Here is a 57,671-nt window from a genome sequence, read left to right as displayed (position 1 = left end):
TGCTCGACACCTCCTTCAAGCGCACAGACCTGCAACAGTTCCTGGCTGCAACGGCTCGCAAGCTGCAGGATGTCATCGAGGCGGACGGATCGGCATACGTCCCCTTCGAAGCAGAATCCAGACAGCTGGTCGTCAGCCAGGCTGACATCACTGGGTTCACTCCGGAGCCAGGAGTCGAGCCGGGTATCCTGGCCGAAGCGTTCAGCAGTCCCAGCATGTCGGTCGTTCACTCTGAAGTCTCGAACACTATGGTCCCGCTCGCCCCAGGGGCCATGACCGAGTTGACACTCCGCATAACACTCGAAGGTGTCCTGTATGGTGTCCTGTACGTGTCGTTCAAACGCCCCGTGCTTCTGACGGACGAAGAGCGGCACATGGTGGAAGCTTTCGTCTCGGACTGCAGCCTGGTCGCCGAGAACATCCTCTATGTCCATCGTATCGATGAGCTCTCGGTGACCGACGAGTTGACGGGCCTGGGCAACTATCGCGCGTTCGTGACACACTCCATTGAACAGTCGGAGCGCACAGCACGGTTTGGTGAAGTGTTCTCCCTCCTGTTCTTCGATATCGACGACTTCAAGAAGTACAACGACACCTACTCCCATCTGGATGGAAACCTCGCCCTCCAGGGCATCGCGGACATCCTGCGCCATAGTATCCGGACTGTCGATTCAGCCTACAGATACGGCGGCGAGGAGTTCGTCATCCTGATGCCGGGCGCCTCTCCCACCGACGCGCGCAAGGCCGCCGAGCGTATCCTCGCGTCTGTCGAACGCAACAGCGCTCGTGACCACCGCCACTTCCGTTCCGTGGTCACGCTGAGCGGCGGCGTGGCAAACTTCGAGGACCGCGTGTCCGATCCACAGAACCTGCTCCTGCTCGCCGATCTTGCGATGTACCAGGCAAAGAAGAGCGGCAAGAACACCATCTACGTCCTGGACAGCCTAGCCAGTCAGAAGCGGACTGCGCCGGGATCGTAGGAATAGTCTGCCGTTTGCTCTCAATTCGTTGCATCTGGGGACGTTTTCCGTATACTTGTTCTGTTCGCGTTCCTACCATGCGGAGAGGTGGCTGAGCGGCTGAAAGCACCCGCCTGGAGAGCGGGTTGGTGGGTAACCCCTGCCACGTGGGTTCAAATCCCACCCTCTCCGCCAGTCTGGAACCGTCCATGCCTGTGGCCAGATGCTCACGTCAGATCAATCCAGGCCCCCACGCACGGATGCGATGCTGGCCTCTTTGAACTCAAAGACTTTACTTGGGCACATGAGCGGCCAGTTGAGGTGACCTGATGGCACAATTCGCGTGTAGTGGACTCAAGAAGCGGCAGATCCTTGCTGCGATGTTCCTGACCATCTTCATCGATCTCCTCGGGGCCGGCGTCATCATCCCGGCCACCGCGTCCATCATCCTCATCCTGCGGATCGCCGCTGGCGCGACGACCACATTGCTGGCATGGGCAATGTTTATGATCCTGCGTGTGTACAACAAGGCCTGCGCCGATGTCACGGCCTCCCCATGAAATGGATCCGATTGCAGGAACGACGCCTCCTTCCTGTTCGCAACGTCGGTATGACTGGCAAGGCCACCCTTGCCATGATTGCAGGCAGTTTCAACGTTACCGAGACACTTGTCCTGCCTGGAACTGCGTACCGTCATGCCCTTGCGGGAGCAAAAACGCTGGCTGACGCCCGGCGCGCGCTGGAGAAGTACGACTTCTCTGCCGACACCCTCTCCTTCGCCCGGCTGCTTGAATCGGTCGGTCCCGACATCATGGAACGATGCTCCCCGGTCGTGCCACGAGCGTGGTCTTGGTTCGACCCGGGGACCTTCGACACGGCGGAGATCCTCCACACACTCACGGAGTTGCAGGACGGCATCCGGGAGTCATGGCTGCGACTTCTGGACATTCAGACTATCCAGAGAGCCCGTGACGCCGGCGTGACGGAGGCCAAGTACCTGTCGACCGCCTCCATGGCGGTCCTCGCGCAACGCGCCGAGCTCCACCCCGGACTCTCGGGCCGCGCCTGGTCGCCGAATGCCAGCCTTGGGGAGTCGAATGCCATCGTACAATGTACGCTAGGTACAGGCGATGGTGAAGCTGCTGCCTGGGAGTGGACTGTCAGTACGACCGGTGAGGTCCTCCACCGGCCAACGCCGTCACCCGCTGACGAACGCCCTGTTACGCAGTCTGCACGTCTGGCCACGCTCCTCGGTGACCGGATGGCCATGCCTTGCATCCTCGACTGGATCTGGGACGGTCAGGAACTGACGTTCCTGTCTGCCCTTCCTGCCCCTGCGCACGTTGGCGCACGAGCGTTCTCACGACGTGCGCTGGCGCGTCTGACACCACGCCCGCTGGCCCCGATGGCAGCCGATATCGTCGTCGAACTTCTCCACAATTTGTCGAAGGACACCGGGGCACTGCTGCTCGGCTCCACCGTACCGACGGTCCCTGACGACGTCGCGAGAGTGTTCGACGGTTCCGTCTACATCGACTCAACCTTCACCCGCAACCTGCTCGACCGCGCAGGGCTGCCGCAAGACGCGCTGGACGACCTGCTGCTGAGGCGCACGACTGCCAAAGTCAGACTGTCCGCCAAGTCCCTCATCCGTCTTCCACGTGCATCGCGCGCGGCGGTAGCCATTCGGCTCGCCGTGCCTCGCCTGGAACGATGGATCAGCAACAACAGTACCCACCTCGCGGAGCTGGACAGCGTCCAAGTCGAGACCCTGACCGGCGACGAGACGCTGGCCAGCTTGCAACAGCTGCTGACCTTCATGCATCCTCTCGTTCTGGACCTCCTCCTGCTGCTGGTTTCGTCCTCGTTCCGGGCAGAGGACCTGAACCATGCGCTGGCACACCGCGGCATCCAGGACCGCCTTGGCGAAGTCCTCGAGGCAGCCAGCGACACGGCCGGTCTGGACCCGTGGACGCATCTCGACCGCATCGCAGCCAGGGTCTCCGACGATACCGCGCGCCTCGCTGCCGAAGCGATAGCGAAGGGGGATTCCGAACAGGCCCTGCGCATGCTGTGCACGGACGTCACTGTCGAGCGCGACCTGGAAGCCTTCATGCGGGCGTTCTCCTTCTTCAGGACATCTATCGTCGACGTCGGATCTCCAACCCTGCAGGAACGCAGTGACCTGCTTCCTGTTGCCCTGCTGCGGGCACGCGAAACCGGGGCAGCCACTCGCGTGCAAGCAGCCCGTGATCCGCTCGCCTGGCTGGATTCGCTGTCCGGCGGCAACAACGTCCTGCTCAGGAAGAGGTACCAAGCGATGATGCAGACGTCCGCCGTCACAGAGAAGGCCTGGTTCTACATCGCCAAGTCGCTGTCGCGAGCCCGGATGCTCCTGCTGCACACAGGAGATCTTCTTGTCGAGAGAGGGCGGCTGGACCATCGCGACGACGTCCTGCTCCTCGAACGCGAGGAACTGACGCAGGACAGGGATCTCAGGGCGATCGCCGCTGAACGCGCAGCCGTCGTCCAGAGCAACATGTCGTCGACCGCGCCAGAGGTTATCGTCGTCGAGTAGTTCTGCCGGGCAGTCAGTGCTCGTGAACATCCTTCCATGCGAAAAGGCCGGCAATGCTGCCGGCCTTTTCCTCGTTCACGAGAGACGTTTAGTCACGTTTGAAGGGCAGCTTGGGGACCAAGTAGTTCACGAAAGCTCCAAAGTTGCGCGTCTGCATATAGATCGTGCCCGGTCCGGTGAGATCCACGACCAGACCCTCGCCTGAGAACAGTGTCTGCTTCAGACCTCCGACAGGCCGGACGTGATAGCCCATCGTCGCGTCGAAGGCCACCATATGGCCAGTGTCCATGACCAGCTGCTCTCCCGGAGCCAGTGTTACAGCGTGGATGGCACCATAGCTGGACATGAAGAACATGCCCACGCCGGTCGCCTTGAGGACGAACAGCCCTTCTCTGGAGAAGAAGGTCCGGGCGCCACCCCACTTGGTGTCGAGCTCAATCGTCGGAGACGACGCAAGAAATGAGCCTGACTGGACGAACAGGCTCTCGCCCCTCATGTCGCGAGCTGCAATGTCCCCCACCATGGTCGGGGCAAAGGTCACGCTGCCCGGGCCATCTTGGGTCGTAAAGGTGTTCTGGAACATGCTCTCCCCACCGACAGAGCGCTTCAGTGCGCCAAAGAGACCTCCCTTGGCTCCTGTGTCCATCCTGACGTTCGATGTCATGCTAACCATGGCGTCCGATTCGGCGACGACAGACTCAGACGGGTCAAGTTGCAGCTCGAGCAAGGAGTAGGACGGCTGATACATGATCTTGTATTGCATGGATACCTCCTGTCAATTGGGCGCAGCTTCACATGTACTGTCCCTGCATGCAGGGTACCAAGCATGCATGGGTTGTCAACCGACGCAGGGAACCCAGGAGAAATAGTGTGGCACAATCGCGAAAGAATCGAGCGTTCAACAACCCCCCCCCAGGTGGTCCGACAGGCCCGTCGTGTACTGGATGCAGCGCGATATGCGCGTCTGGGACAACTGGACCTTGCTGGAGACCACGGACCAGGCCAGTTTCCCGTTGGCCGAAATGCTTCGGTGCGAACTCGTTGCCGAGACCGTGTCTGGCGCTACAATGCCTGTGGAGGTGATGCCATGCAACTGGAGTTGGTAGCTGTGAGGAAGGACGAGGACATGAATATCATCATCGGACAGACACACTTCATCAAGAGTCTCGAGGATATTTACGAGGCTGTGGTGAACGCTGTGCCCGGCGTGAAATTCGGGCTGGCATTCAACGAGGCATCGGGGGTCTGCCTTGTGCGGTGCGCCGGAACGGATGAGCACCTGACCACATTGGCCCGGGACAACGCCTTGGCCATCGGCGCCGGACACATCTTCATCCTGCTGCTTGGGAACGCCTACCCGATCAACGTGCTCAACGCTCTCAAGACGGTGCCGGAGGTCTGCACGATCTTCGCCGCGACGTCAAACCCGCTCAAGGTGGTTGTCGCGGACGACGGAACCGGCCGTGGTATCATGGGCGTCATCGACGGAGAGAAACCGAAGGGCATCGAAAGCGACGGCGACGTGACAGACAGAAAGACTATGCTGCGACAGTTCGGCTACAAGTTCTGAGGCAGTCTACTGCACCTGTGACAATCGGCCAATCTCCGCGTCGCAGACCAGCGTCGTGTAGCTCGACATGTCGGGATTACTGCGGTGTAGACGCGACGCGGCGTTAGAATCCGCGTGACGTTAGAATGAAGATGAGCACAACCGTTCCAATCAGCCAGATTCCTGTCATCGTGCCCCCGATGATAAGAGCCTTGTGTGCCCGGCGCTGGTCGAAGTCGGTCCCCCCGACAAGATCGAACATGTCCTGGGCTTCGCGCGCGAACAGGACCGCGAGAAGACCGAGGACAATGCCGGCCACAGGCACGAACACGGACGCTAGGGCGAAGTGCCAGGCGAGAGTCGCCAGCTCAGATTGGCGCTGCATGACACTGCTCAGACGTATATGCGCGGGATCAAAGAACGCGTCGAGCGTATGGTCCTGGGAGGTGTCTGCTATCGCGGCACTCGGCGCAGCAACTTCCTTCTTGCCCAACCCAGCGACTGGCGTCCCAACGGGAGGCTGATCCTGATGTCTGTTCCTATGTCTTCTGGCTCCCATATTCTTATCATATCAAATCATAGACCAGAGTAAAGTCGGAGTGGCAGGGCCAGAGGCTCTGTCATGACCAGCGTCGAGTTCTGGTGGAGGGCTTCGCCCTCCGCGAAGCGTCAGGGGTCAGAACGCGGATTGCTGACACCACACATCGTGTCAGCAATCCAGACGTACCGGTTTAACCAGGCGATCAGACGACCTCACCGGTCTCCTCGCCCGCGCCCCGGATGATGTGATACCTATGGACCAAGGCGACACCGGGCACCAGTGTCCCGCCGACGGAGCAGTACTTCTCGGCGGACAGCCGGATCGCTTTGGCAACGTTGTCTGTCAAAACAGAGTCACTCGTCAGGTAGTAGTCAACGTAGATGCGGGTGAACCGGTGGGGGTGCTCCTCCGCACGTTCGCCGGACAACTCGACACGGAATCCCATGTACGATTCTTTCATCTTGGCGAGAATCGACACGATGTCCATCCCCGTGCATCCACCAAGCGCCATCAGTAACAGTTCCATGGGGTTGGACCCCGCCCCGTGACCGCCACCCGATTCGGACGTGTCCAGCACAACCCAGTGATTGGAAGGCCCGCGTGCCACGAATGTGAGTCCCTCAGTCTGACGAACTTCGGCGTGCAGCATGTTGTCTCCGGCCATGGACCGCCCCCTGTTGACAAGTCAGCCGCCACGGGCCGCTGGTCTCAGTGTAACCCTGCGAGCGACAGGTGCAAGACGAGCTCTTCAGGAAGCCAGAAGGGACTCGTCGCGTACGATGACAGACCGCGGATAGGAGATGGTTACGCGTGTGCCAACATTGACCGTGCTCCTGATGTCGAGGCGACCACCTTCGATCTCGACGAGATCCTTGGCGATGGGAAGACCGAGGCCCAGGCCTCCGCTCCTCCTGTTGCGCGAACGGTCCCCCCTGAAGAAGCGATCGAACACGTGAGCCAAGTCTTCTTGGGGAATCCCGGACCCGGTATCCTCGACGACGATGTTGACCCCGCGCGACTCATGAACTGCGCTGGAGAGAGTCACGAAGTGTCCCGAGGGCGTAGCAGTGATGGCGTTGCTCAGCAGATTGGCCACTGCCCTGTCCAGAAGCTGACGGTCGAGATGAACCCTCACGTGCGCCTCGAACTGGTGCGGCAACAGAACTCCGCGGGCCGCAGCAATGGGGGCAAACCTTCGCCAGATATACCCCAGCAATTTATCAACGTCGAAGTCCGACTTCTCGGGCATGACGGCATTATTGTCGATCTGGGCAAGCTGCCGCAATTCGTTGATCATGACCTCGAGATTGGCCGTCTCCTGGGAAATCGCTTCTGCCGCCGAATGCAGCTCCTGGGGGTTGGAGATCAGCTCGGCATCAAGAGCTTCCATGTAGCCCTTGATGACCGTCACAGGGGTGCGAAGCTCATGAGAAAGGTTGGAGAAGAGTTCCTGCTCTACCTCGTCACGGCACTTTAGCTCATGCGCCATGTGATTGAGCGAGTCGGACAGCTCGGCAAACTCACGCAGTCCTTGATTGTTCGAGATCTGTGCACCGTAGTCGCCATGGCCGATGCGGTCGGCAAAGCTGGCGAACCCAGAGATGGGCTGAGAGAAGCGTCGCGTGAACCAGCTTGCCACGCCAAGCGCGATCAACATGACGGCGCATCCGCCGATCCACACGGAGAGACGCATCATGTCATGGAACTTGAGATACGTGGTGGTCAGCAGATAGCTGTTTGGCTCAATGACCATCGACTTGATGCCGAAGGGCGACCCATATCCGCCGGCCAGGAAGGTCTTGAATGCTCGTATGAAGAAGGCGTCTGCTACGGTGATCGACAGCACCATGACCAGTACCAGAAGCGCCGCGTAGCTGAGGATCAGCCTGGTATGGAAGCTGGACGTCTTCTTCAACAAGTCACGTTACACCAGGATACGGTATCCGACTCCGTAGATGGATTCGATGTACGTCGGGTTTCCGGGGTCGTCCTGGATTTTCTTGCGGATATTCTTGATGTAGGCATCGATGGTGCGGTCGAAGACTTCGTCATCACTGCCGCCGTAGATCTCTTTGATGAGGCTGGAACGCGAGACAGGCTCACCGTTGGCTTTGACCAGCAGCGTGAACACCTCGAATTCCTTGGGAGTGAGCATGATATCCTTGCCCGCCTTGACAACGCGGTGCTTGCCCGGATAAACGACGATGTCCTTGAAGACCAGTTTCTCCACCGGCGCCGTGTCAGCCAGACGCTCCCAGTCATACCGCCTGAGCGCCGCTTTGATGCGGGCCATGAGTTCGCGCGGGCTGAAGGGCTTGGTCACATAGTCATCTGCGCCGATCTCCAAGCCTTCCAGCTTCTGGATCTCATCACTCTTGGCTGTCACCATGATAATCGGCACGGTCGACTTCTTGCGGATTTCGCGGCAGACCTCCTCGCCGCTCAGTTCGGGCAGCATGAGGTCCAGGATCACAAGGTCAGGTTTCTGCTCGTCAAACAAGCGCAATGCCTCGCGTCCGGTTGCGGCCAGCACGGGTTCATAGCCTTCCTTCTGCAGATAAAGCTTCTCGAGCGTACGGATGTTCTCTTCGTCTTCGACGACAAGTATCTTTCTCATGGCTGTATTCTACCCTCGATGGATGATTGTGTCATCGCTTTATGTGAACAGACAGTGAACCGCAAGTCAGCATAAATAGCGCGTGCAGTTCAGTCACGCCAAGAAGTGGCATTCAACTGGATTCCCGTCCCCAATTGTGAAGAACATAAAATCATACTACCATCCTGCCGCAGGTATGCAACACCGGAAACATGGTTTCGCCCCGTCGAGAGAGATCGACGGGGCGAAACAGACGAACACTATACCGGCGAAACCTTCAGTCGAGCTCGAAGGTGACGGATACCAAGACCGACAGGACATTGGTGCCGGCCTCCACGGGGACGGACATTGCATAGCCCCCCATTCCTTCTGCACCAGAGGTGACCACAGAAGGCCCGGACCAGTCTGCCGCTATCGAAACGATGTCACCCAGGGTATGAGTTGTGCCTGCCAGCGTCCCCAGGGCTTTCGCCCGCGCGTTCGCCATGGCATCCTTCATCAGTCCTGCCTTCAGCTCCTCGCGATTGCTGATCTCGAAGCTGATACTGTTGAAGATGTTCACCCCGGCCTTCGACGCCGCGTCAATGATAGCCGACACGATCTCAGGCTTGGTGGTGACAGCCATCGTATTGCTGACCCGCCATCCTGTGGGTATCGACGACTTCCCACTTGAGTAGTCAAAGTTTTGGTTGACGTAGAAACTGCTGGTCTGGATGTCTTCGCTCTTGACGCCGGCCGCTTTCAGGGCAGCCAGGACGCCGTTCATCGTCGCCACATTGTCCTGTTGAGCCTTCTGCACTGTTGAAGCGTCCGTCTGAACACCGAGGTCCAAATGGGCGGTATCTGGTACAAACGACTTCTGAGCTGTGCCAGTGGCAGCGACAACCCTCGATTGGCGAGCAGGGCGTGCAACCCCGAGGACCAGTCCCACCGCAGAAATGACTACTGCGACGACAAGCAGGCCGACAATCAGTCCCTCATGCTTCATGATGCACGCCCCTCTGATGTGTTGTTACTGGATTCAGGGCTTCGGATACGTGATCTCTACACCCTGTGTCGCCGCAACCCACGTCACCTGCGCGTTGAATGCCTCCGAGATGAACCGGATCGGAACCATCGTCGTGCCCTTGATAATGGTCGGCAGACCCTGGAGCACGATCTTTTTGCCATTCACCGACGCATAGTTGGACCCTATCTGGAGGTAAATCATCGTGGAGCCCAGCTGAAGCCGGATGAGTTTGAATATCGGCTCCCATTCTACCGTCGCCCCGAAAGCCTCTCCAATGAATCGGAGCGGGACCATGACGACACCCTTCACATTGATGGGAGCCGCCTGGAGCGTCTTGGATGCGTCGTTGATCATTGCCGTCTTGTTGCCGACCTGAAGCCGGATCAGCGTGCGCGCCACATAGGTGACAGGGAGGCCGGTCTTGGCAACATTCCCAGCCGCGTCTGTAGACGTTATGTCGATGACGTTCAGCCCTTCCTTCGGGAACATGTACAGGATGCTGAACGAACCATCTGCTGCCACATTCACCTTCGAGCCTCCGACCGTCACGATCGACCCGGGATCAGTCTTGCCGGTGACCGCCACCTGCTGGGTCATCACCGTCGAGTAGATCGTCGGCGACGTTATGCTTAGCACGGGCGGCTTGGTGTCGAGGGTCACGTTCACACGTATCTGACCGACATTGCCGGCCAAATCTGTGGCAACAACCTGGATGGCATTTGCACCTTCGCTAAGTGCGACGCTACCTCCAAAGTCTCCGTTGGCCTGCACAGCAACAGAAGTGCCATTGATTGTCACCGAGGCGCCGGCCTCAGTACGGCCTGTAATGGAGAGCGCACCAGTTGATGTGACAGTGCCTTCCAGTGGACTCAGAATCGTCACGACAGGAGCCGTAGCATCGACCTTGAAAGTCAGTTGCTTTGCCTGTTCCTGGTTGTTCTGCGAGTCCTTGCCATAGTACGTGAAGGTTACTGTGCCATCGGGAATCTGCACCGGTCCACCATAGAGCGTGTCAGTTGTGCTGTTGATGCGGTAGTAGATGGAGACTGGATACCCAGATGGGCTGGTAGCCGTTATCGAGACTGTCGGACGTGTCCTGTAGTAGCCGTTCAGACCATCCGGAGCAGTTGGGTTGGTTACTGCAGTGCTGGTCGGGAGGTTGACAATGGAATACTGAGCGCTGTAGACCAGCGTTTGCTCAGAGGAGGTGTACGCGGCCAGCGTGTAGCTGGTAGCAGGTGTCGAGGGGTTGACGATGTTGGCTGCCACGTCGATGACGACGGTGATCTGCGAAGATCCCGCTACCGCGACGGGCGTAGTGATCTCAACGCGACGGTTGCTCGTGACAGTGAACACGTTGGAGGCCGTCACGCCATTGACACGAACATTCGCCGCAGCCATGGATACGGGAACGGTCGTTCCGCTGGGGAACACGATGTAGATGCGCCCGATGCCGGCCGTAAGTGCCCCGCCGGCTCCGGTCTGGAAAGTCACAGTGTAGCCCGATGCTTTGCCAAGGCCGTTCGTCGTCAACGTCACCTGAGCCTGGCTAATCTGTGAGGTCGTCGTCGTGTATGAGACAGTCTGGGCGCCCACATCCTGGGACGTCGAGACACTGAAGCTCAGGGTCGTCCCCACTGTAGATGGGTTGGAGATGCCCGACGTCGCGGCAATAACCACCGCAACCTGCTGGCTGTTGCCGATGGAAATCGGCGTGTAGATGGACAGCTTGTCAGACCCGTCGAGGCTGATCGACGATACCTGAACGCCGTTCACCGTAACGGACGCGGCAGGGACCGACGAAGGCATGTTCATCGCGGTTGGAAACTGAATGTAGATGTAATCGTTCTGGCTGAGCCCACCTGAACTCGACGTCGTGAAGGTGAATCGCAGCTCGGGGTAAGCACCCTGAGCGGTAGGGTTGGCAGTGACAGCCAAGCTGCTGATGGACGTGCCGACCAGCGCATATTGATTGGAGGTCACTTGTGTCGTATCGATGCTGGTCGAGACCTTCAGCGAATAGCTGCCAGACGTGGGGGGGTTGACGATGCCCGCGGTCGTGCCGATCGTCAGGTACACATACTGCGTGGCGACGGGGATTGTTGCTGGAACCGTAATCGTGACGACGTAGTTGCTCCGTGTTGGCGTCACCTGCACGGTCTGTCCGTTGATAACGAAGCACGTAGGGCAGAACGAACCAGATGGGAACTGCGTGCCGGCAGGGAACTCGACCCTGATCGTATCACCGGACTTGATTCCTGCTGTCGAAGAACTGGTATAGAAGGTGATAGCGAATTGCGCAACGCTGCTGGGAGTAAGGGGGTTGACGCTGACGCTCTGAATAGTCACCGACGCACCACCGATGGTAACGGTGCCGGTGAGTGTCTGGCCACCTCCACCGAACAGGTTAGCAGTAATGCTGTAGGTATTCGCTGTCGTGGGGTTCATCAAGCCAGAACCCGGATAGATGTACAGTGTGTAGGAGGAGTAGGCCACCAGCGGCGTGCCGAACGTCAATGATAGTGTGTTCCCGCCGGACAAGGAGACTGCCGTGAGCAAGCCGGAACCGCCAGATATGTAGACGTTGGAGAGTGAAGGTGTCCCGATGAAGGTGTACCCCGAGAGGTAGAGGAGCATGGTGCTTACCGAATACGTCGGAGTGAAAGACACCTGAAGAGTCACGTTAGTGGCACCCGCGGTCGTGGAGCTCGGGGTGATGGTGAGGCCGCCGGAGCCGCCGCCGATCGTAACGGTGCCTGAAAGCGTCTGACTCCCTCCACCGGTCAGGTTCGCGGTAATGGTGTAGGTATTCGCTGTCGTGGGGTTCATCAGGCTACAACCTGAGGTAATAGTCAGCGTGTAAGGATAGCCGGCCGTCAGTGCCGTGCCGAAGGTCAAGTACAACGCGCTCCCGGACCCGGAAACACTGGTGAGTAGACCGGAGCCACTACCGTAAACGTTGGAGGTTGACGGTGTCCCGTAGAAATTGTACCCCGACAGATTGAGGGATATGAAGCCTACCGAGTAGGTCGGCGTGAAGACCACCTGAAGAGTCACGTTAGTGGCACCCGCGGTCGTGGAGCTCGGGGTGATGGTGAGGCCGCCGGAGCCACCGCCGATCGTAACGGTGCCTGAAAGCGTCTGACTCCCTCCACCGGTCAGGTTCGCGGTAATGGTGTAGGTATTCGCTGTCGTGGGGTTCATCAGGCTACAACCTGAGGTAATAGTCAGCGTGTAAGGATAGCCGGCCGTCAGTGCCGTGCCGAAGGTCAAGTACAACGCGCTCCCGGACCCGGAAACACTGGTGAGTAGACCGGAGCCACTACCGTAAACGTTGGAGGTTGACGGTGTCCCGTAGAAATTGTACCCCGACAGATTGAGGGATATGAAGCCTACCGAGTAGGTCGGCGTGAAGACCACCTGAAGAGTCACGTTAGTGGCACCCGCGGTCGTGGAGCTCGGGGTGATGGTGAGACTGCCGGAGCCACCACCACCTACGATGCTCGCATAGAAGCCGCTCGCATAATCTCCCCCGTCCGTACTGATCGCAAAAGTGTAGTTGCTTGCGGTGGAGGGATTGACGATCCCAATTGAGGAGTTGAACACAATGCTGTGGGGGCCCGCCGGGACGCTCGCCGTTGTGAGGGTCACTACGTTGCCGACCACGCTGGCTGATGCTGGCGTTATGCCGATCATGACCGCGCCGACCGCAATGGAAGATGGTACCGTGAATGCGCTCGGGAACGTTATCTCCCAAGTCGTTGCCGCACTCAACGTAGTAAGATTGATGGTCACAGCACTCGTCGCTCCGGTAGTGTCGGGGCTTGCTACGACAGTGGCGCTGATGGCGCCTGCTCGCGTCTTCGCGGGAGCGCTGAACATTGCCCCACCGACAAGTGCTGCCACGATCAGTATTGAGAGAATTCGCTTTGTCATTCCTATTCCTCCTTGTTACCTATTCACATGGCACTTATGCAGAAGATACGCAGCACCCCAATTCCGGTGCCACCAACCCGCATGTCCAAGAACTTTGCCTGACACTAGTAGTGCTCCTGTTGCATTTCGTGCAGTACAACTGCCTTCACAAAGTCACCACTACAGACAGTACAAGATACTCCCTCGCATGTGCTTCCCCCCTACCCTCTCAGTTCATCGTTCGCACGGTGCATCAACGAGGTACCGCACCGCCACACTCTTATCCTAACTCAAGTTTGAGCACACTATCGTATATTGCAACACTAATGTGTTCACTAATCCGCAGCCGTCGGCCCGCAATAGATGCTCAGGGCCACATCTACGGCCCTCTCGGCCCCTCTTCACACTTCATTTATGGCCCTAGACGCGATGTGCGGTTACATCGACCCTCTTGTTAGACGGCACTCCACCCCCGCGGGTTCCCGATACAGCTTCACCGTCCTACAATCCTGGATGCAGCAGTCGATACAGGCGCTCGGGCGTCGCGGGCAATTGGCGCACCCAGACACCCGTGGCATCGTGGATAGCCAGGGCAACAGCAGGGATGATCGGGACCATCACGACTTCGCCAATGCCTCGCACCCCGAAGGCACTGGTTCCCTCAGGATTCTCCAGGATGATATACTCGTGCTCGGGCACATCCTGGACGGTCGGGATGATATACGTCGAGAAGTTCTTCGTGCGCACCTGCCCCTTTGCGATCAGTGTGTCCTCGAACAAGGCGAACCCCTCGCCCTGCGCAACGCCGCCGTCGATCTGCCCCTCGACCTGCTGCAGGTTGACTGTGCGTCCTGTATCCAGGGCTGTCGCGACCTTGAGCAGGCGGGTTTCACCGGTCAGGGTGTTGACCTCGACCAGCGCTGCCTGTGCGGCGAAGCTGTAGATCCAATGTGGCAGCCCGGCAGCACCTGGAATCTCCCGGTCCGCGGTCGGCCACACAAAGTAGCCCTCCCCGCGCAATGGCGATTCCTGGGCAAACTCCTGAGCCAGCTCCTCATACGTCCGGAAGCCCACCAGCGTCGTCATGCCGCCGTCCTTCGCCTCACAGACCGCATCCGCTCCGGTATGATACTTCGCATCCAGCGCGCCGGCCACCTTGACACCGAAATCGTGGAACGCTGCCGCAATGGCATTCGAGGCTGTGTACGTCGAGCGGGAAGCGGTGGCGGGCCCCGTGTCGACCGAACCTTCGGTCTGGCCAGCGACAATCCGCACCCGCGATGGATGAACGTGCAGCAGGCCTGCTGCCATCTGTGTGAACCCAGTATGTGTGCCCTGGCCATACTCCACAAGACCGATGCGCAGCGTGAAGTTGCCGTCCCGGTCGAGATCGATGTACGCACCGCCATAGTCAGGAATCCCGACCCCGAGTCCGGCTCCCTGCGGAGCCAGCGACAGAGCTACCCCGCGCCGGAGCCATGGTTTGTCTGTCTTCTTGTATTCCTCACGGTGCTGCCACAGGTCCGACTTCTCAATAGCGTCGAGGACGAGGTCCATCGAGACCCCCGTACGCAGGGTATGGCCGATAGGGGAAACCTCCCCCTGGTACAGGACGTTTTTCCGCCGTATCGTGACCGGATCCAGTCCCAGCTTCTCTGCCGCCTCGTCCATGTTGGATTCCAGCGCAAACAGGACCTGCGGAACGCCGAACCCACGGAACGCGCCACAGACACCGTTGTTGGTGAACACGGCCCAGCCCTCGTGGCGCGTGTTGGGGACGCGGTACAGGGACGAAGCATGTTCGAGGGCCAAGTTGAGGATGGGGCCGCCAAGCGACGAGTAGGCCCCCTTGTCCTCGTAGCAGATGACGTCGTTGGCAAGCATTGTACCGTCGTTCTTGAAACCGGTCCTGATGCGCACGATGAACGGATGGCGCTTCCAGCCCGACACCAGCGACTCCTCACGCGAGAGCACAACCTTGACGGGTTTGCCCGTCTTCATGGCAAGTAGTGCAATGCCCCCCTGGATGGTCAGTTCGTCCTTGCCTCCAAAACCACCACCCACTGGGTTGCTGTAGACATGGATCATCCGGGGATTCATCCCCAGGATACGGGCAAGCTGCAGCTGGTCACGGAACGCATACTGAGAACCCGCATACATCGACAGCGAGCCGTCGGCTTCCGGCACCGCCACACCAGATTCGGTCTCCAGCGCCGTATGAGCCTGACGTGGCGTCCGGTATTCGTGCTCGATGACCACATCCGCTTCACGGAGGCCCTGCTCCACGTCACCCTTCGTGATGAGGGTATGCAGGCAGACGTTGCCCTTGTCATGGACCTTGGGGGCATCAGGCTTCAGCGCTTCGATGGGGTCGTCGACAACGGGCAGGACCTCGTACTCCACCTCGACCAGAGCCGCCGCCTGTTCGGCGATGCGTTCGGTCGTTGCAGCCACCAGCGCCACAGTATCCCCCATGTACCGTACCTTGTCCCCGCAGATGACCGGCATGTCGGGATTAACGATCCCGAACCCGTTGAACCCGGTCACGTCTGCCGCCGTCAGCACCGTGACGACGCCGTCCAGCGCCATTGCCTTGCTGATATCGACGCTTTTGACCAGGGCATGCGGGTACTTGCTGCGCACAAACCACGCATACAGCATCCCCGGAAATGAGAGGTCGGACATGTACGCCGTGGTGCCGCACGCCTTGCCCTGTGCGTCGACCCTGGCGATCTGCTCGAAATGGATATCGTCCATCACATCACTCCTTTCACGCTCAGCCACCACCGATAGGGGCCGCAAACACCAGCTCGTCGCCGTCCTGAAGGACATACTCCTCATACACGCGCTTGCCCTTCAGAATGAGAATGAGGTACGCCAGTTCCGGGCCCTTGATCCCAAGCTGTCTCACGATCTCCCCGGCCGTCGTTCCTGCAGGGAGTTCCAGCTCGTATTCGGGCGTGTCGTGGTACTGCTTGTAGTCCTGAAAGAGCTTGATCTTAACGTTCATGCCAGCAGGAGGCAAGCGCTTCGTAGGCGGCCTCGGCAAGAAGCCCGACGACGGCTTCCTTGCGATAGACGGCAGTTGCTCTCAGGTCATCGATGGGCGCTACTTCCTTCCAGGCCATCTGGGCCGCGCCGCGAATGGCGTCCCATGACAGGAGCGGAGGAAGTTGACAGAACATCTGCTCGGTCTTGTGTGCCCGGACCACAGTCGGCGCGACCGAGCCGAAGGCGATGCGAGCCTCCACGATGCGCCGGTCGCCGCCGATCCTGAAGTAGAAGGCCACGTTGGCAGTGGAGATCGTCATCGCCTGCCGTGCACCCAGCTTGCCAAAGGCGCTCAGTTCACCTGGCCCCGTCGCAGGGAAATGGAACTCCGTCACGAGTTCCTCTGCGGCAAGCACGGACCGTCCCGGCCCCGTGAAGAAGTCGATGATGGGAACCTCCCGCGTGCCCGTCCGGCTGGTGATGGACACGACGGCATCGAGGACGATGAGCGCCGGGATCGTGTCACCTGCGGGTGACGCGTTGGCCACGTTGCCGCCGATCGTCCCCATGTTGCGAATCTGGGGACCGCCAACCCGTGAAGCCGCCAGGGCCAGCGCAAGGCCGTGCTGGCGCACGATGGGAGAAGCGCTGAGGTCCGCATGGGTGGCACCGGCCCCTACGTGGACGACACCTGACTCCTCACGCACGAAGCGGAGCTCAGCCACGTGGGAGAGGTCGACGATAATGTCTTCCTTGACAAGCCCTTCCTTGAGACGCACCGTCATGTCCGTGCCGCCGGACAGGAAGCGCTTGCGTGGTCCGAACTGTTCCGCCAGTTCCAGCGCTTCCTTCAGGTCGTGTGCTGCATGGTACTCGAGTTCCTTGATCATGGTTTGCTCTCCAGCAGTCCAATGATGTTCGCCCTGTTCTTCATCGAATCGGCCAGGGTGTGGTCGTGACGCGCGGCCACGAGTTCAGTGCAGATGGCAAGTGCTATTTCCTCGGCAGTCTGGCCGCCGTGGTCGATGCCGACTGGGGCATACACGTGCGCAAGAGCTTCTCTGCCAATTCCTGCGATCTCAAGGCGTCGGAAGATCTCAAGCGTCTTCGACCGGGAACCGATCATCCCGACGTACCGGTTCTCCAGCTTGCGCTCCAGAAGTGCCTGCAGTACTCGCTCGTCGCTCACGTGCTTGTCCGTGAGAATGACATGGTACCCTTGCGGGCCATAGGCGGTTGTCTGAACCAGTTCTACAAAATCGCCGGTCAGGAAGTGGTGTGCGTCGGGGATACGACCAGGGGTGGCAAACTCCGGCCGATCGTCCAGCACCGTCACTTCGAAACCGACAAGAGACGCGAATGTCGCCAGAAAGCGGCCGACATGTCCGGCACCATAGATATATAGAAGCGGACGACTGCCCACGTACTCGATGTACAGCGTGACCCTACCGCCGCACAGCATGCCGAGGCTGTCCTTGCCGTCCTGGCTCAGGTCGAAGGTGACGATGCGTGACTTTCCTTCGGCAATGGCATCGCGAGCGGCCCCCAGAACAGTAAGTTCCAGTTTGCCTCCACCGACAGTCCCGTGCTGGGTGCCGTCGGGCAGGACAACCATCTTGAAGCTGGTCCGCCCAGGAGAAGAGCCCTGGGCGTCAATGACGGTACAGACGGCGAACTCATGACCCTCCTGTTCGAGCTTTGCTACGTATTGATAGGTAGAATCCATCAGACCTCCTTAGTGGACGTTCCCACAGATTTGAGACATTCCAGGACACGGCCATACTCGTCAGGTGTATCCATGTCCAGCAGCATGCCACGGTCCTCGACGGGAACCAGTTTCGTGGTGGACGCATGGAGCGTCATGAACTGCCGCAACGTGGAATGCTCCGACATCGCAAGCAGTTCCGGGACACACCGCCCGCTGATCGCAACGGGATGACCTTGTTGTCCCCCGCACGACGGCACGGCGACGTCGACCCCTCCCGCGCATACCACGTCTTTCACGGCAATTGCGGTTTCGGGCAGAATGAGGGGGATGTCCCCGGGAAAGATCAGGACGACATCGGCGCCCGTGACCCGCCGCAGCCCAGCCTGAATCGAGACGAACATGCCTGGATCGTAGGGCACGCCCTCCGCCACTTCCACCCGCCCTTCGGCGCCAAGGCTTCGCGCCGCCTGTTCCACCGCGGTCCTTGTCACTTGATCGTGCAGCCCGATGACGATGACGACGCTGTCACAGGCAGCGAGCGCAGCTGCAATAACGCGACCAACAACCGTCCCAGAGCCAAGCGGCAATGTCAGCTTGTTCGAACCCATCCTGTCGGCATGTCCAGCCGCCAGAACGACTGCTGCAGTCATTCGCGGCCCCGACTTGCCTTCTGCACCGCAGCAACGATCTTCCTGTAGCCTGTGCAGCGGCAAAGATTCCCCTCCAAAGCAGTCTCTATCTCTGCTTCCGATGGATGGGGGTTCAGGGCGAGCAGTGCCTCTGCGGACATAACCATCCCTGGTGTGCAGAAACCACACTGGACGGCTCCCTCTTCGACGAACGCCTGTTCCAGCGGCGACGGCTTGCCGCCCTCCGCCAACCCCTCGATCGTCGTGATGATTGCTCCTTCCGCCTGCACCGCCAGCACAAGGCAACTGGTGACCGAACGGCCGTTCATGATGACCGTACAAGCACCACACTCACCCTTGTTGCAGCCGATCTTGGTCCCGAGAAGTCCCAGGTCCTCCCGCAGGACTTCGGCGAGTGTCCTGCTGGTCTGTGTCGTGACGTGATACTCCGTGCCGTTGACCTTCATGGCAACACGTATCTCACTGATCATCGTGGTTACCCCCTGAACAGGCTCGATAATAATGCTGGGCGTCGCTTCAACGCAGGCTCCCGACTGTCGATGATCGTATCAGGGCATGATCTCCGCGACGAACGCCACCTCGACGGGCGCATTCGTGGGAAGGGATGCGACACCAACGGCGAAGCGCGCGTGGCGACCGGCATCGCCAAAGAGCGCGACAAGCAGGTCGGAAGCACCATTGATCACCTTGGGCACTTCCGCATAGTCCAGAGCCGCCTGCACGAATCCCTGCACCATCGCGATGCCCTTGACGCGGTCCAGCGTGCCGATGACGCTCTTCAGAGCAGCGAGACCGTTGATGGCGCAGATGCGGGCAAGATCATAGGCTTCCTGGGTTGTGATACCTTCTCCGACACGCCCGGTCTGTTTGATACGGCCACTCACACTCGGCAGCATTCCCGACACGAACGCAAGGTTGCCGGTGAGCTTGACCAGAACGTAACTGCCAACGGGTGCCGTCGCCTCTGGCAATATGATACCCAGCTCTGCAAGCTTCTCATCTATCGCCATACATACCTCCCGATACGATGTAGACAACTTCTCATGCATAGTATACACACAACATGGCGCTTGCCATGTCCAGATTTGTCGTCGGACTGTCAGCATCCCAGGGAGCACCATCCAGCCGCCGTGGATGGCTGGCGCTCCCATGAGTGGTGGCTATGTCCTCGTCGTCATTACGTCATCACGCACAAACAACCTTGAGGGGGCCCGGGCTGACCCGACACGACCAATTTCAGGGTGTCTGACCTGTCGTTCTTTCAAATTTCCTCGGTCAATCTTGACAAATCCGGTGGAAGATTCGGCTTATCCAGCATGAGGGGCAACTTTCCCGCCACATCCACCAACTGCAGTCCAGGACTTCGTATCACCACGCGGTGATGTCCCATCGTAGGCGCGTTTCGCTGTCATCTCTCATGAAAAGTGACTATGACGCTACCCGATTTTGCCAAAATGTGCTATACTACACGTGTACCTTCCCAGTCGCGGGGAAAAGCGCGATAAAAAACAAGAAAGGAGATCGCATGAACAAGGGAGAACTTGTAGCCAGAATCGCTGACATGACGAAGATGACCAAGAAGGAATCCGAGGTCATGGTTAATGCGTTCATGGATGCCGTCAAGGAAGCCATGAAGAAGAACGACAAGGTCGCACTCGTTGGGTTCGGCACCTTCGGCGTCAAGGAGCGCAAGGCTCGCAAGGGCGTCAACCCCAAGACCCTCAAGGCCATCACCATTCCGAAAAAGAAGGCCCCCTTCTTCAAGCCCGGCAAGGCTCTGAAGGACGCCATCGCCAAGAAGTAGTATTCTCTGGCATAGAAAAACAGAAGCGGCGCGCAAGCGCCGCTTCATTGTTGTCGGGCCGCCGCTTCTCTCACGAAACGGCTGGTGCGATGCCAATCCAGACCATTCTACTGCGCGTCAGATCGACGCGCCCCGGCCCTTTCTCAATACGGAGGAAAAACCCTTGGAGGCGCGCGCCTGTCAACGCATTGTCGAACGTCAGACTGATCGTTGTCCCATCATGGCTGACTGTGGTAGTAACGGGCTTCGCAGTCGGATGTTCCAGATCCGACACCTCAGCAGTTGCCCCGCCTCCACGGTAGATGACGTGGAGCTTTGGCGCAGAGTCGAAGCCGCCGCCCGCCGGGACTGGAAACAGGAACAGCTCCATCTCCTCGAGCCGATTGAGCACGCGACCCATTTCCAGCGAGAGTTGGAGACCACCAGCGCCATCCGTCACGGAGAACGTCTGAATGACGGGGCGATCCTCGTCCCCCACCCGGTTGACTGGGAAAAAGAACTGGGCCGTCCGGACTGCATCCGTGCGATCATTCAGGTCGGCAGGAGCCAGAAACACCTCGGTCCGGCGGGCAAATGCGACCAGGGTTGCGATCGGAAGAAGCTCCGAGGCGTGCGCCTTGATCGCACTCGTCTTGATATCGACCTCCTGCGGAGTGAGATGGACGACCTCCTGACGCAGACCCAGGACCCGTGCAGCTGGAGGAGCATAGGCATCGACGAACGGCGCGTATCGCAGGGGCCTTGGCCATCCCGTAACGTGAACGACATACTCCAGACGCTGCGGAGAGAGATGCAGGTCGGCAAGGGCGGCAGTGACGAACAGCTCGGTCGCCCGGTGGTCAGGGTGGTCGTCGATCAGGTTCGGATAGGCGACAATCGTCGGCCGGAACGACGTCATAACCTGCTCCAGGTCGGTGAGGAGGTTCATAGCGGTCTGTGGCTGGCCTGCGACTGCGGATTCCACATAGGGGACCGACGTCGCGTTTGTGAGGCCGCTCCGATACGGCTTCGATGTCCATATATTCATGAAGATGTCCGACAGGCCTCCGTCAGGATACCCAAGGAAAATGAGGTCATTCGAACTCAGACCGAGCACGTGTGCTGCAACCATCGCCTCCTGCATTCTTTTGTGACCGATGTCCCGAAACTGTGCGGGTGTGACTGCCACCGTCCTCCAGAACAACGGCGGACCCACAATATTGTGATCGCCTGCCGTCATCCACAGCACACGAACCTGTGCTCCTGCCTTCAGAGCGTGCTGAATGAGACCGGAGCATGCTATGGACTCATCGTCTGGATGAGGAGATACGACCAGCACTCGATCCGCCTTCGTCATCGTCACGTCTGTTTGAACAACGGGCGCGACTACCGACGGAAAACGTGCCATGATGTATGCAGAGGCGAACATGGCAGCACTGAGAATGAGTGCAGCCACCGCTGTCGCAATGTGCCGGTTGCCAGGGCTCTTCTCGTAGGGTATCGTGTCAGTCTGTCTCCTCATTGCAGTCCATTCTAGTACGGCAAACGACGTGGTCAAGCCATCGCGCGAAGCCGGCTTTGACGTTCTGTTCGTTTGCCGTACAATAGTCTGGTTACCCGAAAGGAGACGAACATGCACAAGCTTGTAGAGCAGTTGACAAGCGCCTATGCGGTTTCAGGAGACGAACGCCGTCTCCATGACATCCTGCACAGCGCACTCGACGGCATCGCCGACGAGATTCACGACACCCCCCTTGGCAATCTTATCGCCGTCCGCAGGGGTCGGTCAAGTGAACACTCTATCCTCTTCGCCGCACACCTGGATGAGGTGGGCGCCTGGGTGACAAGGATCAACGACAAGGGCTTTCTCGGCATCCATTGCCGCTCGATCGACGGGCGCGTCTGGCCGGGACTGCAGGTCATCGTCCATGGCACAGAACCTCTGCCCGGTATTATCGGACTCAAGCCGGTCCACGTCATGTCGCACGACGAAATGGACAAGCCGGTTGCTGCAGATGATCTCTGGATCGATATCGGACTTCCACGTGAGCAGGTCGTCACAATGGTCCCCATTGGCTCCACAGTCACGTTCAAGGCCGGCATCAGCAAACTCATGAACGAGCGCTTCGCGGGAAAGACACAGGACGACCGCCTCTGTGGCGTGGCTCTGGTGGAAGCCCTCGAACTGCTGAAGGATATGACGCTGCCGTATGATGTTGTCATGGCCTTCACCGTCCAGGAGGAGATCACCGGGAATGGTGCCTGGACCAGCGGCTACTTCGCGCATCCAGACGTCGGTATCGCCGTCGACGTCACGCATGCCGACACCGACGGTGTTCCTGAGCACAAGACCATCCCTCTCGGCGGCGGTCCAGGCGTCGCTGTCGGCCCTGTCGCCAATGACCATGTCCTCGAACTGATTCGGAGAAGAGCCAAGGCAGTCGAGATCCCCACCAGCGAAGAACCCTGCATGTCATATTCCGGCACTGATGCGGACGCGTTGCAGCTTGTTGGCTCCGGCATTGCCACTGGTGTCCTGAGCATTCCGCTGCGCTACATGCACTCCCCCGTCGAAACCGCCGACCAGGTTGACGTCGACAGGACAGCGAGACTCGTTGCCGAGGTCGCGAAGGGCTTCGACGCGGCGTTCATAGGAGAACTGTATGGAACAGACGCGCATTGAGCTGCTGAAGAAGCTCACCGAAGCACGCGGCATCTCGGGGCACGAAGACGAGGTCGCAGCCATTCTCAGAGCCGAGCTTGAGGGTCACGTCGACCGGTTCGAGCGTGACTCCATCAAGAATCTGTTCGCAATCAAGGGCATGGGCAGACCGGGACCCAACGTCATGCTGAACGCGCACATGGACGAGGTTGGTCTCTATGTGACCCGCATCACCAAGGAAGGATACCTGCACATCGGCAAGGCCGGCGGCATCGACGACCGGCTGCTGCTGGGCAAGAAGGTGCTGGTAGGCAAGGACCGCCTCTCAGGCGTAACATCCATCAAGGCCGTGCATCTGTCCACCCGCGAAGAAATCGAGACCACCGTTGTCAAAGCCGACGACATCGTCGTCGATATCGGCGCCAAGTCGGACAAGGAGTTGGCGGGCAAGGTGACCGTCGGTGATCAGATCACGTTCGACACGGCGTTCGGAACATTCGGCGACGGGTATCTGGTCGGCAAGGCGTTTGATGACCGCGTCGGTTGCGCCATCGTGGCTGAGCTGCTCAAGATGGATTGGCCCTTCCCCGTCATCGGGATGTTCTCGGCACAGGAAGAAGTGGGAACAAAAGGAGCCATGGTCGGAGCGTGGCGATACCCACCTGACATCAGTATTACCGTCGAGGGCACCATCGCGGCCGACATTGGTGAGGTCAAGGACTACCAGGAGGTCACCAGCCTGGGTGCCGGAACAGTTCTCACCATCAAGGACGGCGGCATGATCACGGACCACCGGCTTCGCAACCAGCTGATCGAGGTCGCGAAGGCGAACGGGCTTCCCTGGCAGTTCAAGCGCATACCGGCAGGTGGCACGGATGCTCGCAGCATCCAGCTCACCAAGTCGGGTGTGCGGGCACTCGCAGTCGCCGTTCCTTCGCGCTATATCCACTCTCCCGTGTCGCTCATCAAGGTCTGCGACTATGAAAACACCGTATCACTTCTTTCAAAGTTCCTGGCACAACTTGCCACCACGGAGGCATAGATGAATGAACTTATCCGGACATTGACACAGACTTGGGGACCAACCAGCTACGAAGAGGGCATTCGCGGCGTCATCACGCGCGAACTCGATTCTCTGCATGTAGACTGCAGGGTGGACGCGCTCGGGAACCTGATCTACTGCATCCGCGCTCCAGGAAAGCCAAAGCTGCTGTTATCAGCCCACATGGACCAGATCGGTATCATCGTCACACACGTCGACAAGGACGGATTCCTTCGCTTCGGCGCGGTCGGCGGGCTTGACCCATACAAGGTCCTGGGGCACCGCTTCGTCTTCGCAAACAGCACCGTCGGCGTTGCAGCCGTGGAAAGCAAGGAACACAAGACGCTTGAGCATCTGACACTGGACAAGCTGTTCCTTGACATCGGCGCAGCGTCGAAGGATGACGCTCTCCTGCATGTCGCCGTCGGCGATTTCGCAGTCTACGCAGGCGACTGTGTGCAGGTGGGTAACCGCGTGACCTCTGCGGCACTCGACGACCGTATCGGCTGCTACGTCCTCATGGAGGCCCTCAGGGCCGTAGTGGGGAAGGATCTGAACTACGAGACATATGCCATGTTCAGCGTGCAGGAAGAGATCGGCATCAGGGGCGCCAAGGTCGGCGCATGGGGTGTCCAGCCGGACCTCGCCATCGCTCTGGACGTCACTGCCTGGGGTGATACCCCGGAAAGCTACGTTCTGGACATCGCTCTGGGCAAGGGACCCGCCATCAAGGTCAAGGACGCCGGGATGGTCGCGACGCCTGTCGTCCGTGACCTGCTCATCGAGGCTGCAAAGACCCACGGTATCCCGTTTCAGCTGGAGGTCCTCCAGGGGGGCACGACCGACGCAGCCGCCATCCAGACCATAGCCAATGGTGTCCCTACCGGCGTCATCAGCATCCCTGACCGCTACGTCCACAGCGCCAGCGAAATGGTCGACCTCGGCGATGTCGAAGGCTGCATCAAGCTCCTGGTCGCCGTCCTTCTGAAGTAGCAGCGTAGTGCCTCCAAGGCATGATCTCGGTCACGCTCACCGTGGAGGACAAGCCCCTGACCTTCCTATTCTCGCCGGCAATATCCTGACAGGTGTCCCTGGATAGACCGAACCGGCAGCCGCAATGGGCTGCCGGTTCGCATGGATCCTGATGTCTCAGGTTCAGAGACGCCCTCTACTTCTCCTCGCGTGCATAGGGTATCCCCAGTTCCTTTGGCGTCCCGACGTGACGCACACGGACGATGAGGGTTGCCACGATGATGACCGCGAAGGTCGTTACATAGGGCAACATCGACAGCAAAGCGCTGTTGATATAGGTGCCCCCCGCCTGAAGTTGAAGCTGCATGGCTTCGATGCTCCCAAACAAGAACCCTCCGACGAGAGCATTGAAGGGATTCCACATGGCGAAGACCACGAGAGCAACGGCAATCCACCCCTTGCCCGACGTGATACCGTTGAGCCAGTACGGGTGGATACAGCACGTGATGTACGCTCCTCCCGCGCCCGCAAGTGCTCCTCCCAGGATAGTCCAGAAGTAGCGCGTGCCCGCCACGTTGATACCCATAGCGTCTGCAGCCTTGGCATTTTCGCCGACAGCCCTCAGGTTGACACCCACCTTCGTCTTGAACAGCAGGAACCAGAACAGCGCGACCAGGATGTAGCCGGCATAAACGATCAGGTCCTGGCTGAAGAGAATCGGGCCGACGACCGGGATCTGTGACAGCCCGGGAATAGCCATGGGCTTGATGGCGGTCGTGAGACGCTGAGAGACCCAATGGTCGCCATAAAAACTGGTAAGACCCGCCCCGAAGATGGTGAGCGCGAGGCCCGTGACCGTCTGGTTACCACGGAGAGTCACACAGATGAAGGCGTGGATAGCGGCCGCTGCGCCTGCTGCTACCATGCCGAGCAGCAGGCCGATATAGGGATTGCCGGTCTTTATGGCTCCAAGAAACCCGAAGAACGCGCCAATCAGCATCAGTCCCTCGAGTCCAAGGTTCAGCACGCCGCTGCGCTCCGTCAGGACTTCGCCCAGCGTGGGGAGCAGAAGAATCGTCCCCGACTGGATGGCTCCTGCGAGAACCTTGATCAGGATGGTGCCAAAGGTAGGATTCATGCGCCCCCCCGAGCCCTTTCGTCTAAGGCGAGGGGCGTACTCAGCCTCCTCGTCAGGGTGACGCGGTAGTGCGTGATGATCTCTCCTGCCAGCAGGCAGAAGAGGATCGAACTCTCGATCACGCCGACGATGCCGAAGGGGACCCGCATGACGATCTGGATCTGGTAGCCGCCGGCTTCGAGAGCCGCCAGGAGCACCGACACCCCGATGGCAACCAATGGGTCGAGCCCTGCCAGCCATGCCGCGATGATAGCGGTATACCCGTAGTCTGAGTTGATCTCGAGTTGCAGGACGCGCAGCACCGCTGAGGTATGAGCGATGCCGGCCAGGCCGGCAAGTCCTCCTGAGATGACCGCCCCGATGATGACCGTCTTGACCACGTTGATGCCGGCGTATCTGGCTGCGCGCTCATTTTCGCCCAGGACTCTGGCCTCATACCCGAAGCGCGTCTTTCGGATGATGATCCAGACGATCACCGCGGCAGCCACGCCGAAGAACAGCCCGATGTGGAGCCGCGAGGGAGCCGCGATGATACGCGGAAGCTGAGCATTGAGAGCAAAGTTCTTGGACAGGGGAAACCCGTGACTGCCCGGATCGCGCCATGTGCCATACATGAAGAACCACAGAATGTACGAGGCGATATAGTTGAGCAGAAGTGTCGCAATGACCTCGTTGACGTTCCAGTACACCTTGAGAAGTGCGGGGATGACAGCCCACAGTGCTCCTCCAAGGGTGCCGAGCAGCATCATCAATGTCAGCAGCAGCGGCCGGGACATCGTCGCCGGGCCAAACAGCGCCAGATAGGACCCACAAATGGCTCCAATGATGTACTGACCCTTTGCCCCGATGTTGAAAAACTTCATGCGGTAGACCAGGCAAAGCCCGGCCGAGATGAGGATGAGGGGGACCGCGATGACCAGGGTCTCGGAGAAGGTGTAGGCCGACCCGAACGCTCCCTTGACAATGGCTCCATAGACTCTCACGGGATTGACACGGGCAAACAGCATGACGATAGACCCCACGAGGAGGCCAAGCAGGACCGAGCAGATGGGGACCAAGACGCGAAGCCGTACCGGCGTCTTATCGCGTTTCTCAAATCGCAGCATCTCAGACCCCTTTTCCGGTCAAGCCTTGACGCCCACAGCGCCCGCCATCATCAGACCGATCTGTGCAATGTCCACGTGGTGCGCGTCGACGATACCGACGATGCGCCCCTCGTACATCACCGCGACCCGGTCTGCAACCATGAGAATCTCATCCAGATCCTCGCTGATGAGAAGCACGGCCACCCCGTGGTCGCGCTGCTCCAGCAGCGTCTTGCGCACGAACTCGGTAGCACCCACATCGAGGCCGCGGGTCGGGTGTTCTGCAATCAGGAGCCTCGGGTTTTCCTCGATCTCGCGGGCAAGCAGTAACTTTTGCATGTTCCCGCCCGAAAGGACCTTGACTGGCGCATTCTTCAGGGGCACGGCGATGTCGAACTTCTCGATGAGTCCATCAGCATAGGTGCAGGCGGCGCCGTAGTCGATGAATGCCCCTCTGCACATCGGCTGCTGCCTGTACTTCCGCAGCATGGCGTTCTCGACGGTGGAGAGATTCGGCACGAGGCCCACGCCAAGTCGATCGGCTGGTATGTAGTTCACGCCTGCGGATGCCAGCGTGCAGGGGGTCGCGTTGGTCACGTCGATGCCCTCGACCGTGATGTGTCCACTGACGAGATGGCGCAATCCCGTGATACATTCCGCCAGCTCGACCTGCCCATTGCCGGCGACACCGGCGACACCCATGATCTCGCCGCCGTGGACGGTGATGCTCAGCTTGTTGAGTGCCATGGTACCACGGTCATTGTATGCCTGAGCGTCTTCGACCGTGAGAACCTCCCGGCCCTGTTCGATGTCTTTGCGCTCCAGGCGGAACAAGATGTCGCGACCAATCATCATCTTTGCGAGCTCGCGCTCCGTGATGGAAGCCGTATCGACGGTACCCACGAGCCGTCCCTTTCTCAGTACCGTGATGCGGTCGGAAACGGACATGACTTCGTTGAGCTTGTGGCTGATGAAGATGATAGATTTGCCCTCTGACTTCATCTCCCGGAGGATGCCGAACAGTTCCTCGGACTCCTGCGGTGTCAGGACGGCGGTCGGCTCATCCAGGATCAAGATGCGAGCGCCCTTGAACAGTGTCTTGATAATCTCGACACGCTGCTGTTCGCCCACGGAGAGCTGCCAGATCTTGGCATAGGGGTCGACGCGGAAATTGTACTTCTTTGCTATGGCCTCAATCTGGTGGGCCACGGACTTCTTGTCTATGTAGAAACCCTGAGACTCCAGCCCCAGGACGACGTTCTCGATGACAGAGAGAGAAGCGACCAGCATGAAATTCTGATGAATCATCCCGATACTGTGCTTCATGGAATCGAGTGGCGAGCGCAGATTGACGCGTTTTCCCTCGATGGCGATCTCGCCCTCGTCGGGATAGTAGATCCCGTCGAGAACGTTCATGAGCGTTGACTTGCCAGCTCCATTCTCGCCCAGCAACGTATGGATCTCGCCCTTCCGCAATTCGAAGTTCACGTGGTCATTGGCCACGATGCCCGGAAAGCGCTTAGTGATGTTGCCCATGACGAGCATCAGTTGCTCCTGGCCTTCCATCTTTTCCTCCACAGAAAAGAAAGGCTCCCCGGCATTGCGCCGGGGAGCAGCGACTGTTCTCTATGAACCGCTTTTTGGGATGTCGCCGATGACGCCCTGCACGAACCACTGCAGGGTCAACTGGTCAGCGTCGGACATCGTTGTGCCGGCAGGAACCACGGTCACACCCTTCTGGTTGATCATGGGTCCGTCGAACGGTGTGTACTTGCCGTCAAGAATAAGCTGTTTGCGGGTGTTCACGTAGTCGATGACGTCCTGCGGGACAGCCGAGCTGATGGGAGCAAGGGCTACGATACCGTCAGTCATACCTCCCCAGTAGTCACCGCTGGTCCACGTTCCGTCTTCAACAGACTTGACAACCTTGAGATAATAGGGGCCCCAGTTCCAGATGCGGGACGTGAGCACGGACTTGGCTTCCTCCGGCGTCTTCATACCGGCAGCCATGTCCACATCGTAGCCGATACCGTATTTGCCGGCCTTGAATGCCTCATCGAGAGGTGCAGGGGAATCGACGCCGGACACGATGACGTCACAGTTCTTGTAGAGCAGGGACTTGGCCGCATCACCTTCCTTGATGGGGTCGTACCACGAGTTGGTGTAAACGACGGTGACCGTAGCCTCAGGATTAACTTCACGTAGACCGACCGTAAAGGAGTCGACCTCGCGGATGCACTCAGCGATGGAGAATGGCAGGACAAATCCGATCTTGTTGCTCTTGGTCATCTTGCCGGCGACTAGACCGGAAAGGTAATCGGGCTGCTCCAGACGGCCAAAGTACGTTCCAAGGTTGTCGGAACGCTTGTACCCGGACGCGTGCATGAACTTGGTGGCGGGATTGTCCTTGGCCGCGTTCACCATGGCGTCCATGAAGCCGAAGCTGGTGCCGAAGATGAGATCATAACCTGCACTTGCATAATCACGGAAGGTCTTCTCGGACTGAGAACCTTCTGGTATGCTTTCCGCGAAGGTGGTCTCGACGTTCGGGTCATTCTGCTGCACGTACAGACGGCCGTCTTCATGCGCCTGTGAATATCCACCGTCGTTGTGCGGTCCAACGTAGACAAAGGCGACTTTCAGCTTCTTGGCAGGAGGAGTCGGCGTTACCGCCGTCTTGCAGCCGGTCGAACCTACGACGAACGCGATGGCAAGCAGTACAATCAGTGAGATTCTCTGGAACTTCATACTCTCTAGCCTCCCATTACAAGACTGACGTTCTGAAGCACGGTTTCCGCATGTTCCCCTGGTCCAGGCATCTCCCTTTTCCTGCGACACAACCTTCATGCCCGGCACAGTCCCATTCCTTGGTTCACACGCCATTGTACCAACATCACCGTGCAAGTAAAGTCGGGCTCCTGACCTGCCACACGCTGCTCCTTCAGCTGTGAAAACCCTTGCACGACATGGTACCGTTGACTCGGGATGATCAGGCATTATGCTTCTATGGGGTGCCCGAAAGGGCTGAGAGAGTCATACGGCTCAACTCGTTGAACCTGATCTGGGTAATGCCAGCGTAGGGAGACAGAGCAGTATCACGACGCCCCGCAATCTATCACGCATACAGATTGAGGAGGTACCTGTGGAACATTCAGCAGCATCAAAGATTATGACGATACAGGAAATGGCCGAGATGGGAATCGCCGTGGCACTTGGCGTTGCGCTCTCGTATCTTTCAAAAGCAATCTGGTCCATGCCCATGGGAGGAACGCTCGAACTAGGTATTATTCCAGTTCTCTATATCGCGCTCAAGTGGGGATGGCGTGATGGGCTCATAGTCGGTCTTGCCCTTGGGTTGATAACATTGGTCACTGATCCGTGGTTCGTCAATCCTGTGCAGATCCTCCTCGACTACCCCCTGCCGGGGCTCGCACTCGGACTAGCCGGCTTGCCCGTCTTCCGAAAGGGCCAGAACTGGTGGAAAGGGGTTCTGACCGCAGGACTCGTACGCTACGTCTTCCATGTCATATCCGGCTTGGTGTTCTTTGCGTCAGCTGCTCCCAGCTGGCAGTCGCCTCTGCTCTATTCTCTTACCTATAACGCAGCATACGTCGTACCGAGTATTGCCATCTGCATTCTTGTCCTTGTCCCACTCCGCCGAGTGACAGCACTCTGGAGATCGGAAACAGGTTGATGCGCGACCGAAAGGCAGCGCTAGTCAATCTCAGCCTGGTCGGGCTGTTCCTCATCTGGTCGAATACCTTCACGTTCATACGCATCGCGACACGCTCGCTGACGCCGGCCAACCTGGCGATCCTCCGGTTTGCCCTGGTGTGGCCCTTCCTGTTTCTCTTTCCGGGCTTGTACCGGCTGCGCAACCTTCAACGGCGCGACTGGCCCCGCCTGCTTCTCGTCAGCTTCCTCATGGTGGCAGGCTACCATCTTGCCCTCAATGCCGCCGAAACACGTGTGACGGCCAGTGTGGCAGCACTGGCGGCCGGCTTCACCCCCATCCTCACCGGCGTCCTCTCGGCTCTTGTCCTTCGTGAGCGATTGCCGGGGCGACGAGTCGTCGGCCTCGTCGTCTCTCTTGCCGGTCTCGTCGTGCTGGTCCTGGGAATCAATGGACGCGTCGAGCTGACGAGTCTGCTTGGGGTTGTTCTCGCCTTTCTCGCGCCTCTCTCCTGGTCGCTTTCCACGGTGCTGAGCAAACCACTGGTGACGAAATATCGCGGTCTCGATGTCACCATCTGGGGCCTCTTCCTTGGAACGCTGTTCCTGCTGCCCTGGCTTCGCCCCACTTCTCTGGTGTCACAAGTCGTGAGCATGCCGTTCATAACCTGGGCAAGCGTTGCCTATCTCGCGTTCCTGGCGATCCTGCTGGGATATCCCGTATGGTTCAAGGCACTGGAGACGAAGAAGGCGTCCGAGACTGGCATGTTTGTCTACCTCAACCCGCTTATCGGCACCGCGTCAGGCGTCCTGTTTCTTCATGAATTGCTCACGCCGCTAATGATGCTCGGAGCAGCCGGTATTCTTGCCGGACTTGTGATTGCAAATCCGCTTGCAGACAGATGAAGCTCTGTGCCGCTCATGATGCGCGGTCGCTTTGACAACCACGGTCTTTCCGGTATGATATAAAGGACTTTTATCAGTGGAGGTATCGATACATGAGAACTACTTATTCACCTAAGAACCGCAAGCGCAACCGCACCCTCGGTTTCCTGAACCGTATGAGGAGCCCAGGTGGACGCAACGTTCTCGCCCGCAGGAGACTCAAGGGGCGCAAGAAGCTCATCGTCGCATAGGCGTCCTTCCGCTCCGCGGACGGTTGACCTGTTGGTGCAGTAGCAGTTGGCAAAACTGTGGAAACGAATCCCGGGCAGCGTATACAAGAGGGTCTTCGACAACTCGAAGGCCTATCATGGTACGTTCATTGTGGTTTTTGTGTCTCCCGCCCTTACGCATGTGGTGGGGTTCACGGCTTCCCGCAAGGTAGGAGAATCCGTTGAGCGCAACTATGCCAGACGTCTCATGAAAGAAGCGTTTCGGTCGGTCTCGCCCAGCCTCATGCCCGACTTTGCCTATGTCCTGGTGGCTCGCAAGCCTATCGTCGCTTCTTCTGTCGAGGACGTCCGGCATGAGCTGGCACGACTTACGGCCCAGTACCGCCAGCAATGAAAACGGTCGTTACATTCCTGCTGCGTTTCTATCGTCGATTCCTCTCGCCGCTCAAGGGCCCGACCTGCATCTACTACCCAACGTGTTCGGAGTACACGCTCGAGGCTGTCGAGCGATACGGTGTCCTGACTGGGCTGTGGCTCGGCCTCAAGCGTATTCTTCGGTGTCATCCATATCATCGGGGAGGGTTCGACCCTGTACCCGACCTGCACCGTGACTGCGCGCATGCAACTCACACACTGGAGGTTTCCCTTGATTCAGAAAAGCTCCCGTAAGAACACGTACAGACTGCTGCTCGTCGTTATCCTGCTCCTTGGCGTCCTGACGCTTGCCGGCTGTGTCACAACTGCAACTCCGTCGAGCTCTGCTCCTGTATCCGTCGTCGTGTCCCCGCCGGCGAGTCTGGGGCCCAAGGAGAACTTGCAGTTGACCGTCACTGTCCGCAACAACTCTGTTTCGTACATCCGACTGAGGACACTTTCTGTTGTTAGTACTGGTGATCAGCCTGGTTCTGGTCCATTCACGCTCTGGAGTGGCCGGACAGCCGACCTCTCGGCAAAGAAGCTGCTTGGGATTATTCCGACTGAGAAGACCTCGCCCGCTGTCCTCGTTCAACAGAGTCCCATGCTCGTGTTCAATATAGAGAAGATGTTGGATACTGGAATTGGACTGGCAGTCGGCGAATCGAGAACAATCGTCATTCATCTGACGGAGCCAACGGGTGAAAAGGCTGCAATATTGGGAGTATACAAGACCATTGTTCGCGTCTCGTATGAAGACTACGACAACAAGAACAAGCTCACGGAAACGGATGGCACAGGAGTATTCCAGCTGAAGAATAGAACTGTTCTGCCCGTCGGGATCCGCTGGATCATTGAGCAGTTGTATAAGCTGGTCCACAACTACGCGGTCGCTATCATCCTGCTCACCCTCGGACTGAAGCTCATTACCGAGCCGCTCACGCGCATGCAGTTCAAGTCGACGGTCGACATGCAGAAACTCCAGCCTCAGCTCGCCAAGCTCAAGGCAAAGTATCCGAACAAAGAAGACGCCAAGCAACTGAACGAGGAGACGATGAAGTTGTACAAGGACAACAACGTCAACCTGTTCAGTGGGTGCCTGCCACTGCTGGTACAGTGGCCCGTCTTCCTGGCCCTGTTCACTGCTATCAACAACTACTCGCCCTTCAATAGTGCACCATTCCTGTGGGCACCTGCACTCTCCATGACTTCGAGCGGGCTTCCGCTGGCCACTGGGTTCATCATGCCCATCATCGTCGGGGCTTCGACCTATGTGCAATCCATCACGTCCTTCATCCCGGGACAGGACCGGTCTCAGATGGCAATGCTGACGTACTTCATGCCGATCCTTCTTGCATATTGGGCATATAACTTCAGTATCGCACTCGCGCTATACTGGGCACTCTTCTCCCTGTTCTCGGCGGGGCAGCAGTACCTGGTCATCAAACGCCTCACGAAGGGCATGCCCGTCCCGGAACCAGTCGTCAAGAAGTCATCAAAGAAGTAGGAGGCACTACTATGAGGCTTTCCAAACATGCTGAGCAACTGGTCACGGACTTCCTCGTCGATTTCTTCAAGGCACTTGACGAGAACCCTGAGATTCAGGTAGCATATACGGACGGCGACCCGTACATCAATATCACCGGGCTCACCGGAAACGGTACATTCCTTACCAAGGACCAGATGTGCCTGTCCGCCTTGCAGCACATCGCCAATGTCGTCGTGCACAAGGACCGTGAGGGTGCCCCCGGCATCGTCACGGTCGACGTCGACGGATACGTCATGCGCCAGCGCGAGATGCTCAAGCGCATGGCCATCGACGCCGCTCTGCGCGTCAAGCGTGAGAAACAGTCGGTCATGCTCCAGCCCATGAGCGCCAAGGCGCGGCGCATCATCCACGTGACCCTCAAGGACTACCCGGGGATCACGACGCATAGCGAAGGCCGCGACCCGCAGCGCCGAGTCATCGTCGAGCTCACGAGGTAACGGGGGGCATGCCGCACGTTTCGACCATTGCCGCTCTTGCCACCGCTCGTGGCAGCAGCGGCATTGGCATTGTACGACTCAGCGGCCCGGACTCCTGGGCAATCGCCGAACGGCTGACCACAGGTCAGCCCCCACTTGTGGACCGCATGGCCAATCTGCGACGTATCTGCCGTCCATCTACCGGAGAAGTCATGGACCAGGGGATCGTTCTGGCGATGCGCGGCCCTCACTCGTATACAGGCGAGGATACCGTCGAACTGCAGTTGCACGGGAGCCCTCTTCTGCTGGACAGTGTTCTGCAGGCCTGCCTGGAACTTGGGGCCGAGCCTGCCCGCCCGGGGGAGTTCACGTTCCGGGCACTACTGGCAGGCAAGCTGTCCCTTCTACAGGCCGAAGCGGTGCGCGACCTTGTGGGCGCATCGTCTGACGAGGAGCTGTCCCTGGCCAGGAAGTCCCTGTTCACGGATGCGTCTCAACCCTTTCGCGCGGTCCTGAGCCTGATCACAAGATCCCTCGCGGCCGTGGAGGGCCCCGTCGACTTCCCTGACCAGTTCTCGGAGGATGACGAAGCAGGCGCCCTGCATTTGGCCACGCGTCTTGCTGCAGAGACGCACGCAGACATCCAGAAGCTGCTCGCGGACGCGCAGGCAACCACTCGGCTGCGGCGCGGCGTCACAGTCGTGATCGCCGGTGCCACCAATGTCGGCAAGTCCTCCCTGATGAACGCCCTGCTCAAGTACCCGAGAGTCATCGTCTCAGATATCCCGGGGACGACTCGTGACTCGGTCGCGGAGGAGATCCTCCTGGGAAGACAACGGGTTACCCTTGTCGACACGGCCGGCATCGGCAGACCGCCTGCCGGCGCCCTCGACAGCCTCGCAGGTGAACAGGCGGCTCAGTCCATCGAGCACGCGGATATCGTCCTGATCGTCCTCAATGCTGAAACGGGATTGCAGCTGCACGAACGCGACCTTCTCGATCGCGCCCGTTCACTGCCCCATCTCGTGGCCGTGAACAAGATCGACGCCGGACCTGTCCCCGCGGGTCTCGAGGCAGAAGTCGGCGGACCAGTCCTGGGTATCTCCGCTACTGAAGGGACCGAACTCGATGAGCTTACGCACCGCCTGACGGAGATGGTCGAGGCAGCCGCAGGAACGGTCGCAGCCAGCCAGATGGTGACACACCGGCAGGCGGCAGAACTCACGATTGCCGACCGCGCACTGGGCGAGTTCATGAACTCAGCCGCAACAGTCCCGGCAGACGTCCTCGCGTACCTTCTTGGCGAAGCCCGTGAAGCGATGCAACGACTTCTAGGCGAGCACATCGCTCCCGACGAGATCCTCGCAACGGTTTTCAGTACCTTCTGTATCGGCAAGTAGTCAGAGCCCCTATCCTACCACCCAGCAAACCCCCGAACCATGTGGCCGGGAGATTGCATCCGGGAACGTCCAGCGTAGAGCCACGGCTCCAGAGACTGTGTCCAGCCACACGCACGCTGCCTGCAGGTGGCACGATGACAAAAGCGGCACCTACCAGCAAGAGCAAGGTCAGAAACGCTGCACTCATCTGGTCTCTTCGGATCACATCAACCGCCTTTGTTGCCTTGTCCTCATGAGCGAGATGGGGCGCAGCGAGCTGCGCCCCATTGGCCGTCTCTGTGGAGTGATGAACCTTTCGACGCTACTTGTGGATGACCGCCTGTACGTCCTGGGCCATCTTCTTGAGACCATCGGCAACGGTCACCTTGCCAAGGAAGATGTTCTGGAGATTCGTGGTGATCTTGTTGCGCGCATCGTTCCATCCGCCCGTCGGTGGCTCAAGAACAGAACCGCTGAGCTGTTCCAGACCGGCCCTGGTCTCAGGCTTGGCTGCGTACGCCGCGATGAGGACTGGGTCCTTGAGAGAACTCTGGCGAGCCGGCATGTAGCCGGTCTGCGCCGCCCAGACAGCCTGTGTATGTGGGGAAGTGAACCACTTGATGTACGCCCAGGCAGCATCCTTCTGGCGCTGTGTGTACTTGGGAGCATTGCCGAACATGACGATGTTGGTGCCGTAGAGGGCTGCGGCCTCGCCTGCGGGTCCCGCGGGCAGAGGTGCTTCACCCAGTTCGAACTTGCCAGCAATAGCCTGCTCGTAGTAGGTGCGACCCGCCACGGAGCCAAAAGTCATGCCAGCCTTGCCGACACCCAGATCAGTCTGGTCACCGTAGGCTGTCGTGTAGTGCATGTACTTCTTGGCGAACAGGTCTGCAAACAGCTGGGTCCCGGCTTTGACACCATTGTTATTCGCAAACAGGACCTGGTCGTAGGTATCGTTCAGGACGCGACCGCCGTATGCATAGACAAGCCCATACCACAGGTCGACGGACGGCGTGTGCGAAGCGCCCCACTGGATCTGGTCGCCCTTGTCGTCGACCTTGTTCAGCTTGGCGCAGTCATCAGCAAACTCCTGCCATGTGGTCGGCGCGCGCGTAATGCCTGCGGCCTTGAACATGTCCTTGTTATAGTAGAGCACGACGTTGGACTTGTTGAACGGCATCATGTAGCGCTTGCCGTCAGCAAGCTTCGACGAATCCCACATCTTGGGGAAGAAATCGGCGATCTCGGCCTTCGACAGACCGTTGGAGCCGTTGATATAGCTGTCGAACGTGCTGAGATAGAACCCCGTGGCATACTGAGCAGCCCAGTTCTCATACGCCTGCGCGATGAGTGGTGGATCCTTTGCCGCAATGGCGCCGATGGTCTTGGTCTGCAAGGTGGTGTAGTTGGCCATCTGAACCAGCTGGACTTCCATGCTGGGATGGGTCGCGTTGAACTCGTCGGTCAGACCCTTTAGGGACGTCCCAAGCGCAGCGGCCATGGCTTCCCAGAACGGGACGATGGCCTTGTTCTTCAGCCAATCCATCGAGAACTGGACGGTGACCTTCTTGAGCGTAGCATTCCATGCGATTATCGCACCCATGGACTCGGCAACGAAACGCATAGGAACGACGGTCTTGCTGTTGATGATTGCGGCAGGAGCATCCAGCGTGACATCGTAGCCATTGACCTTGGCGACCGTCTTATCAATCGTCAGGGCAATCTTGTTGCCCGCCAGCGTGATGTTGGCGGTCCTAGTCACAGCGTCCCACACGAGCGTAGCTCCCATAGCCTCAGTGATGAAGCGCAGTGGAACCAGTGTGCGACCGCTCTTGATCAGAGCGCCCTGCTCGAGCGTTGTGGCCTTTCCGTTGACAGTACCCGTGTTCTTACCGATGTAGACCTCGATCGTTGTTATTGTCTCGGCCTTGGCACTCGGAACAGTGGCGAGCACCGAGGTGAACGCGATGAGCAACACCAGTACAACAGCCAGCAATCTACGTACGTTGAGCATACTTCCTCCCCTGGAAAATTGGATGGTACCATTCAACTCCATCAAGACGGCTACCCCTTGATACCGCCCCCGCCAATACCCTCAATAAACTGCCTCTGCACAAAGAAGAACAGGATGACGATGGGGATCGTCGTGAAAACCGATGCTGCAGCCAGCTGAGACCATTGTTGCCCCTTCTCGCCCAGGAAGGCGTTCAACGCCACCTCGATCAGCTGCTTGTTCTGCGACTGGGTCATGACTGTGGGCCACAGGAATGACGTCCATGAACCCAGGAACGAATTGATAGCGATAGTTACGATCGCGGGCTTCGCGAGCGGCAAAGCGATGCTCCGGAAATAGCGCAGACGTGACGCGCCGTCGATCTGTGCCGCCTCCCACAGTTCCTTGGGCATCGACATGAAATACTGCCGCAACAGGAAGATGCCGAACACACTCGCCGCGAAGGGGATGATGAGCGCGTAGAACTTGTCATACCATCCGAGCGTCCGGATGATGAGGAAGTTCGGGATCAGTGTCGTCGCCGCGGGGATCATCATGACGCTGAGGACGAGGTTGAACAGCACCTCTTTCCCCCTGAAGTCGATGCAGGCAAAAGCAAACGCGGCGAGGGACGACGTCGCCAGAGAGATCAATGTCGCAGCGACGGCCACGAAGAGCGTATTGCCAAAGTAGCGCAGCCATGGTGCCGAGTTCCAGGCGTCGATGTAGTTCTGAAACGTCATGTGCTTTGGCCACAACTGGGGGGGAACACTGAAGACTGCGTCCTGGGGTTGCAGCGACGTGACGATCATCCAGTAGAATGGGAATACCACCAGGATGAAGAGCACTGCGATACCAAGGTAGAGGAGAACCCTGTTGACCCTGTTCCAGAAGACGGACTGTCGCATTGCCGTCACGTCACACCTGTCATCCGTAGAAGACTTTGCGTCCGGTCACCCTGCGCTGGAGCACTGTGAGCAGGAAGATGATGACAAACAGCCCGATGGAGACTGCACTCGCATAGCCGAAATGCATCTGCCCGAACGCCTGCTGGTACAGGTAGTAACCGGTCGTCGTCGTCGCATCGACTGGACCCCCCTGCGTCAGGACAGCCACCTGCGTGAACATCTTGAAGGCGCTGATGGTGTAGATGATCACGACGAAGTAGGTAGAGGGCGAGATCATGGGCCACGTGACATGCCAGAACGTTTTCCATCCGCTGGCCCCATCGATCTGAGCAGCCTCGAGCAGCTCGGTCGGTACCTTGGACAGGGCGGCCATGAAGATGATGACCGCGAACCCGATGTCATGCCACGTCGAGTAAAGGATCATCGCGGGCATCGCCGACACCGTGTCCGTCAGCCATCTGCTGACCGGCAGACCAAGGAAGTGCAGTGCCGCGTTGAGCATGCCGTAGTCGGGGTTAAAGATGTAGAGCCAGATGATGGACGTGGCAACAAGCGGTGTAATGTATGGGATGAAGAACCCCATGCGCCAGAACGTCCGCCCCCGGACCTTTGCGTTGAGGAGCACAGCGATCAGCAGTGAGACCGCGACCGCGACCGGGACGCTGCCCAGCGTGAAGTAGAGTGTCCGAAGGACCGAACCCCAGAAATCACCTGAGGTAAGCATCTGCCTGAAATTGCCAAGCCCCACGAAGTCGCTCTGGCCGACAAGGTTCGTGTCGAACAGGCTAAGGCCAACGACGATGAACGCGGGAAGGAAGGTGAAGGCGAAAAGCACCAGTGTCGAGGGAAATGTAAAGAGCCAGCCGGCGACATTGTCGCGGATAACCTGCTTTCGTCTTGCCGGCGTGACTTTGTTGTCCATGCGCCAAACACCTCGAGACCGCAGTTTCAAGTCCGCAAACGACTTGGCCGGGTGAACTCAGCTGTTCAGTATATCATCGGCAACCTGCAAGTCAAAAGAGACCGCGAACACGCCTGTAGCCTTCACGATACCGTCTCGGAGTGACAGAAACCATGCTTCTGCTATACTTTCCAAAGCAGGATTCGTCCTGCAGAGAGGGAGTGGGGAATTGACACAGCACTTTGTTGAACTGACAGCACCGACGCGGCTCATGGCCAAAGTCGCATTCGTCCGTTCGGCCGGCGTCGCCGGAGATGTTGTTCTCGTCCTTCCCAGAACGCCGGATGAAGAAATCGGCCGTGTCCACCGTCTGGTAGCGGCAGCTCGCAAGGCTCTTGGGGCAACGTCGGTACCCTTCCAGATCGTCGAGATCGATGAGGCGAACCGCCTGGCAACGTCCGGGGATCCTTCCCGAACACTCGTGATCGACCTCGACCTCCTGCATCACGAGAATGTCGATCTGCTCGAGTCCGCCTGTAGTTCGAGCTCGCAGGTCATCGGTTACAAACTCCATCAAAACCCTTCCAGGACAGCGGCCATCTTTGCCCGTGGCGACTCCAATGCCACCCTTGCCGGGACGGTCGTGCGTCGGCTCACAGAGGCCGGAGTTGTGGACAGGACGAGCTTTGTCCACGTCACCCATGCAGGCGAGTCGGCTGCCGTCGACGACAGCGTCCTCGAAGCGTATAGCAAGGTGAAGGCTGAACTGCCACAGGCCCGTCTCGCCATCGAACAGGCCGAGGACGGCGTGGAATCCGCCATCGAACATTGTTCGCTTCAGTACGGCCTGCTCGTTCTTGGTCTGCCACAGCACCCCAGAAAACACTCGGTAACCAGGCACCTGCTTGCGCAGGTCACGGCAGGACTGCTCCGCGTGACCGCCGTGTTCATCTACGCGCGCGGCGCAGAGGTCGACCAGCTGTCAGCCACGACGAAAACCATCGAGCCCTGGATCCTCAAGAACACGTTCTCCCAGGACGAGTTTGCGGACATCGACCGGCTCCTCCAGGCCAAGCGTGACCACCATCTGTCGATCTCTCTCATCCTGCCGGCGCTCAATGAGGAAAAGACGGTTGGACAGGTCATCGACGCCTTCAAGGGACCGCTGATGGAGGAACGGCCGCTCCTCGACGAGATCATCCTCATGGACAGCGACAGTGGTGACAACACGCGCGAAATAGCAACCGCACGCGACATCCCCGTCTATGTCCACCAGCAGGTACGCCCGGACCTCGGAACCTATGCCGGCAAGGGCGAGGCGATGTGGAAAGCATTGTTCGTCGCAAAAGGAGACATTCTCGTCTTTGTCGACACCGATCTGTCCAATCCCAACCCGTCATTTGTCTCCGGACTTGTCGGTCCTCTTCTCCTGGACGAGCGCCTTAGCTTCATCAAGGGGTTCTATCGCAGGCCCGTGCGTGTCGTCAACGAGTTCGTGGAAGTGGGCGGCGGCCGTGTCACGGAGCTCACCGCGCGCCCCCTGCTGAACCTCTGGTATCCGGAACTCGGAGGGCTGTTCCAACCACTTGCGGGGACCATCGCGGCACGTGCCGGCATCCTGCGCGAGCTGCATTTCATGACCGGCTATGGCGTCGAGATCGGACATATCATCGAATACGTCCGCAAGTACGGCATCGATGGTCTGGCCCAATCGGAGCTGGGCGAGATCATCCACCGCAATCAGCCGCTGGAAGCACTGTCCAAGATGTCGTTCCAGGTCCTGGAGGCCTTCTTCCAGTTTTCGAACGGCCTGATGGCCCCCGGCATGGCTGACCGCATGAACGGAGTCTTGCGGCAGCCCTTCCTCTCGGACACGGGTTTTACGCTGTATCAGGCACGACTCGGGCAGGAGGTGAGGCCTCCGGCATCCTCGGTGCCACCTCTCGATCCTCCCGCTTTAGCGCACCAGCGACGTAACACGAAGAAATCGACTTGACCGCAAACGACGCTCAGAGCCAACCCTGGTGGAAACGAGGCGTCATCTACCACTGCTACGTCCGCAGTTTCATGGACAGCAACGGTGATGGCGTAGGAGACCTTCCTGGGTTGACCAGCAAGCTGGACGTCCTGCGGGACGGTACGCCCTCTTCCCTTGGCATTGAGGGCCTGTGGCTGTCACCTGTCTACCCGTCGCCCAACCGCGATTTCGGATACGACATCAGTGACTACAGCTCGATCGACCCCGTGTATGGTACAATGGAAGACTTCGACCGCCTCATGGCCGGTGCCCGTGCACGGGGCATTCACCTCATCATGGACCTTGTCGTCAACCACAGCTCGACCGAGCACCCCTGGTTCAGACAGGCACGTACCTCCCGCGAGAACCCATTCCACGATTACTACCTCTGGAGCGACGGAACCAATGGCAAACCCCCCAACAACTGGGGTTCGACATTCGGAGGCTCGGCCTGGGAATGGAACGAGCAAACCCATGAGTTCTACCTGCACAGCTTCCTCAAGGAACAGGCGGACCTGAACTGGCGCAACCACCGGCTTCGTGAGGAGATCCACGATATCATGCGGTTCTGGATGAACCGGGGCGTCGACGGTTTCCGTCTCGACGTCGCCAATTACTACGTCAAGGACGCCCAGCTTCGGGACAACGCTCACGAGGTTGTCATTACTCAGCCCATGCCCGGCAACCCTTCGAAGACACTGTACATACCGATGTCGCGTGAGGTGTACGACCACACCGTGGATCAGCCGGAGACGCACGACGCGCTGCGGGAAATGCGCGGCGTCATCGACGAGAAGCCCGGGCACATGATGGTGGGCGAGATCGCACAGCGCACGCAGGGTCAGGTGCTGTCCTACTACGGGGACGGCGACAGTGAGCTGAACCTAGTGTTCAACTTCTTCTTCTTCGTTCGACATTTCCGGGCGAAGGACTTCCGCGACATCATCCAGAGAACCCTCGACCTGCTGCCCGAGGGTGCCTGGCCCGCCTGGGTCCTGAGCAACCATGACGTCGTGCGCGCGGTATCACGCTACCATTGTTCACCCCCGATGACGAAGAGTATGATAGGTCTACTTCTGACGCTCAAGGGAACCCCATTCCTCTACAATGGAGAGGAACTAGGGCTTGCGAACACGCCGCTCCTGAGGAAACTCCTTCAGGACCCCGTGGGCAAGAGATACTGGCCCTTGCCGGTCGGCCGGGACGGCGAACGCACGCCGATGCCGTGGGATGATACCGCGAATGCGGGCTTCACCACAGGAGTCCCGTGGCTGCCCGTCAGCGCACCTGCCATGTCGTACAGTACGGAGTCGGCAGACCCGACCTCGGTGTTGAGCTTCACGAGACGGCTCAGCTGGTTCAGGTCGCACCATTCTGCGCTGAATGCGGGCGATATGTCAATCGTCGCCGGTCCGTCGGACACCTGCCTCTGCTTCACGCGCACATCCTCAGCAGAGCACATGACGATTACGATCAATCTGTCCGACCAGACCGTCGCAATCCCACGGGGCAGCTTCACGTCAGACCAGATTCCACTGTTCAGCACGGAGGAGCAACCATCCATGGACAGCCTGGCTCCCTGGGAGGTCAGGATAGCGGCCGCTCCGGCATAACCCGGAGGACGCGTGGTCACTCCACTACCTGGGAGCTCCTCCTCCCAGCAACATCCCGGCTGATGATCACGACCATGTCAGGACTCCCGCCTGTCCGGAGTCTCTCCTTGACAAAGGAAGAGAGCCCGCTAGAACATTGACGGGAAGGAGCGTCAGTCGTATCGCTGGACGAAGATACGATGGCGGATACCCTCTGCCGGATGCCCAATGGCGTACCGGTGTGCGCCGACTGGAGGCAACGATGAAAGTCAGCATCATTGGTGGAGGTGGGACAAGAGTCCCGATTCTCGTGGGCGCTCTCCTTGACCTTCAGAAACGGCTCGACCTCACAGAGATCTCGCTGATCGATCCCAACGGCGAACGGTTCGCCGCCGTGGACAAGGTCGTATCGGCCATCGTCCAAGACCGAAACAGCACGGTCGAGATCTCGCACGCCGGTACGTTCCGCGAGTGCGTGACCGGAGCCTCCTTCATCATCGCCGCCATACGCGTGGGTGGTGACCACATGCGTACACTGGACGAACGTATCCCCCTCTCGATGGATGTCCTGGGGCAGGAGACGGTCGGCGCAGGCGGTTTCGCCATGGCTGTCCGCACCATCCCCGTCGTGCTGGACATGCTCAACGAGTTGCGCGAGGTTGCGCCCGACGCCTGGTTCATCAACCTCACGAATCCGTCCGGGATCATCACGCAGGCGATGGTCAGCCACGGAGGGTTTCACAACGTCGTCGGCATCTGTGATGCGCCGACCTCCATCGGCATCCTGCTGGCTTATCTCCTCAAGGTTCAACCGGAAGACCTGGTCTTGGAGTACTACGGGCTGAACCACTGCGGTTTCGTCAAGGGTGTCTACGCCCTCGGGCACGACGTGCTGCCCCAGATCCTTTCCATGATCGACCAGGTGCCCGACTTCGAGGCGATGACACACTTCTCGCCTGCGTTTGTGCAGCGCCTCGGCAAGCTGCCCAATGGGTACATCTGGTACTACGCCTTCAAGCGCGAATCGCTCGCGGCCCTGAAGGCTGCCGGGGAAACCCGCGGCGAAGAAGTAGAGCGCCTCAATGCACAGTTGTTCGCAGACCTGAAGACCACTGACGATCCCAAGGTCATCTACGACGCATATTTGGGCAGGCGGGAGAATGGGCACCTCGCAGAGGAATATCGGACCGCCATGAACCTCAAGAGTGCCGAAGGATACAGCGCTGTTGCCATGGATGTGCTTCTCGGCCTCGCAGGCAAGGGTCAATCGGTCGTCCCCGTCAATGTCATGAACCGTGGGGCGATTGCAGGCCTTGCCCTCGACGATGTCGTCGAGGTCCCGTCATTGATCACCGAACGACTCATCCGCCCGCTAGCGGTCGGGCCTATCGACAGGGAGTCACAACTGCTGATCGAGCAGATAAAATTGTACGAGAGGTCCCTCGTCGACGCGGTCGCCTACCGCGACCTCGGGGCTCTCATCGAGGCTCTGGCGCTCAACCCGCTGGTGCCCTCACCGGCCGTGGCACGAGATCTCGTCCTGGCATTCAAGGAACAGGAGGCCCCATACTTCGACAGCTTCAAGTAGCCGAACGCATCCACAATTCGCTGGAGGTAGCATGAACTTCTGGAAGAAGCTTGCATACAGCTTTGGTTCGATGGGGGCAGGCCTGCCGGAAAATGCATTCACGGCCTGGGCGCTGTATCTCTACGTGGACAAGCTGGGTTTTCCACAACAGCTGTTCGCGACCGCTATGCTCATCTATACCATCTGGAATTGCATCAACGACCCACTGTTCGGCTACTGGTCCGACCGGACGCATACCCGGTGGGGACGCCGCATCCCGTATATCGTCCTGGGAACGCTGCCGCTTGCGCTTGCCTTCTATCTCATCTGGGTCCCGCCGACCGGCATCTCCACGTCAGCGCTGTTCTGGTACTACCTCGCCGTCATCTTCGCGTACGATGGGTTCTATACCATCGTCATCATCAACTGGACGTCCCTGTACCCCGAGACGTTCTCCACCACGAGCGACCGCAGCACCGTCAACGCCTGGCGCCAGGCAATTGGCATCCTGGGCGCGATGGCCGGTCTCGCCGCGACGCCGCTGATCGTCGCCAAGCTCGGATGGAGAGGTATGGGCATCATCTTCGGAGCGATCACCGCCATTTCCATCTTCGTGTCGCTGCTGGGCTCCAAGGAGAACCTGCATGCCCCCGGTGAACCTCTGCCGCTGGGCCCTGCCATCAAGAACACACTGGCGAACAAGTCGTTCCTGACGTTTGTCATGTTCAACCTGTTCGTGAACTCGGTCATCGTGCTGGTGCCCCAGGTGATACCCTTCTTCGCCAAGTACGTTCTGCTCATTTCCGACTCCCAGAGCAGCCTCATCATGGCTCCCATTTTCATCGTCGCCATTATCACTCAGATCTTCTGGTCAAAGGTCGTCATCCGCAAAGGCGTTCGCACGACAGCCATCATCGCCTGCATCCTGTTCGGTCTGACGCTGCTTCCGCTGGGACTGGTTCGGACGATGCCACAGGCCATCACCTGTTTTGCCATCGTAGGCATCGGCCTCGGAGCCCTTCTTCTGGTAGGTGACATCATGGTCGCCGACATCTGTGACGAGGACTACCTCAAGACACACACACGCAGGGAGGGCATGTTCTACGGCGTCAACGCGCTCATCATCCGCATGAGCGTCGCCATCTCGGCAGGCACGATCTCGTTTGTCCAGACCATCACGAAGTACAAGCCTGTGGCTGATCCCACGCTGATGGCACCGACCGCCGTCATAGGCTTCAGGTTCCTAGTGAGCGTTGTTCCTGCCGCGCTGATCGGCGTGGGGCTCATCTTCGTCTTCTTTTACCCGCTCTACGGAAAGAGGCTCGAACGTGTGAAGGAGAAGTGCACCCTCGCCGCACAGCTCAATACGGCAGCCGACACGCCCATCCCTCAACAGGAGGTTATCATCCTATGAACTGGAACGAATTCCTTCCTGTTCCACACATCGATTCAGCACAGAAATATGTCGTGTTCCAGCCCCACTCCGACGACGCGGTCTGGTTCGCAGGCGGCCTCCTGCTCAAGCTGGCAAAGGCAGGGAAAGAAGTCACGCTCGTCACGATGACCGACGGCTGCCTGGGCAGCACAGACGTCTCGATGACACGAGAACGCCTGGTCGAGATCCGCCATGAGGAAGATCGGCAAGCCGGCGAGGCTATGGGGGTGACGAGGCACCTGTATCTGCCCTTCCACGATGGTGAGTTGCCACACTGCGGCGAAACGACCGCAGCAATGGTCCGCATCATCCGGCAGGAGCGTCCGGAGGCCGTCCTGGCGCCCGACCCGTGGCTGACGTACGAGGCCCATCAGGACCACCTGAATTGCGGGTGGTCAGCGGCGGACAGTTTGATCTACTGCAACCTGCCCCTGTATCTCCCCGAACTGCCCCCTCACGACGTCCTCTTCATCGCGTTCTACCTCACCAGCAGGCCAAACCAGTTTGTCGACATCTCGGTCGAAAACGAGGTGAGACTGGCAGCTCTCGGATTGTTCAAGAGCCAGTTCACGCCGGATACCCTGGAAATGGCGACCCAGTACCTGAACCTCAAGGCCTCAGACGTGGGCAGTACCCACGGCATGCAGCTGGCAGAAGCATACAAGGTCCTGACGCCGCTCCACCTCCACACGAGCGTCGACTCGGAATTCATCTAGCACAGGTCTGTGTGACCCCCCCCCGAGAGGGCGCCCTGCACCTATACAGGACTCTCTGGGGGGGTCACTGTTTTGCATTCTTCACGAGCCTATCGCGTCGGTGGTCCTCCGAATGTCACCCATGGCATGACACATAGCCCGAGAGGAGATCCGATGTGCGTATGGCTCCTCCGTGAAGTGTGCCAAGGCTACAGCAGTCAAGGAGTCTCCGGAGTCTCCTCGTGAATCCGCTGAACCAACGCTACGGCCAGTTGAACGTACTCACGAGCGGACGCCGTGTCGATGGAGAATTCGTCCATGTGGATGGCTTGATTTCGCAACGAGCGGAGACGGGTCATCATGTCTAGTGTCGCATTATCGAGAACGCCGTCCCTTTGAAGCACTCGAATTTCGTCAAGTCCGGCTAGTGGGCGGCCTTTCTCCACCGGGGTTCCCCGAGCCGCGTTGGCACGACGCGCAGACGATTCGACCAGCCGCCAAGCTTCGACTACTGCCAAACGAGGTGATAGGGAGACCAGCTGGAGAAGGGGGTCTTCTTCCGGAACGCGGGCAGCCGGTGCAGCCAATAGACCAGGGGTCTCGTTGGCTTGTTTGCTAACCTTCTCAACTGCTTCGGCGAAGTCGAAGACAACTCCCCCAGCTGCGACGTGACTCAGGCGCAGTATCAGCTTTGCTAGAGGCTTGCGCAGCAGAACAAAGACCACCATCACGACAGCCGGCCATGCTACCGCTCTGACAATGGCTGCGATGAACTCCATCCAATTCATGGTTGCTCCTTGATGTTGCTAACGACGACCGAACTGATCCGTACAACATGGTTCGTCCTAGTCTTCTCCCGCCTAATCACGCTCGAATCCCTTGCCGATAGTGTGTCAACTTGTTGGCATTTGGTTACCCGAGATTCGTCCATTGGTTTGTCGCTGCATACCATTCGGCTCAGCACAACACCTCCCTGCTTGCCTCAGAGTTCACCGTGAGCCCGCAGTTTGGACGATCCGGTGGAACAATGACTCGATCGTCATTTGTATTTGTCACCAGCATCCTCACACAGTTTGACGCAGTGTTTGACCCAGGACTCATACCAGTACCAAGTTCCAGCTACCATCGTACCATATCCTCTCGCCGGGTTCTTAGCATCCTCCGATTTCCACATCCGTAGATGCTCAGGGTTCCTGCAGAACTTGGAGAACCCAGCGTTCCTGACTTCTGCAACTACTTGGGTTGCCAAGTACTTGGGCTTCTCCACTTCCTTCCTTACCCAATACTCCTTCTCAATGGTCTTGGCCTGATCGCAATTAGGGTCGATGAATTCGATCACCTTGTCTGCTTGGCCTAGCCTGCCAACCATCCTCTTGGTAAAAATCAGACGATGAGAGTACTTCGGGCTATTATACTCGCTATACGACAGTCTTCCATCAAAATCAGTGATGTACGAACGCAGATTCGCGGGTATAGCCTCGTTCGTTTCCACGGGCCTGACCTGTGTCGGTGCAAGGTCAGCAAACTGAATACTGTATGTCAGGTACGTGTCCAGCGCGTATTTGTCTCCGAATAGTCGTTTGAGATACTCGTTGAAGTTCAAGGCACATGCTTGATACCTTGCACTCAGGTAGTTGTCAAGAGATCTAGTCATCTGGTGCTCAATTTCGTGACGCAACCCGATGAGGAAGCGCAGATTGTTGGCAGTATCCCTATCAATGGGGCTGGCCGGGTCGTCTAGACACCGCTCAAGTTCCCAATGTTTCTGAGCGCCGTGTTTTGTTCGATCGTAGGTCTTGCGCTTAAGACCTTGGCGGTAGTATCGGTAGTCGACTCTGCTCTGTCTGTAGTAAGCATGCATTAGATAGGTCCAGGCAACTACCATGAGGACTATGAATGCCTCGGACTTGAAACCCACGAGAGGATCGTTGAAGATCTTTATGGCGCAGAAAGCTGCTTCCTTGGCCTTCGTGACTAACTCGATCTTCACTGAGCCAACTGTCCGTATCCTTGGCACTAAGCTCCTTCATTCATCGAGAGACAGCCAATTCACAAGCATGGGGTGTGGAACCCTAGTTGGTTGGCAAAGCAATATGGGTGGGCACTCCTCGCCGAAAGGACACCAGATCCTCTGCATTTGACCACTTTCCACGTGTCCCTCGGCGTGTCACAGCATTCTATGCGGACCTGTACAGCAGCACGTTGACTCGCCGGAAGATCATCGATCAGACCGTCCAGCGGCTGAACTCGCCCGTGGAGCATAGCGGAGGGACTTCTGTCGCAACTGCGTGTTGGTGAGTTCCAGCTCGCCTTTGTACTCCATGTTTCGGCATTTCTTCCGCTCTTGAAGACTAAAGACGATATTGACAGAACTACGTTTGCAACGTAGTTGTCAACGTCCTTTCTGCAGTACACATATACGAACGATGGATGATGGACAGAGAGAATACAGGATGCGGATTGTAGCAGATATGACTCACATGAGAAATCAGAAGGCAGATGCGGTTTTGTGGGTTGCACGCCCATTTGGAAGCGCAAGAAGGATGAGACTTGCTGCCCAAGGGTCACCAGCAGGTTTGGTGCCGTTCGACACAATTCGTCCTGCAATTCGTTCCAGCCCAGCTGCATTTCGTTTTGATTTGGGTAACGTAGTCTGCCTTGTTCATCAATGGGCGGAGTCTTCACAAGGTTCGTTTTGAGTATCCTTACAGAAGGCAGGCGTTGGGCAATTTGCTCGACAATATGCCCCGTTTGAGTTTCTGGAGCGAGATGCTCACAATGCGGTTTTGCCGACAACCCCACGATGTAGACCAGGGGCCTTCTGTCAGTCAACTGTGGTTGGATGTCAGCCATTGATCTTCTCCATCTCCATCATATACCCGTCCAAGGTACTCTTACTATACACAGCATATACTTCTGATGTGCAATCGTAGGGATCGAGAGAGCCTGGCTCCAGACTATCAACCCGATTTGTAATCTGGCTGATAGTCTGACCTTCTTGAACAAGCTCATTGTAGAGAGCCGTTCCATGATAGGGCCGAAATCGAAAAGCGCTGACTCTCAGCGGAACGCCGACGCTGCAAGCATAACTTTGCATACGATGTGCCAGGGACACTGTGTCTCTTGCCTCTGATTCGGTCTCTCCGGGGAAACCCAAGATGAAGTAGCACTTAACTGGAATCTGGGCGTCCAAGACACGAGACACGGTTCTATATGCCACTTCTGCGGAGAAAGGCTTGCGTATGTGTGTGAGAGTTCTGTCGCTGCCGGATTCAATACCCACGAACAATTCCCGACATCCACTTCGTCTTATGCCATCTAGCCAGCTGGAGGGAGCGTCCCGAAAAGTAAGGATGTGTGCCATGCTCCGCCAAGATAGATTCGTCTCAGAAAAGAGCCCTATTGCAAGGTCGATGCTAGCTTGGTCTCTCAGAAAAAGATCATCGAGTACTCTGATGCAATTGGTGCTGGGTTGTACTCTCTTGATGTCAGCAATTTCCTTGCTCAGACTACCAGAGGACCGGTAGCGAGGTCTTAGGTGTTGATTGAGCGATGTAGCAGCCGTACAGAATGCACAGTTGTATATACACCCTCGACTTGCCACGACATGCGACTCTATCAGATTCAAGTCTGGCCTAACAGTAGGTTCATTCTTAAATATCGACCGATCAAGTGGAAGGTCAATATCGGAGGGGTAGAAAGGCGATTCAGGAGTGACATGTATGACCCTTATGTTGGCAGAACCTTCTCCCCACCGCATTGGATTCTTGAGGACCTCTGGAAGTATCAATTCAGCTTCACCAGTAATCACGAAGATACTGTTGTCTGTATCCCAAGCAGCAATTTCAGCAATCAGCGTATGAATTGCCGGACCTCCCAAGAGAAAAGCCCTCGGGGATGCGACATTCTTCACGATGTCACAGACAATATTGAGATTTGAACTGAAGACATTGAGACCCACATATTTCGCATCCGATTGGTCGATGATGTCAACAATCTGATTCGGAAGCAGGTTGTCTACGACTGCGTCGATGAAGTCACACTTGTAGCCTGACAGCACAAGCTGAGTGTAGATGTAGCCCAGTCCAATCGGGGGAACGCTGCTGTCCGAATCGGGGTCTCGATTCGCGCGAAAAAGTGGAGAGTTGATGAGCAGTACGTCTGTCATGTCATGAACCCGCACACATAGTGGCCACCATCCACACCAATAGCCAGATTGATATATGCGGAGCAGCCAAAACGGACATTAGGGCTGAAGTGCTTCATGAAGTGTCGGTCAAACTTCGACCGTTTGACCTCGTGGGAGTGCCTCTGCCTGAGGTAGATGCGATATCGACACAGTCGAAAGTCCTTCTGGAGCCGTTTCGTGAGCTCGTCTGCACTTTGGACGACGGTCCGGTTCCAGTTGCATGGAAACTCGCCCCTGCGGACGACGTGGAGAGAAAGCTTGGAAAACCACTGCTTTCGGTATAAGTCCTCTCTCATGAACACGTGAATCAGAAGTGCACTCGCCCTTTCCCGCCACTCGCCCAGGATTGATGAGGTCACGAACATGCCTCCCTCGCGTTTTGTTGTCTCTACAATTACGTTACTACGATGTTGACCAATTGCAAGAAGGGCCGACTAGTCCGTTCCTCCATCGTTCAAGCGAACGACAAGCTGACACGAATTGTCAGTCGAACCAGTGGTAGAGTCTCATGGCCGTCAAGCCGTTTCCATAACCTACACGGCGTTCGGACCACATTTCCTCCCAGCATGGCCACGGTAACGAGCGCTCTGCCAAATGCAGACAGCATGATGAACCATGGTATACTTGGCAGGTGGAAAGAGGGGATGTTCCAGATATCACCAAACAAGAAACAGACGAATCAGACGTGAAAGGTCACCGGGAGTGCTTCAACTTGAGAAGGCAATCAGAGAGTCCTAAAGGAGGAACACTAGCATGGCTGTGACGTACTATCTCGGTGTCGACGGGGGGACCACCAGGACGAAGGCTGTCGTCGGTGACGATGCCGGCCATATCGTCGGATCCGGCGAGGGAGGTCCCTCCAACTACCAGGTTGTGGGGCTCGAAGCTGCCATGTCTGGCATCACCGACGCCGTTCAGGCTGCCCTGACGGCTGCGGACCTCTCGATAGCACAGATCGAACGCGCCGTGTTCGGACTGTCCGGCATGGACCTACCCATGGACCGCGAGGCACTTGATGCAGCTCTGACCACCACATTCCCGGGGCTCGTCTTCGACCTTGTCAACGATACGTGGATCATGCTCAGAGCAGGGAGCAACAAGGGCTGGGGGATCGCCCTGGTGTGTGGCGGGGGCGCCAACGCCTGTGCGTGCAGTCGCGACGGGGCCTGGGTCACGCTTCGGGGCCTCGGCTACGAGAGCGGCCTGCGAGGCGGCGGACTGGACATGCTGAGAGACATCCTGCACTATGCGTTTCTTTCCCACGACGGGACAGGGCCGAAATCCGTGCTGGAGCAGATGGTACTGGACGTGATCGGTGCTCTCGACTATGACACGCTGCAACTCCTGTTCCTCGAGGCCGTACAAGACACGGTAGGACACGGAGAACTGCTGCATCGGGCTCTGGCCATCGTACCACTTGTCTTCGACGGCGCGACGGCCGGCGACGAAGTATGCAGGCGTATCCTCATGCTGCAGGCAGAGTCTCTGGCGGAGGGAATCACGGGGCTGGTCCACAAGATGGGCTTTGAGCATGAGGCGGTCGATGTCGTCCTGGGAGGCTCGGTCTTCGGGGGCAGCAATCCTACCTTCATCGACAGGCTGACATTGCTGGCCCATGAAGTTGCCCCACTCGCACGGCTGGGACCGCCACTGCTCGACCCGGTCCTCGGCGCGTACGTGATGGCATTGCAAAGAATGGGTAAGTTCGACGCGGCGACCACGTATGCGGTCCTCGTCGGCCAGGTGGTCTAGCAAAAACAGGCGGGATTGCTACACTACGGACATGCCTCTGTCCTGAGGCTGTGCTGACTCGACCGCGTCAACCCAGGATCGAGGCATTTGTCTGTGTCAGAAGAAGATGGCTGAGGCGGCTGGAGTCGAACCAGCAATTCATGGCTCCAAAGGCCAGTGTCCTACCATTAGACGACGCCCCAACACGCGGCTTTACTGCAGTATTCTAGTGCTGCCACGGAGGCTGTCAAGAAGAGCGAGGCGATGAATCGTTGACAATGACGAACCATGACGAGGGAACTTTCTCCCTGGAAAACGGGCAACCCACGCTCGAACAGTCTGACGCCCTCAAGCTTGTCGCCATCATCTCGATGACCGTCGACCATGTGGGAGCCATCCTGCTGCCACAGGTGGGCTGGCTCCGCATCATCGGGCGCGTGGCTTTTCCCCTCTTCGCCTACCAGCTTGCAGTCGGCTATCTGCATACGCGCAACCTCGCGCGCTATGCGCGCAGGCTTGCCATCTGGGGTTTCATCGCCCAGCCTATCTACATGATCGCGTTCGGCGTGCGCCTGTGGACGCTCAACATCTTTGCCACACTGCTGCTGGGACTGCTGGCTATCTGGGGATGGGATCACCACCGGTGGTGGGCGATCGTCCTTCCGCTGAGTCTCGTTTCCATACAACTCTGGTTTCCAGAGGTGGGTCCGGACTATGGTCTCTATGGTGTTCTGCTGTGCCTTGCCAGCTTCGTACTGTTTCAGCATAAAGAGCAGCTCGCCATCGGTCATGGACTCCTGCACGTGCTCGCCGGGGTCCTGTTCTGGCCAGCTCAGGTGTACGCGCTGGCCAGCATCCCGTTCATCCTCTGGCCACCCCGGCTGCACCTGCGCCGTCTGCCGGAACTGTTCTATGCATACTACCCGGCTCACCTCGCGCTCCTCGTCCTCGTCCGCCATCTGCTGACGCGCTGAAGGCATTGCCCGAGCGTTGAGCTGTCCTATACTGATGGTCAGTACCTGGAGGCAGCCGTGAACCGCAAACGCATGCGTACATTCGTCAGCATTGTCATCGTGCTCGCCCTCGTCAGCGGGGGGGCAGTCACGCTTATCTCAGCTCTGCACGGGACGACCACGGACGAGCCCATCGGCGTGCTGCCCGGCGTGACGCTGAGTCCGCAGGACTTCACGGAGACGGGGCTGGGAACAGCCGTCAACGTCGGGTACGCCGACCAGACCTTCATGTTCTTCCCTGATCAAGGCACGAACGGCCAGGGCAAGGAACTGGCCACGGCAAAGAACGGTATCTCCATCGATTTCCGTGATGGGGGTTCCCTGACGCTCCTCGGTGGGCAGTTCACCCCCGATCCGGACCACGCGCTGCGTGATCAGGCGTATGCCTGGTACAGGGACAAACTCACTGCCAATGGGCTCATCGATGACACGGGGACGGCAATTGTCGGCGAGGCCTCGGCCCGGTACGACGATCCTGCTGTCGCTGCCATCCTGGTGCGCAAAAACGACACCGTGTTCACCATCGTGTACACGCTGAACGCCACTACCACCAGCACGGCGCCCAGACCGATCATCGTCCTGGAGGCTCTCGCCCGCCTGCTGGCCTCACGCTTCTAGCTGCCGGGAACCCTGCGACCCGCACAACCGTCCTACCAGTATACCGTCGCGAGCCGTGCTGCGGTCCAGGAGGAATTGATGAGATACATAGCCTTGATCCTGAGTGTGGTCATGTGCTGTATGTTTGCCGGCTGTGTCACCCTGAGCGAACCTGTAACGCCCGTTGTCACGGTGACCTCAGGTCCTGTGCCGGTTCGTCTAGGTACCTACGGCTGGTCGGCCCCTGGCCACTCGGTCCAGTCTGACGCCCCGGTGCCAGACGAGTTCGTCACCGACGTCCTTGCGGTCACCGCACCCTGTGGCTCCAGCATCTCAGTCGACTACGGCCGCCGACCACGCGACCTGTTCGCATATCTCTGGAACGATCACGAACCGACCCGAGTCGAGATCCGGGGCGGCACGTTCACGCTGCCTGCCGATCCCGGCACATATATCTACAGCCTCGAGTCAACCTGGCGCGAGGGACACGCCAGTCACGTCGTCAAGATAGCGACAGTCCCCAAGTAGCCCATTAGCTGGGCTGCCCGTCGTCGGGCTTTGTCGGCTCAGCAGGAGGCGTGATGGTTTCCATCTTCTTCTCCTCGGGAGGCACGACGGGAGCGCTCGTCCATCCTTGGGGTGTCGTACGACGCTCTGCCCATCTCTGTTCGCGCTCGGCGCGTCTTGAGCTGCGTTCACCGGGGGTGCCCGCAAAGAGGACCGTGACGCCCACTGCCAGCAGGATCACTCCTGGAACCCAAGCAGCAATCCGGTTGAGTCCAAATCCCTCGAACCCCAGCCAGCCCTCGAACACATACCCCAGTACTACGAAGGCGACGAGACCGAAGGCAAGACCTCCCACTCCATCCCTGACGTGCCGCCAGTTGGCGTGCAGCGTCCCATGGATGATGCCTGCAAGTCCTCCAGCGGCCGGAACCACGAGTGCCCATGCATATGCCCAGCTTTCCCATGTGCCAGTGATACCCTGATACCAGAGGAGGGTGCCCACTGCCGCGGCCACAAGCCCGAACCCGGATAGACCCTCGCCCGCCCGGTCCGGCAGCACCAGACCCACCACAAACAACGCAAGTCCGGGAATAATGATGTGCAGTGGCCACGACATGTCTGCCCAGCGCTTTGGAAGCCAGTTCATGTCGATATGAACGTACTGCAGTGCAAGGATGACGATGCCGGCGATGATCAGCAGAATGCCGACGTTCGCTATCGAGGAACGGGTCCTGCGAGTGTTCTGTTCAGTCATATCTTCTCCTTAACCTCGCAGCCGGTCTTCTGAGAACACTGACCGACTGCCCACCTTGTCTACGTCCGCCCCCTTGCGAAGGTTACTCAAACCCACCACCTCACACTGCCCACTCCAGGAACAGAAGAACGGTGTCTTAGGAACGATGCACGGGATATCAGCCGTGGTCATTGCTGCACTCCTGAAATGAATTCCCGTCTCATGACAGTGGTCCTGCCGCGCGCGTCCATCATGGTGTGAAACCCAAGCCGCTCAAACATTCCATACGTGCCCGTGAACAGAAACGCGTCCGCCTGTGGGCGTCCGTACGTCGCCGTCGGCACAGCCTCCACGGCACGAGCTCCTTCACGCTCCATCACGCCGATCGCATGTCCCAGCAGGACCTCCGCCAGCCCCCGGCGCCTCCAGCCACGCTGGATGAAGAAACATCCGACGAACCAGACACCTTCTGCAGGCCTGCCCTTGAACCTCGGTGAGCGTTGCAGCCGTGGCAGAGAAGCACGCGGCTCAAACGAACACCACCCCACGGCCTCATCTCCGTCGTATGCGAGAACACCATGTGCATACCCTTCCTCCACCTGTCGACAGAGACGAGAGTGCGCAACTTCGCCTTGGACGTCCTTCCAGTGTTCAACTCCCGCGATGCGCCACCACTGGCACCAGCAGCCGCCACATGCTCCGTGCATGCCAAACAGTGCTTCCAGCTGCGGCCAGAGCCTCGGTTCCAGTTCGCGGCAGACAATGCCTGCAAGTGTGCCCGATGTGTCCATGTGTCACCTCGTGTGTTCCATGAATGTCCTGCAAAGTGCCAGAAACCCCACGCGAATTCCAGCCGACACACCTCTACTCGACGATTCCCCTGCGGTGCACGCGCTTTCCGGTCTGACTGTGGACCTCGAGTTCGTCATGGTTTCCTTCCTGCTGGCACTCACAGCCCTGAAACATGCTCGCGACCTCGCGTGCCTCGACAAGGCCTGACTGGACGGCCATGACCTGGAACATCCCTTCGAGGCCCGTTGTCGCGCGGAAGAACGCGGTGATGCCCGCAGCTCCAAGAGCCTGCACGATGCGCTCCGCCTCAGCCTGTCCTGCAACAACAATGACTTCTGCGTACTCATCCATCATTCCTCCTTGCCGGCATCACAACGTGACATGAAAATGCCTGCGGTCCAGCACCCACCCGATCCAGCTCAGCGTTCCAACTATGAACAGCGCCTCAAGAGCTACCAGCCACACGGGGGCTAGTTCGTACCAGCCGGGTATTCCAGGCGCAACGAATATACCCAGAAGAACGCCGTAGATAACATAGAGCAACAGAGAGTTGCGTCCCCACTCTCTGAGGATAGGTATCGAGCGACCAAAACGTTCGTCGAACATATGGAAACACCAGAAAATCAGGTCACTTGCGCCCAATGCGATCAGAACATAGCTGGCCGAGACACGGTTCTTGCTGACCGGAACGATGAATGCCAGAAGGAGGCCTAAGACGAGGACGCCTGCTGACGCCGCGGGAAACCAGCGTCTTCCCTTTGAGACATCATGGAATAGGTCTCCCAGCGCGGTCGCCATCACCAGCATGGCCCCCCAGGAAAGGGCACCTTCGAGTCCCCCGTGTGTGGAACTCAGGACATTCGCCAACCAGAAACTGTTGAGCTGGAACTGGTAGGCGACCAGCAACAAGAGCCCTGCAAGCCACCGCAGGCGCGCCGGCACCGCAATGAAGAGAAGGGCGATAAGCCCCGCGAACCCGATAGCCTGCAGTACTCCCCAATCCGACCCGGCGGCAGTGAGTCCCCAGACATTTTCCAACACCGTGAGAAGAGCTCCAATGCCGATGAGAGCAAGGTTCCGGAACACGAAATGCTCGATGGTCGCGCGCCTGCCGTCTCTGATCAGCCTGGCTCGGAACGACGCACCAAATGTGAGTCCGATGGCCGCAATGAACATCGGCGCGATGATGTCGATGACGGTGAATCCTATGTCGGGGGCATGCTTCAGCCACGCTGGAACAACGTGGGGATCGGCCAGATAGTTGGCCAGCACCATGAG

The 57,671-nt window shown here is 58.6% G+C and carries 56 protein-coding genes, 2 tRNA genes and 1 riboswitch (1 of these 59 only partly in view); of the genes, 26 read left to right on the top strand and 32 right to left on the bottom strand.

All coding sequences use genetic code 11. The features are described 5' to 3' along the window. The 4 genes from SMC7_RS01530 to SMC7_RS01515 form a co-directional block, all read left to right on the top strand. Positions 1-980, top strand: the 3' portion of a protein-coding gene (locus tag SMC7_RS01530; RefSeq protein WP_126850696.1) for a diguanylate cyclase. The gene continues 2,155 nt to the left of window position 1, outside the view; the window shows 980 of its 3,135 coding nt (coding positions 2,156-3,135); its start codon lies beyond the left edge, outside the window; the stop codon is at positions 978-980. An 81-nt stretch (positions 981-1,061) separates the two neighbouring features. Further along, a tRNA-Ser gene (locus tag SMC7_RS01525) sits at positions 1,062-1,154 on the top strand. A 134-nt stretch (positions 1,155-1,288) separates the two neighbouring features. Then, positions 1,289-1,519, top strand: coding sequence for a hypothetical protein (locus SMC7_RS01520; protein WP_119088617.1), 231 nt, complete (start codon positions 1,289-1,291; stop codon positions 1,517-1,519). After that, positions 1,516-3,537 (top strand): hypothetical protein, encoded by a 2,022-nt coding sequence (locus SMC7_RS01515; RefSeq protein WP_126850695.1) that lies wholly within the window; start codon positions 1,516-1,518, stop codon positions 3,535-3,537. Before SMC7_RS01520 ends, SMC7_RS01515 begins: the two co-directional genes overlap by 4 nt. Positions 3,538-3,625: 88 nt before the next feature. On the opposite strand, the gene SMC7_RS01510 is transcribed toward SMC7_RS01515, so the two are convergent. Next, positions 3,626-4,300: a TIGR00266 family protein gene (locus tag SMC7_RS01510; protein ID WP_119088615.1), complete on the bottom strand. Its 675-nt coding sequence runs from the start codon at positions 4,298-4,300 to the stop codon at positions 3,626-3,628. Positions 4,301-4,624: 324 nt separating this feature from the next. Between SMC7_RS01510 and SMC7_RS01505 the strand changes: the two genes are divergently transcribed. Then, positions 4,625-5,107, top strand: a complete 483-nt coding sequence (locus SMC7_RS01505) for an adenosine-specific kinase (protein WP_119088614.1) — start codon at positions 4,625-4,627, stop codon at positions 5,105-5,107. A gap of 103 nt (positions 5,108-5,210) precedes the next feature. Here the strand turns inward: SMC7_RS01505 and SMC7_RS01500 are convergent, their stop codons facing one another. The 13 genes from SMC7_RS01500 to SMC7_RS01440 all read right to left on the bottom strand — a co-directional run bounded on the left by SMC7_RS01500 (position 5,211) and on the right by SMC7_RS01440 (position 19,506). Next, positions 5,211-5,579, bottom strand: coding sequence for a hypothetical protein (locus SMC7_RS01500; RefSeq protein ID WP_119088613.1), 369 nt, complete (start codon positions 5,577-5,579; stop codon positions 5,211-5,213). Positions 5,580-5,829: 250 nt separating this feature from the next. Next, a complete protein-coding gene (locus SMC7_RS01495; RefSeq protein ID WP_119088612.1) occupies positions 5,830-6,291 on the bottom strand; it encodes an OsmC family protein in 462 nt (153 codons plus the stop codon). A gap of 84 nt (positions 6,292-6,375) precedes the next feature. Further along, positions 6,376-7,545 carry a sensor histidine kinase gene (locus SMC7_RS01490; protein WP_126850693.1) on the bottom strand — a complete coding sequence of 390 codons (1,170 nt, stop codon included), beginning with the start codon at positions 7,543-7,545 and terminating at the stop codon, positions 6,376-6,378. 6 nt (positions 7,546-7,551) lie between these two features. Continuing rightward, positions 7,552-8,244, bottom strand: coding sequence for a response regulator transcription factor (locus SMC7_RS01485; protein ID WP_119088610.1), 693 nt, complete (start codon positions 8,242-8,244; stop codon positions 7,552-7,554). Positions 8,245-8,500: 256 nt separating this feature from the next. Next, a complete protein-coding gene (locus SMC7_RS01480; RefSeq protein ID WP_119088609.1) occupies positions 8,501-9,211 on the bottom strand; it encodes an SIMPL domain-containing protein in 711 nt (236 codons plus the stop codon). Between the two features lie 33 nt (positions 9,212-9,244). Continuing rightward, on the bottom strand, positions 9,245-13,168 hold the full coding sequence (locus tag SMC7_RS01475; protein ID WP_119088608.1) for a stalk domain-containing protein: 3,924 nt from the start codon (positions 13,166-13,168) through the stop codon (positions 9,245-9,247). Between the two features lie 480 nt (positions 13,169-13,648). Further along, a complete protein-coding gene (locus tag SMC7_RS01470; RefSeq protein ID WP_119088607.1) occupies positions 13,649-15,904 on the bottom strand; it encodes a xanthine dehydrogenase family protein molybdopterin-binding subunit in 2,256 nt (751 codons plus the stop codon). Between the two features lie 19 nt (positions 15,905-15,923). Further along, entirely contained in the window at positions 15,924-16,157 is a 234-nt protein-coding gene (locus SMC7_RS01465; RefSeq protein ID WP_119088606.1) for a MoaD/ThiS family protein, read from the bottom strand. Then, positions 16,147-17,028: an FAD binding domain-containing protein gene (locus tag SMC7_RS01460; protein ID WP_119088605.1), complete on the bottom strand. Its 882-nt coding sequence runs from the start codon at positions 17,026-17,028 to the stop codon at positions 16,147-16,149. The genes SMC7_RS01465 and SMC7_RS01460 overlap by 11 nt, the downstream gene beginning before the upstream one ends. Continuing rightward, positions 17,025-17,864: an XdhC family protein gene (locus SMC7_RS01455; protein ID WP_119088604.1), complete on the bottom strand. Its 840-nt coding sequence runs from the start codon at positions 17,862-17,864 to the stop codon at positions 17,025-17,027. Before SMC7_RS01455 ends, SMC7_RS01460 begins: the two co-directional genes overlap by 4 nt. After that, positions 17,864-18,496 carry an NTP transferase domain-containing protein gene (locus tag SMC7_RS01450; protein WP_119088603.1) on the bottom strand — a complete coding sequence of 211 codons (633 nt, stop codon included), beginning with the start codon at positions 18,494-18,496 and terminating at the stop codon, positions 17,864-17,866. Before SMC7_RS01450 ends, SMC7_RS01455 begins: the two co-directional genes overlap by 1 nt. Then, on the bottom strand, positions 18,493-18,966 hold the full coding sequence (locus SMC7_RS01445; protein ID WP_119088602.1) for a (2Fe-2S)-binding protein: 474 nt from the start codon (positions 18,964-18,966) through the stop codon (positions 18,493-18,495). The genes SMC7_RS01450 and SMC7_RS01445 overlap by 4 nt, the downstream gene beginning before the upstream one ends. Before the next feature lie 78 nt (positions 18,967-19,044). After that, the gene (locus SMC7_RS01440; protein WP_119088601.1) at positions 19,045-19,506 is read right to left on the bottom strand and encodes a RidA family protein; all 462 of its coding nucleotides are present in this window, start codon (positions 19,504-19,506) and stop codon (positions 19,045-19,047) included. A 515-nt stretch (positions 19,507-20,021) separates the two neighbouring features. On the opposite strand from SMC7_RS01440, the gene SMC7_RS01435 reads away from it, so the two are divergent. Further along, positions 20,022-20,300 (top strand): HU family DNA-binding protein, encoded by a 279-nt coding sequence (locus tag SMC7_RS01435; RefSeq protein ID WP_119084955.1) that lies wholly within the window; start codon positions 20,022-20,024, stop codon positions 20,298-20,300. Between the two features lie 70 nt (positions 20,301-20,370). On the opposite strand, the gene SMC7_RS01430 is transcribed toward SMC7_RS01435, so the two are convergent. Continuing rightward, complete coding sequence (locus SMC7_RS01430) at positions 20,371-21,801, bottom strand: PIG-L deacetylase family protein (RefSeq protein ID WP_119088600.1); 1,431 nt, start codon at positions 21,799-21,801, stop codon at positions 20,371-20,373. Between the two features lie 111 nt (positions 21,802-21,912). Here SMC7_RS01430 and SMC7_RS01425 point away from each other — a divergent pair, with 111 nt between their 5' ends. Genes SMC7_RS01425 through SMC7_RS01415 form a run of 3 tightly spaced genes read left to right on the top strand, consistent with a single transcriptional unit; the run spans position 21,913 to position 24,976 of the window. Then, positions 21,913-22,962 (top strand): M20/M25/M40 family metallo-hydrolase, encoded by a 1,050-nt coding sequence (locus SMC7_RS01425; RefSeq protein ID WP_119088599.1) that lies wholly within the window; start codon positions 21,913-21,915, stop codon positions 22,960-22,962. Then, a complete protein-coding gene (locus SMC7_RS01420; protein WP_119088598.1) occupies positions 22,943-23,983 on the top strand; it encodes a M42 family metallopeptidase in 1,041 nt (346 codons plus the stop codon). The genes SMC7_RS01425 and SMC7_RS01420 overlap by 20 nt, the downstream gene beginning before the upstream one ends. Then, complete coding sequence (locus tag SMC7_RS01415) at positions 23,984-24,976, top strand: M42 family metallopeptidase (RefSeq protein WP_119088597.1); 993 nt, start codon at positions 23,984-23,986, stop codon at positions 24,974-24,976. It begins immediately after the preceding gene. A 175-nt stretch (positions 24,977-25,151) separates the two neighbouring features. Here the strand turns inward: SMC7_RS01415 and SMC7_RS01410 are convergent, their stop codons facing one another. Genes SMC7_RS01410 through SMC7_RS01395 form a run of 4 tightly spaced genes read right to left on the bottom strand, consistent with a single transcriptional unit; the run spans position 25,152 to position 29,926 of the window. Continuing rightward, positions 25,152-26,093 carry an ABC transporter permease gene (locus tag SMC7_RS01410; RefSeq protein WP_119088596.1) on the bottom strand — a complete coding sequence of 314 codons (942 nt, stop codon included), beginning with the start codon at positions 26,091-26,093 and terminating at the stop codon, positions 25,152-25,154. Further along, positions 26,090-27,199 (bottom strand): ABC transporter permease, encoded by a 1,110-nt coding sequence (locus SMC7_RS01405; RefSeq protein WP_119088595.1) that lies wholly within the window; start codon positions 27,197-27,199, stop codon positions 26,090-26,092. Before SMC7_RS01405 ends, SMC7_RS01410 begins: the two co-directional genes overlap by 4 nt. A gap of 18 nt (positions 27,200-27,217) precedes the next feature. Beyond that, a complete protein-coding gene (locus SMC7_RS01400; RefSeq protein ID WP_119088594.1) occupies positions 27,218-28,744 on the bottom strand; it encodes an ABC transporter ATP-binding protein in 1,527 nt (508 codons plus the stop codon). A gap of 60 nt (positions 28,745-28,804) precedes the next feature. Beyond that, entirely contained in the window at positions 28,805-29,926 is a 1,122-nt protein-coding gene (locus SMC7_RS01395; protein ID WP_119088593.1) for a BMP family ABC transporter substrate-binding protein, read from the bottom strand. Between the two features lie 249 nt (positions 29,927-30,175). Next, positions 30,176-30,278: riboswitch (TPP riboswitch) on the top strand. Between the two features lie 42 nt (positions 30,279-30,320). On the opposite strand from SMC7_RS01395, the gene thiT reads away from it, so the two are divergent. The 8 genes from thiT (at position 30,321) to mnmE (ending at position 35,744) form a co-directional block, all read left to right on the top strand. Beyond that, positions 30,321-30,872, top strand: a complete 552-nt coding sequence (thiT, locus tag SMC7_RS01390) for an energy-coupled thiamine transporter ThiT (RefSeq protein WP_119088592.1) — start codon at positions 30,321-30,323, stop codon at positions 30,870-30,872. Next, a complete protein-coding gene (locus tag SMC7_RS01385) occupies positions 30,872-31,756 on the top strand; it encodes a DMT family transporter (protein ID WP_119088591.1) in 885 nt (294 codons plus the stop codon). Before thiT ends, SMC7_RS01385 begins: the two co-directional genes overlap by 1 nt. Before the next feature lie 92 nt (positions 31,757-31,848). After that, complete coding sequence (gene rpmH / locus SMC7_RS01380) at positions 31,849-31,986, top strand: 50S ribosomal protein L34 (protein WP_119088590.1); 138 nt, start codon at positions 31,849-31,851, stop codon at positions 31,984-31,986. A gap of 46 nt (positions 31,987-32,032) precedes the next feature. Continuing rightward, complete coding sequence (gene rnpA, locus SMC7_RS01375; protein WP_119088589.1) at positions 32,033-32,359, top strand: ribonuclease P protein component; 327 nt, start codon at positions 32,033-32,035, stop codon at positions 32,357-32,359. Continuing rightward, a complete protein-coding gene (gene yidD, locus SMC7_RS01370; RefSeq protein ID WP_119088588.1) occupies positions 32,356-32,634 on the top strand; it encodes a membrane protein insertion efficiency factor YidD in 279 nt (92 codons plus the stop codon). The genes rnpA and yidD overlap by 4 nt, the downstream gene beginning before the upstream one ends. Next, positions 32,612-33,886 carry a YidC/Oxa1 family membrane protein insertase gene (locus SMC7_RS01365; RefSeq protein ID WP_165845040.1) on the top strand — a complete coding sequence of 425 codons (1,275 nt, stop codon included), beginning with the start codon at positions 32,612-32,614 and terminating at the stop codon, positions 33,884-33,886. Before yidD ends, SMC7_RS01365 begins: the two co-directional genes overlap by 23 nt. Before the next feature lie 11 nt (positions 33,887-33,897). Next, positions 33,898-34,365, top strand: coding sequence for a protein jag (locus SMC7_RS01360; protein ID WP_119088586.1), 468 nt, complete (start codon positions 33,898-33,900; stop codon positions 34,363-34,365). An 8-nt stretch (positions 34,366-34,373) separates the two neighbouring features. Beyond that, positions 34,374-35,744 (top strand): tRNA uridine-5-carboxymethylaminomethyl(34) synthesis GTPase MnmE, encoded by a 1,371-nt coding sequence (gene mnmE, locus SMC7_RS01355; RefSeq protein WP_119088585.1) that lies wholly within the window; start codon positions 34,374-34,376, stop codon positions 35,742-35,744. Between the two features lie 301 nt (positions 35,745-36,045). Here mnmE and SMC7_RS01350 read toward each other — a convergent pair whose 3' ends face one another. The 3 genes from SMC7_RS01350 to SMC7_RS01340 are packed head-to-tail and all read right to left on the bottom strand — an operon-like array spanning position 36,046 to position 39,546. Beyond that, positions 36,046-37,737, bottom strand: coding sequence for an extracellular solute-binding protein (locus SMC7_RS01350; protein ID WP_165845039.1), 1,692 nt, complete (start codon positions 37,735-37,737; stop codon positions 36,046-36,048). Positions 37,738-37,787: 50 nt separating this feature from the next. Continuing rightward, entirely contained in the window at positions 37,788-38,624 is an 837-nt protein-coding gene (locus SMC7_RS01345; RefSeq protein WP_119088583.1) for a carbohydrate ABC transporter permease, read from the bottom strand. Positions 38,625-38,643: 19 nt separating this feature from the next. Further along, positions 38,644-39,546 (bottom strand): carbohydrate ABC transporter permease, encoded by a 903-nt coding sequence (locus SMC7_RS01340; RefSeq protein ID WP_119088582.1) that lies wholly within the window; start codon positions 39,544-39,546, stop codon positions 38,644-38,646. A 208-nt stretch (positions 39,547-39,754) separates the two neighbouring features. Here SMC7_RS01340 and SMC7_RS01335 point away from each other — a divergent pair, with 208 nt between their 5' ends. From SMC7_RS01335 to SMC7_RS01315, 5 genes are all read left to right on the top strand, one after another. Further along, positions 39,755-41,521 (top strand): glucosyl-3-phosphoglycerate synthase, encoded by a 1,767-nt coding sequence (locus tag SMC7_RS01335; protein ID WP_119088581.1) that lies wholly within the window; start codon positions 39,755-39,757, stop codon positions 41,519-41,521. Continuing rightward, a complete protein-coding gene (locus SMC7_RS01330; RefSeq protein WP_126850691.1) occupies positions 41,518-43,155 on the top strand; it encodes an alpha-amylase family glycosyl hydrolase in 1,638 nt (545 codons plus the stop codon). Before SMC7_RS01335 ends, SMC7_RS01330 begins: the two co-directional genes overlap by 4 nt. 241 nt (positions 43,156-43,396) lie before the next feature. Beyond that, a complete protein-coding gene (locus SMC7_RS01325; protein WP_119088579.1) occupies positions 43,397-44,722 on the top strand; it encodes a hypothetical protein in 1,326 nt (441 codons plus the stop codon). Positions 44,723-44,753: 31 nt separating this feature from the next. Next, on the top strand, positions 44,754-46,115 hold the full coding sequence (locus SMC7_RS01320) for an MFS transporter (protein WP_119088578.1): 1,362 nt from the start codon (positions 44,754-44,756) through the stop codon (positions 46,113-46,115). Then, positions 46,112-46,852 (top strand): PIG-L deacetylase family protein, encoded by a 741-nt coding sequence (locus SMC7_RS01315; RefSeq protein WP_119088577.1) that lies wholly within the window; start codon positions 46,112-46,114, stop codon positions 46,850-46,852. The genes SMC7_RS01320 and SMC7_RS01315 overlap by 4 nt, the downstream gene beginning before the upstream one ends. Positions 46,853-47,049: 197 nt before the next feature. On the opposite strand, the gene SMC7_RS01310 is transcribed toward SMC7_RS01315, so the two are convergent. From SMC7_RS01310 to SMC7_RS01290, 5 genes are all read right to left on the bottom strand, one after another. Next, on the bottom strand, positions 47,050-47,619 hold the full coding sequence (locus SMC7_RS01310) for a hypothetical protein (protein WP_119088576.1): 570 nt from the start codon (positions 47,617-47,619) through the stop codon (positions 47,050-47,052). Between the two features lie 251 nt (positions 47,620-47,870). Then, positions 47,871-48,821 carry a DUF3644 domain-containing protein gene (locus SMC7_RS01305; protein ID WP_207798683.1) on the bottom strand — a complete coding sequence of 317 codons (951 nt, stop codon included), beginning with the start codon at positions 48,819-48,821 and terminating at the stop codon, positions 47,871-47,873. A gap of 59 nt (positions 48,822-48,880) precedes the next feature. Continuing rightward, positions 48,881-49,684 (bottom strand): uracil-DNA glycosylase family protein, encoded by an 804-nt coding sequence (locus SMC7_RS07595; protein WP_119088574.1) that lies wholly within the window; start codon positions 49,682-49,684, stop codon positions 48,881-48,883. Beyond that, complete coding sequence (locus tag SMC7_RS01295) at positions 49,677-50,999, bottom strand: B12-binding domain-containing radical SAM protein (protein WP_119088573.1); 1,323 nt, start codon at positions 50,997-50,999, stop codon at positions 49,677-49,679. Before SMC7_RS01295 ends, SMC7_RS07595 begins: the two co-directional genes overlap by 8 nt. Further along, positions 50,996-51,379: a hypothetical protein gene (locus SMC7_RS01290; protein ID WP_126850690.1), complete on the bottom strand. Its 384-nt coding sequence runs from the start codon at positions 51,377-51,379 to the stop codon at positions 50,996-50,998. The genes SMC7_RS01295 and SMC7_RS01290 overlap by 4 nt, the downstream gene beginning before the upstream one ends. Positions 51,380-51,773: 394 nt before the next feature. On the opposite strand from SMC7_RS01290, the gene SMC7_RS01285 reads away from it, so the two are divergent. Then, positions 51,774-52,772, top strand: a complete 999-nt coding sequence (locus SMC7_RS01285) for an N-acetylglucosamine kinase (RefSeq protein WP_119088571.1) — start codon at positions 51,774-51,776, stop codon at positions 52,770-52,772. 107 nt (positions 52,773-52,879) lie between these two features. On the opposite strand, the gene SMC7_RS01280 is transcribed toward SMC7_RS01285, so the two are convergent. Then, a tRNA-Gln gene (locus tag SMC7_RS01280) sits at positions 52,880-52,954 on the bottom strand. Positions 52,955-53,029: 75 nt separating this feature from the next. Between SMC7_RS01280 and SMC7_RS01275 the strand changes: the two genes are divergently transcribed. The 3 genes from SMC7_RS01275 to SMC7_RS01265 all read left to right on the top strand — a co-directional run bounded on the left by SMC7_RS01275 (position 53,030) and on the right by SMC7_RS01265 (position 54,889). Then, complete coding sequence (locus SMC7_RS01275) at positions 53,030-53,725, top strand: TraX family protein (RefSeq protein ID WP_119088570.1); 696 nt, start codon at positions 53,030-53,032, stop codon at positions 53,723-53,725. A gap of 57 nt (positions 53,726-53,782) precedes the next feature. Next, the gene (locus SMC7_RS01270; protein ID WP_119088569.1) at positions 53,783-54,382 is read left to right on the top strand and encodes a hypothetical protein; all 600 of its coding nucleotides are present in this window, start codon (positions 53,783-53,785) and stop codon (positions 54,380-54,382) included. A 78-nt stretch (positions 54,383-54,460) separates the two neighbouring features. Continuing rightward, on the top strand, positions 54,461-54,889 hold the full coding sequence (locus tag SMC7_RS01265; protein ID WP_119088568.1) for a hypothetical protein: 429 nt from the start codon (positions 54,461-54,463) through the stop codon (positions 54,887-54,889). 4 nt (positions 54,890-54,893) lie between these two features. Here the strand turns inward: SMC7_RS01265 and SMC7_RS01260 are convergent, their stop codons facing one another. From SMC7_RS01260 to SMC7_RS01245, 4 genes are all read right to left on the bottom strand, one after another. Then, a complete protein-coding gene (locus SMC7_RS01260; protein ID WP_119088567.1) occupies positions 54,894-55,622 on the bottom strand; it encodes a hypothetical protein in 729 nt (242 codons plus the stop codon). A gap of 167 nt (positions 55,623-55,789) precedes the next feature. Further along, a complete protein-coding gene (locus tag SMC7_RS01255) occupies positions 55,790-56,392 on the bottom strand; it encodes a GNAT family N-acetyltransferase (RefSeq protein ID WP_119088566.1) in 603 nt (200 codons plus the stop codon). Positions 56,393-56,465: 73 nt separating this feature from the next. Beyond that, complete coding sequence (locus tag SMC7_RS01250) at positions 56,466-56,744, bottom strand: hypothetical protein (RefSeq protein WP_119088565.1); 279 nt, start codon at positions 56,742-56,744, stop codon at positions 56,466-56,468. Between the two features lie 18 nt (positions 56,745-56,762). Further along, positions 56,763-57,671: hypothetical protein (locus tag SMC7_RS01245; protein WP_165845037.1), on the bottom strand; the 909-nt coding region annotated here is incomplete at its 5' end.

The sequence above is a fragment of the Candidatus Cryosericum terrychapinii genome, assembly GCF_003570925.1.
GTDB classification, from domain to species: Bacteria; Caldisericota; Caldisericia; order Cryosericales; family Cryosericaceae; genus Cryosericum; species Cryosericum terrychapinii.
This window is presented reverse-complemented; position numbering and strand designations above follow the sequence as displayed.

Bases quoted from the DNA above. Each gene is read 5' to 3' on its own strand.
- SMC7_RS01520 (WP_119088617.1), top strand. From the start codon at position 1,289: ATGGCACAATTCGCGTGTAGTGGACTCAAGAAGCGGCAGATCCTTGCT.
- SMC7_RS01515 (WP_126850695.1), top strand. From the start codon at position 1,516: ATGAAATGGATCCGATTGCAGGAACGACGCCTCCTTCCTGTTCGCAAC.
- SMC7_RS01510 (WP_119088615.1), bottom strand. From the start codon at position 4,300: ATGCAATACAAGATCATGTATCAGCCGTCCTACTCCTTGCTCGAGCTG.
- SMC7_RS01505 (WP_119088614.1), top strand. From the start codon at position 4,625: ATGCAACTGGAGTTGGTAGCTGTGAGGAAGGACGAGGACATGAATATC.
- SMC7_RS01495 (WP_119088612.1), bottom strand. From the start codon at position 6,291: ATGGCCGGAGACAACATGCTGCACGCCGAAGTTCGTCAGACTGAGGGA.
- SMC7_RS01485 (WP_119088610.1), bottom strand. From the start codon at position 8,244: ATGAGAAAGATACTTGTCGTCGAAGACGAAGAGAACATCCGTACGCTC.
- SMC7_RS01480 (WP_119088609.1), bottom strand. From the start codon at position 9,211: ATGAAGCATGAGGGACTGATTGTCGGCCTGCTTGTCGTCGCAGTAGTC.
- SMC7_RS01475 (WP_119088608.1), bottom strand. From the start codon at position 13,168: ATGACAAAGCGAATTCTCTCAATACTGATCGTGGCAGCACTTGTCGGT.
- SMC7_RS01470 (WP_119088607.1), bottom strand. From the start codon at position 15,904: ATGGACGATATCCATTTCGAGCAGATCGCCAGGGTCGACGCACAGGGC.
- SMC7_RS01465 (WP_119088606.1), bottom strand. From the start codon at position 16,157: ATGAACGTTAAGATCAAGCTCTTTCAGGACTACAAGCAGTACCACGAC.
- SMC7_RS01460 (WP_119088605.1), bottom strand. From the start codon at position 17,028: ATGATCAAGGAACTCGAGTACCATGCAGCACACGACCTGAAGGAAGCG.
- SMC7_RS01455 (WP_119088604.1), bottom strand. From the start codon at position 17,864: ATGGATTCTACCTATCAATACGTAGCAAAGCTCGAACAGGAGGGTCAT.
- SMC7_RS01450 (WP_119088603.1), bottom strand. From the start codon at position 18,496: ATGACTGCAGCAGTCGTTCTGGCGGCTGGACATGCCGACAGGATGGGT.
- SMC7_RS01445 (WP_119088602.1), bottom strand. From the start codon at position 18,966: ATGATCAGTGAGATACGTGTTGCCATGAAGGTCAACGGCACGGAGTAT.
- SMC7_RS01440 (WP_119088601.1), bottom strand. From the start codon at position 19,506: ATGGCGATAGATGAGAAGCTTGCAGAGCTGGGTATCATATTGCCAGAG.
- SMC7_RS01435 (WP_119084955.1), top strand. From the start codon at position 20,022: ATGAACAAGGGAGAACTTGTAGCCAGAATCGCTGACATGACGAAGATG.
- SMC7_RS01430 (WP_119088600.1), bottom strand. From the start codon at position 21,801: ATGAGGAGACAGACTGACACGATACCCTACGAGAAGAGCCCTGGCAAC.
- SMC7_RS01425 (WP_119088599.1), top strand. From the start codon at position 21,913: ATGCACAAGCTTGTAGAGCAGTTGACAAGCGCCTATGCGGTTTCAGGA.
- SMC7_RS01420 (WP_119088598.1), top strand. From the start codon at position 22,943: ATGGAACAGACGCGCATTGAGCTGCTGAAGAAGCTCACCGAAGCACGC.
- SMC7_RS01415 (WP_119088597.1), top strand. From the start codon at position 23,984: ATGAATGAACTTATCCGGACATTGACACAGACTTGGGGACCAACCAGC.
- SMC7_RS01410 (WP_119088596.1), bottom strand. From the start codon at position 26,093: ATGAATCCTACCTTTGGCACCATCCTGATCAAGGTTCTCGCAGGAGCC.
- SMC7_RS01405 (WP_119088595.1), bottom strand. From the start codon at position 27,199: ATGCTGCGATTTGAGAAACGCGATAAGACGCCGGTACGGCTTCGCGTC.
- SMC7_RS01400 (WP_119088594.1), bottom strand. From the start codon at position 28,744: ATGGAAGGCCAGGAGCAACTGATGCTCGTCATGGGCAACATCACTAAG.
- SMC7_RS01395 (WP_119088593.1), bottom strand. From the start codon at position 29,926: ATGAAGTTCCAGAGAATCTCACTGATTGTACTGCTTGCCATCGCGTTC.
- SMC7_RS01385 (WP_119088591.1), top strand. From the start codon at position 30,872: ATGCGCGACCGAAAGGCAGCGCTAGTCAATCTCAGCCTGGTCGGGCTG.
- rpmH (WP_119088590.1), top strand. From the start codon at position 31,849: ATGAGAACTACTTATTCACCTAAGAACCGCAAGCGCAACCGCACCCTC.
- yidD (WP_119088588.1), top strand. From the start codon at position 32,356: ATGAAAACGGTCGTTACATTCCTGCTGCGTTTCTATCGTCGATTCCTC.
- SMC7_RS01360 (WP_119088586.1), top strand. From the start codon at position 33,898: ATGAGGCTTTCCAAACATGCTGAGCAACTGGTCACGGACTTCCTCGTC.
- mnmE (WP_119088585.1), top strand. From the start codon at position 34,374: ATGCCGCACGTTTCGACCATTGCCGCTCTTGCCACCGCTCGTGGCAGC.
- SMC7_RS01350 (WP_165845039.1), bottom strand. From the start codon at position 37,737: ATGCTCAACGTACGTAGATTGCTGGCTGTTGTACTGGTGTTGCTCATC.
- SMC7_RS01345 (WP_119088583.1), bottom strand. From the start codon at position 38,624: ATGCGACAGTCCGTCTTCTGGAACAGGGTCAACAGGGTTCTCCTCTAC.
- SMC7_RS01340 (WP_119088582.1), bottom strand. From the start codon at position 39,546: ATGGACAACAAAGTCACGCCGGCAAGACGAAAGCAGGTTATCCGCGAC.
- SMC7_RS01325 (WP_119088579.1), top strand. From the start codon at position 43,397: ATGAAAGTCAGCATCATTGGTGGAGGTGGGACAAGAGTCCCGATTCTC.
- SMC7_RS01320 (WP_119088578.1), top strand. From the start codon at position 44,754: ATGAACTTCTGGAAGAAGCTTGCATACAGCTTTGGTTCGATGGGGGCA.
- SMC7_RS01315 (WP_119088577.1), top strand. From the start codon at position 46,112: ATGAACTGGAACGAATTCCTTCCTGTTCCACACATCGATTCAGCACAG.
- SMC7_RS01310 (WP_119088576.1), bottom strand. From the start codon at position 47,619: ATGAATTGGATGGAGTTCATCGCAGCCATTGTCAGAGCGGTAGCATGG.
- SMC7_RS07595 (WP_119088574.1), bottom strand. From the start codon at position 49,684: ATGGCTGACATCCAACCACAGTTGACTGACAGAAGGCCCCTGGTCTAC.
- SMC7_RS01295 (WP_119088573.1), bottom strand. From the start codon at position 50,999: ATGACAGACGTACTGCTCATCAACTCTCCACTTTTTCGCGCGAATCGA.
- SMC7_RS01285 (WP_119088571.1), top strand. From the start codon at position 51,774: ATGGCTGTGACGTACTATCTCGGTGTCGACGGGGGGACCACCAGGACG.
- SMC7_RS01275 (WP_119088570.1), top strand. From the start codon at position 53,030: ATGACGAACCATGACGAGGGAACTTTCTCCCTGGAAAACGGGCAACCC.
- SMC7_RS01265 (WP_119088568.1), top strand. From the start codon at position 54,461: ATGAGATACATAGCCTTGATCCTGAGTGTGGTCATGTGCTGTATGTTT.
- SMC7_RS01260 (WP_119088567.1), bottom strand. From the start codon at position 55,622: ATGACTGAACAGAACACTCGCAGGACCCGTTCCTCGATAGCGAACGTC.
- SMC7_RS01255 (WP_119088566.1), bottom strand. From the start codon at position 56,392: ATGGACACATCGGGCACACTTGCAGGCATTGTCTGCCGCGAACTGGAA.
- SMC7_RS01250 (WP_119088565.1), bottom strand. From the start codon at position 56,744: ATGGATGAGTACGCAGAAGTCATTGTTGTTGCAGGACAGGCTGAGGCG.